The 57,239-nt window shown below is 57.5% G+C and carries 51 protein-coding genes and 3 tRNA genes (1 of these 54 running past the window's edge); 23 read left to right on the top strand and 31 right to left on the bottom strand.

Features of this window, described 5'->3' with window-relative positions; genetic code table 11:
- Window positions 1-71: 71 nt before the first annotated feature.
- Entirely contained in the window at window positions 72-299 is a 228-nt protein-coding gene (locus C7H08_RS18320; protein WP_480188034.1) for a GDCCVxC domain-containing (seleno)protein, read from the bottom strand.
- 426 nt (window positions 300-725) lie between these two features.
- Between C7H08_RS18320 and C7H08_RS02775 the strand changes: the two genes are divergently transcribed.
- Complete coding sequence (locus C7H08_RS02775; protein ID WP_106670262.1) at window positions 726-1,712, top strand: integron integrase; 987 nt, start codon at window positions 726-728, stop codon at window positions 1,710-1,712.
- Here C7H08_RS02775 and C7H08_RS02780 read toward each other — a convergent pair.
- The gene (locus C7H08_RS02780; protein WP_106670263.1) at window positions 1,709-2,056 is read right to left on the bottom strand and encodes a 4a-hydroxytetrahydrobiopterin dehydratase; all 348 of its coding nucleotides are present in this window, start codon (window positions 2,054-2,056) and stop codon (window positions 1,709-1,711) included. The two genes, C7H08_RS02775 and C7H08_RS02780, sit on opposite strands and share 4 nt — an antisense overlap.
- 124 nt (window positions 2,057-2,180) lie before the next feature.
- Here C7H08_RS02780 and imuA point away from each other — a divergent pair, with 124 nt between their 5' ends.
- Genes imuA through C7H08_RS02795 form a run of 3 tightly spaced genes read left to right on the top strand, consistent with a single transcriptional unit; the run spans window position 2,181 to window position 7,410 of the window.
- Complete coding sequence (imuA, locus tag C7H08_RS02785; protein ID WP_106670264.1) at window positions 2,181-2,870, top strand: translesion DNA synthesis-associated protein ImuA; 690 nt, start codon at window positions 2,181-2,183, stop codon at window positions 2,868-2,870.
- 5 nt (window positions 2,871-2,875) lie between these two features.
- On the top strand, window positions 2,876-4,294 hold the full coding sequence (locus C7H08_RS02790; protein WP_106670265.1) for a Y-family DNA polymerase: 1,419 nt from the start codon (window positions 2,876-2,878) through the stop codon (window positions 4,292-4,294).
- Window positions 4,294-7,410, top strand: coding sequence for an error-prone DNA polymerase (locus C7H08_RS02795; protein ID WP_106670266.1), 3,117 nt, complete (start codon window positions 4,294-4,296; stop codon window positions 7,408-7,410). The genes C7H08_RS02790 and C7H08_RS02795 overlap by 1 nt, the downstream gene beginning before the upstream one ends.
- A 59-nt stretch (window positions 7,411-7,469) precedes the next feature.
- Here C7H08_RS02795 and C7H08_RS02800 read toward each other — a convergent pair whose 3' ends face one another.
- The 4 genes from C7H08_RS02800 to dbpA form a co-directional block, all read right to left on the bottom strand.
- Complete coding sequence (locus tag C7H08_RS02800; RefSeq protein ID WP_106670267.1) at window positions 7,470-8,792, bottom strand: sodium ion-translocating decarboxylase subunit beta; 1,323 nt, start codon at window positions 8,790-8,792, stop codon at window positions 7,470-7,472.
- Window positions 8,793-8,805: 13 nt separating this feature from the next.
- Window positions 8,806-10,593 carry a sodium-extruding oxaloacetate decarboxylase subunit alpha gene (gene oadA, locus C7H08_RS02805; protein ID WP_106670268.1) on the bottom strand — a complete coding sequence of 596 codons (1,788 nt, stop codon included), beginning with the start codon at window positions 10,591-10,593 and terminating at the stop codon, window positions 8,806-8,808.
- A 41-nt stretch (window positions 10,594-10,634) separates the two neighbouring features.
- The gene (locus C7H08_RS02810; RefSeq protein ID WP_106670269.1) at window positions 10,635-10,886 is read right to left on the bottom strand and encodes an OadG family protein; all 252 of its coding nucleotides are present in this window, start codon (window positions 10,884-10,886) and stop codon (window positions 10,635-10,637) included.
- Window positions 10,887-11,109: 223 nt separating this feature from the next.
- A complete protein-coding gene (dbpA, locus tag C7H08_RS02815; RefSeq protein WP_106670270.1) occupies window positions 11,110-12,483 on the bottom strand; it encodes an ATP-dependent RNA helicase DbpA in 1,374 nt (457 codons plus the stop codon).
- Between the two features lie 104 nt (window positions 12,484-12,587).
- Here dbpA and C7H08_RS02820 point away from each other — a divergent pair, with 104 nt between their 5' ends.
- Window positions 12,588-13,124, top strand: a complete 537-nt coding sequence (locus tag C7H08_RS02820; RefSeq protein ID WP_106670271.1) for a DUF2058 domain-containing protein — start codon at window positions 12,588-12,590, stop codon at window positions 13,122-13,124.
- A 44-nt stretch (window positions 13,125-13,168) separates the two neighbouring features.
- Here C7H08_RS02820 and C7H08_RS02825 read toward each other — a convergent pair.
- From C7H08_RS02825 to alaS, 6 genes are all read right to left on the bottom strand, one after another.
- Window positions 13,169-13,245, bottom strand: a tRNA-Arg gene (locus C7H08_RS02825).
- Between the two features lie 20 nt (window positions 13,246-13,265).
- Window positions 13,266-13,342 (bottom strand) — tRNA-Arg (locus C7H08_RS02830).
- A gap of 61 nt (window positions 13,343-13,403) precedes the next feature.
- Window positions 13,404-13,493, bottom strand: a tRNA-Ser gene (locus C7H08_RS02835).
- 126 nt (window positions 13,494-13,619) lie between these two features.
- On the bottom strand, window positions 13,620-13,817 hold the full coding sequence (csrA, locus tag C7H08_RS02840; protein WP_106670272.1) for a carbon storage regulator CsrA: 198 nt from the start codon (window positions 13,815-13,817) through the stop codon (window positions 13,620-13,622).
- 171 nt (window positions 13,818-13,988) lie between these two features.
- On the bottom strand, window positions 13,989-15,227 hold the full coding sequence (locus C7H08_RS02845) for an aspartate kinase (protein WP_106670273.1): 1,239 nt from the start codon (window positions 15,225-15,227) through the stop codon (window positions 13,989-13,991).
- 105 nt (window positions 15,228-15,332) lie between these two features.
- On the bottom strand, window positions 15,333-17,963 hold the full coding sequence (gene alaS / locus C7H08_RS02850) for an alanine--tRNA ligase (protein WP_106670274.1): 2,631 nt from the start codon (window positions 17,961-17,963) through the stop codon (window positions 15,333-15,335).
- Window positions 17,964-18,105: 142 nt separating this feature from the next.
- On the opposite strand from alaS, the gene C7H08_RS02855 reads away from it, so the two are divergent.
- Complete coding sequence (locus tag C7H08_RS02855) at window positions 18,106-18,660, top strand: RDD family protein (RefSeq protein ID WP_106670275.1); 555 nt, start codon at window positions 18,106-18,108, stop codon at window positions 18,658-18,660.
- Between the two features lie 17 nt (window positions 18,661-18,677).
- On the opposite strand, the gene lptG is transcribed toward C7H08_RS02855, so the two are convergent.
- Both lptG and lptF read right to left on the bottom strand, forming a co-directional pair.
- Window positions 18,678-19,739, bottom strand: a complete 1,062-nt coding sequence (lptG, locus tag C7H08_RS02860; RefSeq protein ID WP_106670276.1) for an LPS export ABC transporter permease LptG — start codon at window positions 19,737-19,739, stop codon at window positions 18,678-18,680.
- Complete coding sequence (gene lptF, locus C7H08_RS02865; RefSeq protein WP_106670277.1) at window positions 19,732-20,835, bottom strand: LPS export ABC transporter permease LptF; 1,104 nt, start codon at window positions 20,833-20,835, stop codon at window positions 19,732-19,734. Before lptF ends, lptG begins: the two co-directional genes overlap by 8 nt.
- 228 nt (window positions 20,836-21,063) lie before the next feature.
- On the opposite strand from lptF, the gene C7H08_RS02870 reads away from it, so the two are divergent.
- From C7H08_RS02870 to C7H08_RS02890, 5 genes are all read left to right on the top strand, one after another.
- Window positions 21,064-22,557 carry a leucyl aminopeptidase gene (locus C7H08_RS02870; protein ID WP_106670278.1) on the top strand — a complete coding sequence of 498 codons (1,494 nt, stop codon included), beginning with the start codon at window positions 21,064-21,066 and terminating at the stop codon, window positions 22,555-22,557.
- Window positions 22,544-23,056 carry a DNA polymerase III subunit chi gene (locus C7H08_RS02875; protein ID WP_106670279.1) on the top strand — a complete coding sequence of 171 codons (513 nt, stop codon included), beginning with the start codon at window positions 22,544-22,546 and terminating at the stop codon, window positions 23,054-23,056. The genes C7H08_RS02870 and C7H08_RS02875 overlap by 14 nt, the downstream gene beginning before the upstream one ends.
- A 102-nt stretch (window positions 23,057-23,158) precedes the next feature.
- Window positions 23,159-26,011: a valine--tRNA ligase gene (locus C7H08_RS02880; protein WP_106670280.1), complete on the top strand. Its 2,853-nt coding sequence runs from the start codon at window positions 23,159-23,161 to the stop codon at window positions 26,009-26,011.
- Between the two features lie 4 nt (window positions 26,012-26,015).
- Complete coding sequence (locus tag C7H08_RS02885; protein WP_106670281.1) at window positions 26,016-26,900, top strand: ketopantoate reductase family protein; 885 nt, start codon at window positions 26,016-26,018, stop codon at window positions 26,898-26,900.
- Between the two features lie 25 nt (window positions 26,901-26,925).
- Window positions 26,926-27,483, top strand: coding sequence for a cob(I)yrinic acid a,c-diamide adenosyltransferase (locus tag C7H08_RS02890; protein ID WP_106670282.1), 558 nt, complete (start codon window positions 26,926-26,928; stop codon window positions 27,481-27,483).
- A 30-nt stretch (window positions 27,484-27,513) separates the two neighbouring features.
- On the opposite strand, the gene C7H08_RS02895 is transcribed toward C7H08_RS02890, so the two are convergent.
- From C7H08_RS02895 to C7H08_RS02910, 4 genes are all read right to left on the bottom strand, one after another.
- Window positions 27,514-29,544 carry a methyl-accepting chemotaxis protein gene (locus C7H08_RS02895; protein ID WP_106670283.1) on the bottom strand — a complete coding sequence of 677 codons (2,031 nt, stop codon included), beginning with the start codon at window positions 29,542-29,544 and terminating at the stop codon, window positions 27,514-27,516.
- Window positions 29,545-29,660: 116 nt separating this feature from the next.
- Window positions 29,661-30,548, bottom strand: a complete 888-nt coding sequence (ampE, locus tag C7H08_RS02900; protein ID WP_106670284.1) for a regulatory signaling modulator protein AmpE — start codon at window positions 30,546-30,548, stop codon at window positions 29,661-29,663.
- On the bottom strand, window positions 30,549-31,121 hold the full coding sequence (gene ampD, locus C7H08_RS02905) for a 1,6-anhydro-N-acetylmuramyl-L-alanine amidase AmpD (RefSeq protein WP_106670285.1): 573 nt from the start codon (window positions 31,119-31,121) through the stop codon (window positions 30,549-30,551).
- A 151-nt stretch (window positions 31,122-31,272) separates the two neighbouring features.
- Window positions 31,273-33,588, bottom strand: coding sequence for a DUF1631 domain-containing protein (locus tag C7H08_RS02910; RefSeq protein ID WP_106670286.1), 2,316 nt, complete (start codon window positions 33,586-33,588; stop codon window positions 31,273-31,275).
- Window positions 33,589-33,811: 223 nt separating this feature from the next.
- On the opposite strand from C7H08_RS02910, the gene nadC reads away from it, so the two are divergent.
- Window positions 33,812-34,651: a carboxylating nicotinate-nucleotide diphosphorylase gene (gene nadC, locus C7H08_RS02915; protein WP_106670287.1), complete on the top strand. Its 840-nt coding sequence runs from the start codon at window positions 33,812-33,814 to the stop codon at window positions 34,649-34,651.
- A gap of 27 nt (window positions 34,652-34,678) precedes the next feature.
- Here nadC and C7H08_RS02920 read toward each other — a convergent pair whose 3' ends face one another.
- The 5 genes from C7H08_RS02920 to C7H08_RS02940 are packed head-to-tail and all read right to left on the bottom strand — an operon-like array spanning window position 34,679 to window position 38,403.
- On the bottom strand, window positions 34,679-35,014 hold the full coding sequence (locus tag C7H08_RS02920) for a YqcC family protein (protein ID WP_106670288.1): 336 nt from the start codon (window positions 35,012-35,014) through the stop codon (window positions 34,679-34,681).
- 10 nt (window positions 35,015-35,024) lie between these two features.
- The gene (locus tag C7H08_RS02925) at window positions 35,025-35,822 is read right to left on the bottom strand and encodes a ParA family protein (RefSeq protein ID WP_106670289.1); all 798 of its coding nucleotides are present in this window, start codon (window positions 35,820-35,822) and stop codon (window positions 35,025-35,027) included.
- Window positions 35,823-35,861: 39 nt separating this feature from the next.
- On the bottom strand, window positions 35,862-36,560 hold the full coding sequence (gene hda, locus C7H08_RS02930) for a DnaA regulatory inactivator Hda (RefSeq protein ID WP_106670290.1): 699 nt from the start codon (window positions 36,558-36,560) through the stop codon (window positions 35,862-35,864).
- Complete coding sequence (locus C7H08_RS02935; RefSeq protein WP_188445288.1) at window positions 36,557-37,117, bottom strand: CDP-alcohol phosphatidyltransferase family protein; 561 nt, start codon at window positions 37,115-37,117, stop codon at window positions 36,557-36,559. The genes hda and C7H08_RS02935 overlap by 4 nt, the downstream gene beginning before the upstream one ends.
- A 20-nt stretch (window positions 37,118-37,137) precedes the next feature.
- The gene (locus C7H08_RS02940) at window positions 37,138-38,403 is read right to left on the bottom strand and encodes a DUF2066 domain-containing protein (RefSeq protein ID WP_227663379.1); all 1,266 of its coding nucleotides are present in this window, start codon (window positions 38,401-38,403) and stop codon (window positions 37,138-37,140) included.
- A gap of 245 nt (window positions 38,404-38,648) precedes the next feature.
- Between C7H08_RS02940 and purM the strand changes: the two genes are divergently transcribed.
- The 3 genes from purM to C7H08_RS02955 all read left to right on the top strand — a co-directional run bounded on the left by purM (window position 38,649) and on the right by C7H08_RS02955 (window position 41,191).
- The gene (gene purM / locus C7H08_RS02945) at window positions 38,649-39,713 is read left to right on the top strand and encodes a phosphoribosylformylglycinamidine cyclo-ligase (RefSeq protein WP_106670292.1); all 1,065 of its coding nucleotides are present in this window, start codon (window positions 38,649-38,651) and stop codon (window positions 39,711-39,713) included.
- Entirely contained in the window at window positions 39,710-40,372 is a 663-nt protein-coding gene (gene purN / locus C7H08_RS02950; protein WP_106670293.1) for a phosphoribosylglycinamide formyltransferase, read from the top strand. The genes purM and purN overlap by 4 nt, the downstream gene beginning before the upstream one ends.
- Window positions 40,373-40,444: 72 nt before the next feature.
- Window positions 40,445-41,191 carry a DUF3108 domain-containing protein gene (locus C7H08_RS02955; RefSeq protein WP_106670294.1) on the top strand — a complete coding sequence of 249 codons (747 nt, stop codon included), beginning with the start codon at window positions 40,445-40,447 and terminating at the stop codon, window positions 41,189-41,191.
- A gap of 17 nt (window positions 41,192-41,208) precedes the next feature.
- Here C7H08_RS02955 and C7H08_RS02960 read toward each other — a convergent pair whose 3' ends face one another.
- From C7H08_RS02960 to apbC, 4 genes are all read right to left on the bottom strand, one after another.
- Window positions 41,209-42,486: a valine--pyruvate transaminase gene (locus C7H08_RS02960; protein WP_106670295.1), complete on the bottom strand. Its 1,278-nt coding sequence runs from the start codon at window positions 42,484-42,486 to the stop codon at window positions 41,209-41,211.
- 65 nt (window positions 42,487-42,551) lie between these two features.
- Window positions 42,552-43,151, bottom strand: a complete 600-nt coding sequence (locus C7H08_RS02965; protein WP_106670296.1) for a YjaG family protein — start codon at window positions 43,149-43,151, stop codon at window positions 42,552-42,554.
- The gene (gene dcd / locus C7H08_RS02970) at window positions 43,148-43,714 is read right to left on the bottom strand and encodes a dCTP deaminase (protein ID WP_106670297.1); all 567 of its coding nucleotides are present in this window, start codon (window positions 43,712-43,714) and stop codon (window positions 43,148-43,150) included. The genes C7H08_RS02965 and dcd overlap by 4 nt, the downstream gene beginning before the upstream one ends.
- A gap of 262 nt (window positions 43,715-43,976) precedes the next feature.
- Complete coding sequence (apbC, locus tag C7H08_RS02975; RefSeq protein ID WP_106670298.1) at window positions 43,977-45,077, bottom strand: iron-sulfur cluster carrier protein ApbC; 1,101 nt, start codon at window positions 45,075-45,077, stop codon at window positions 43,977-43,979.
- Window positions 45,078-45,257: 180 nt separating this feature from the next.
- Between apbC and metG the strand changes: the two genes are divergently transcribed.
- Genes metG through nth form a run of 8 tightly spaced genes read left to right on the top strand, consistent with a single transcriptional unit; the run spans window position 45,258 to window position 53,492 of the window.
- Entirely contained in the window at window positions 45,258-47,288 is a 2,031-nt protein-coding gene (metG, locus tag C7H08_RS02980) for a methionine--tRNA ligase (RefSeq protein ID WP_106670299.1), read from the top strand.
- Window positions 47,289-47,312: 24 nt separating this feature from the next.
- A complete protein-coding gene (gene rsxA, locus C7H08_RS02985; RefSeq protein ID WP_058090326.1) occupies window positions 47,313-47,894 on the top strand; it encodes an electron transport complex subunit RsxA in 582 nt (193 codons plus the stop codon).
- Between the two features lie 13 nt (window positions 47,895-47,907).
- Window positions 47,908-48,486: an electron transport complex subunit RsxB gene (gene rsxB / locus C7H08_RS02990; protein WP_106670300.1), complete on the top strand. Its 579-nt coding sequence runs from the start codon at window positions 47,908-47,910 to the stop codon at window positions 48,484-48,486.
- Complete coding sequence (rsxC, locus tag C7H08_RS02995; protein WP_106670301.1) at window positions 48,486-50,315, top strand: electron transport complex subunit RsxC; 1,830 nt, start codon at window positions 48,486-48,488, stop codon at window positions 50,313-50,315. Before rsxB ends, rsxC begins: the two co-directional genes overlap by 1 nt.
- Window positions 50,316-50,333: 18 nt before the next feature.
- Window positions 50,334-51,386, top strand: a complete 1,053-nt coding sequence (gene rsxD, locus C7H08_RS03000) for an electron transport complex subunit RsxD (RefSeq protein ID WP_106670302.1) — start codon at window positions 50,334-50,336, stop codon at window positions 51,384-51,386.
- A gap of 3 nt (window positions 51,387-51,389) precedes the next feature.
- Complete coding sequence (gene rsxG, locus C7H08_RS03005; RefSeq protein ID WP_106670303.1) at window positions 51,390-52,091, top strand: electron transport complex subunit RsxG; 702 nt, start codon at window positions 51,390-51,392, stop codon at window positions 52,089-52,091.
- Between the two features lie 2 nt (window positions 52,092-52,093).
- Window positions 52,094-52,810, top strand: coding sequence for an electron transport complex subunit E (locus tag C7H08_RS03010; protein ID WP_106670304.1), 717 nt, complete (start codon window positions 52,094-52,096; stop codon window positions 52,808-52,810).
- Window positions 52,811-52,853: 43 nt separating this feature from the next.
- On the top strand, window positions 52,854-53,492 hold the full coding sequence (nth, locus tag C7H08_RS03015) for an endonuclease III (RefSeq protein WP_106670305.1): 639 nt from the start codon (window positions 52,854-52,856) through the stop codon (window positions 53,490-53,492).
- Window positions 53,493-53,562: 70 nt separating this feature from the next.
- On the opposite strand, the gene C7H08_RS03020 is transcribed toward nth, so the two are convergent.
- From C7H08_RS03020 to C7H08_RS03035, 4 genes are all read right to left on the bottom strand, one after another.
- Window positions 53,563-54,138 carry a chalcone isomerase family protein gene (locus tag C7H08_RS03020; protein ID WP_106670306.1) on the bottom strand — a complete coding sequence of 192 codons (576 nt, stop codon included), beginning with the start codon at window positions 54,136-54,138 and terminating at the stop codon, window positions 53,563-53,565.
- Between the two features lie 196 nt (window positions 54,139-54,334).
- Entirely contained in the window at window positions 54,335-55,333 is a 999-nt protein-coding gene (gene rpoS / locus C7H08_RS03025; protein ID WP_106670307.1) for an RNA polymerase sigma factor RpoS, read from the bottom strand.
- A 194-nt stretch (window positions 55,334-55,527) separates the two neighbouring features.
- Window positions 55,528-56,289: a peptidoglycan DD-metalloendopeptidase family protein gene (locus C7H08_RS03030; protein WP_106670338.1), complete on the bottom strand. Its 762-nt coding sequence runs from the start codon at window positions 56,287-56,289 to the stop codon at window positions 55,528-55,530.
- A 303-nt stretch (window positions 56,290-56,592) separates the two neighbouring features.
- A protein-coding gene (locus C7H08_RS03035; protein WP_227663381.1) for a DUF368 domain-containing protein crosses the window boundary here: on the bottom strand, window positions 56,593-57,239 show its 3' portion. Its footprint extends 337 nt past the window's final position; the window shows 647 of its 984 coding nt (coding positions 338-984); the start codon falls outside the window, past its right edge; the stop codon is at window positions 56,593-56,595.

Below are 57,239 nucleotides of genomic sequence, written 5' to 3' on the forward strand. Positions count from 1 at the left end.
CCTTGGAGTGGCGACGAAGGAGCCACGCAAAGGGCGTCCGGCGGCCATCGGCCGCATACTGCTGCGACTTGTTATGGGCCAGGAGCACAACACCCTGACCCTTGCTGAATCGGCGGGCACGGTACTGTGCCGTATGAACAAAAAACACAGCAGTCTCCATGCTTGGGTTTTAGTAAAACATGGCAAGACTCACACTCGTAGAAATACTGGCATGAGTCGGTAGGCATGGTTTCGGTTTTCTGGTGGCCACAGTTTGGACACTCTATTGTTGATTCCAAGATTACATCGACCATAGCCATGCCCTCCCGAAAGGTGTGAATTTCAGCCCTACCCGCACTGACCTTGGCTCAGCACAAAAAACTAACGAGGCCTATAACAGCTAATTATACGAACGAGCTCGTATATCCCGCGTTCGTATAATTCCAATCTGAACGCTCTCATAATTTTCATCTTTTACAATAAAAACATGAGCCTGAAAGCAATTGCCACGGCTACCGCCGGAGTTATACGCCCTGTTTCAAGCCACCCCTGCTCATGCCGACGGGCGTATAACTCCGCCCTGCCTTTTCCTTCTTTCCAACCTTATCAGAAGGTTACCAATATTTCTCATGCATTTTCCGGAGTTTTGCGAACGCGTTCGTATAACTCCGGTCTGCATCTCTCAGTTGACTTCATCCAGAATCCTTATACTGTATGCATGTACAGATTAAGGAGCATTTCAAGATATGGACATCCCTACCCCAATCCCGGCCCAGCCAACCCGGTTTCTGGACCAGCTTCGCGGCTTTATTCGTCTGCGCGGGCTGGCTTATAAAACTGAGTTAACCTATGTATTCTGGATCAAGCGCTTTATCCGGTTCCAGGATCGCAAACATCCACGCAGCATGGGTACTGCAGAGGTTGAAGCCTTTCTTTCACACCTGGTGCTGCAAGCCAACGTCAGTGTGGCTACCCAGCGCGTTGCGTTGAATGCTTTGATTTTTCTGTATCGTGAATTTCTGGGAACGCCTCTGGATAATCTGCAGTATGAAGTCGCCCGCAAGCCCAAGAGGTTACCCACCGTGTTCAGTGCGGAAGAAGCCAGAAGTGTCATCTCGCACCTTGAAGGCGAGTATCAACTGATTGCCATGCTGTTGTACGGCGCCGGCTTGCGCATCAGTGAGGCGCTGCGGTTACGGGTAAAGGATGTAGACTTTGGCATGCAACAATTGATTGTACGATGCGGTAAAGGCGGCAAAGACAGGATTACGCTCCTACCGGATCGCCTGATCGAGCCACTCCGACTCCAGATTGAGTCCGCCCTTCATTTGCATCAGTCGGATTTAGTTAAAGGGTTTGGCTCGGTATACATGCCTGCAGGACTGGCACGAAAGTACCCAAGCGCCAGTGAGGAATCGGCCTGGCAATACGTATTCCCGGCCCCCGATCTTTCCATTGACCCCCGCTCAGGCATCCGCCGTCGCCACCACTTGATCGACAGGACGGTGCAGAAGCATTTCAAGATTGCCATCAATGCGTCAGGCATTCGCAAGCCCGCCGGTAGCCACACCTTCCGGCACAGCTTTGCGACACGGCTGCTGGAAGCCGGCTATGACCTTCGTACCATTCAGAAACTGCTGGGGCATTCCGACGTCCGTACTACCGAGATCTACACTCACGTGGTTCGCAAAGGTGGTTTCGGAGTTCGTAGCCCGGTTGATGAGGCATTTTAATTGCTACTCCGATAAGCCTCATCCGTTCTCGCCGCCATGATGAAGTCATTCTCGTGCAGGCCGCCGATCTTGTGGGTCCACCAGCGTACGGTGGCTTTACCCCATTCCAGCAGGATGGCCGGATGGTGGTTTTCGGCTTCCGCCAGGTCCGCCACTGTGTTGGTGAAGGCCAGGGCCTTTGCATAGTTTTTGAAGGTAAATACCCGGCGTAACTGCTCTTCACCGTCCAAAACCACGATTTCCCAGTCTGGGATGTCGTTCAGCAAATCGTTTTTTTCCTGGTCCGTCACCTTGGGGGCATCTGCCTGGCAGGCTTCACAGGCTTGTTGGCTCAGTGTTGTCATGGCTTTCTCCTTTTTAGCGTGCTGATGCAAGCGTGGGCGCCAGTGGTCACTTTATCAACCTGACAGTTGAAATCTGGCCGCCTTCCGCATACTGTATATATAAACAGTATTAGGATAAATTACCATGAGCGAATTGCTAAGCAGCCTGCTTCAGGATGCCCGTGTCTGGCAGGGTCATCAGCACCGGAAAACCACTCAACCTGCAGAATCTACCGGGTATCAGGTGCTAGACAACCAGCTTGGCGGTCTGGGCTGGCCCCGGGGAGCGTTGAGTGAATGCCTCCTCGATACCTGCGGCATTGGCGAGTTGCACCTGGTGTTGCCATTGATGCAACGGGTGTCTCAAGAGGGCAAAACCATTTTCTGGCTGAACCCGCCTCACACGCCTTATGCTCCGGCTCTGGCTCGTGAAGGGGTGAGCCTGGACCACCTGGTAATGATCAATACCCGGGATCAGGACGATTTTTTATGGACCCTGGAAAACTGCCTGCGTTCGCCGGTGACCGGTCTGGTGCTGGCCTGGCCCGGCAGGCTCGCCAGCCGGGATATTCGGCGGCTGCAACTGGCATCAGAGGCCGGCGGCAATGTGTGTGTACTGTTCCGCAGCCGTCGAGAGGTGGATCAAAATTCCCCGGCAGCTCTTCGTCTGGAGCTGGTACCGGGTGAGCATCAGGATCTTCAGGTCAACATCATCAAACGTCGGGGCAGCTGGCCGGGGCAACTCTGCTCGCTTGCGCTTGGCCACCGGGCCGATAGGGCCATAAAAGAGTCCTCCCAGGTGGTGCAAGGGCCCTGGTCCGGAGTGGACAGGTAACGGTTATGCTTTGGCTCTACCTGCACTTTCCGCACTTGTTGCTGGACCACATTCGCCGTCATCAAACCTCCACTGGCGCCCTCGCCATTGTGGACGGCGCCGGACACTTTGTTGTTCAGGCCTGCCCCACCGCTCGGAACCTCGGCATTGAAACCGGCATGCGCCTGAAAACGGCTTTGGGACTGGCCCCAGACCTGAATATCATGCGGGCCGACCCCAAACAGGAGGCCTGGCTGTTAGAAGATCAGGCCCGTTGGCTGTATCACTATGCTGCTCATATCACCCTGGCGCCGCCGGACGGCATCTGGGCAGAGGTCAGCAGCCTGCAGAAGCTGTACGGGGGGCTGCCGGCGATTTGGCAAACGGTGGAGCAAGCATTAACCGAGCGTCAGCTCAATGCCTGGGTCGCCATTGGTCATACACCTTCAGCAGCCCGGTTGTTGGCCCATACCGGCAAGGGTGAATGCACGGCGGATAAAGGCCACATTCTGAACGCTGTTGGCAAGTTACCGCTGTTGACGGCGGGCTTCGATAAAAAATCCAGCACCCGCCTGCAACGTCTTGGCTTGAATACTCTGGGTGAAGTTTTTGCGCTACCCGCAGCAGAGCTGGCTCGGCGATTATCACCTGAGCTGCTGGTTATCGTTCAGAAAATCCAGGGCACCCGAGCCGACCCGAAAGCTCCCTGGCAGCCACCTCACACCTTCCGGCAGCGGGCAGACTTCCTTCAGGAAGTGGAACATAGCCAGGGGCTGCTGTTCTCATTACAACGGATATTGGCAGAACTGGAAGAAGATCTGTGCTGGCGCCAGCAGGATACCGACACCCTGCGGTTGGTTCTGCAGCACCGGCATGAAGAACCCACCCGCTTGCGCATCCGCACCACCGGGCCAGAACACCGGGCCGAGGTATTTCTTAAACTGATCCGCCTGAAGCTGGATCAACACCCACTGCGGGCACCGGTCACCGGTCTGATTCTGGCCGTTAAGCGTTTTACCGGCCGGGAAGCCCCCATCGGCCAGGATCTATTGGGTGAAACTCAGGATCTGAACGAAGCCTGGCACACGTTGATCAGCCGGCTGCAAGCCCGGCTGGGTGAGCAGGCGCTCAAGCAGCTTGCGCCAAGGGAGGATCACCGCCCGGAATGTGCCTGGTCGGCCAGTGACGTGCGCAAACCAGGCAAGCCGCAGAAAAGTGGTTCAGGCCAACTCCCCCACCGGCCCCTATGGCTCTTGAAGGGCCCAAGGCCTTTGCTGCAAACACCGATAGCCTGGCATTCCGGCCCGGAGCGCATCAGCGGTGGCTGGTGGGACGGCCAGCGGGTGCACCGGGATTACTACATTGCCCAGCTACCGGGCGGCGAACTGGCCTGGGTGTTCCGGGATGTTCAGGATGGCTGGTTTATCCATGGCTGGTTTGGCTGATGACCACCGGCTACGCAGAGCTGTTCTGCTTCAGCAACTTCACCTTTCTGACCGGGGCGTCGCACCCCCATGAGCTGGCCGAACGGGCACTGGAGCTTGGTTATAACGCCATCGCCATCACCGATGCCTGCTCGGTGGCGGGCATTCCCCGAGCCTGGGCGGCGCTCAAAGACAGCCCGGTAAAGCTGATTACCGGCAGCTGGTTTGAGCTGGCAGATGCCCCGGCCGGCGCTGCCGCCCCTCGCTTCATATTACTGGCCCAGACCCGCAAGGGGTACGGCCAGCTCTGCCAGTTGATCACCACCAGTCGGCGCCGGGCCGAGAAAGGCCAGTACCTGCTATTTGCCCGGGATCTCGAGTGTCATGAGCTGGATAACTGCCTGTGCCTGTGGCTGCCACCAACGGCGGTCGGCGCCAGTAACGATCAGGCCCAGGCTTGCGGTGAATGGCTGCTGCGGCTGTTTGAACAGCGCCTGCGACTTGCCGCCCACCGGACCCTGGAATCTGGTGAGGATGCGCAGCTGGCCCGGGTACACTGGCTGGCCGGGCACCTGCGCTGTCCGGTGGTGGCCACTGGCGAGGTGCACATGCACAGCCGGGAACGCCAGCCGCTGCAGGATGTACTCACCGCCTTGCGCAACCACCGCAATCTGGAAAACGCCGGCCACTGCCTGTTCCAGAATGGCGAACGCTACCTGCGCCCGGTATCCGTCTTGCAGCGTCTGTTCCCGGCCGCCTGGCTGAAGGAGAGCGTCAATATTGCCAACAGCTGCAACTTCGAACCCGGCAGCCTGCGCTATGAGTATCCCCCCGATCTGGTGCCGGTCGGCGAAACCCCCGCCGCCTACTTGAAACGCCTGACCCGTGACGGCGAACGCCGGCGTTATCCTGAAGGCACGCCGATGAAGGTGCAGGCCCTGATCCGCAAGGAACTGGGGATGATCTCGGAGCTCAATTACGAACACTATTTTCTGACCATTCACGACATCGTGGCCTTTGCCCGCGGCCAGGGCATTCTGTGCCAGGGCCGCGGCTCTGCCGCCAATTCGGCGGTCTGTTATTGCCTGGGCATCACCGAAGTTAACCCGGCCAGGGTCGAGCTGTTATTCGAGCGTTTTATCTCAAAAGATCGGGACGAACCGCCGGACATCGATGTGGATTTCGAGCACCAACGGCGCGAAGAAGTCATCCAGTACATCTACCAGCGCTACGGCCGGGAACGGGCAGCGCTGGCCGCCACGGTCATAAGGTATCGCCCCCGCAGCGCGATCCGGGATGTGGGCAAGGCCCTGGGTTTTGATGCGGCGCTGGTGGAAAAACTGCTGGATGGCATCGACTGGCGCGACAAAGCCACTAACTGGCGCCAGCAGATTCTGGACAAGGGGCTGACCCGCAACCCGAAAGTGGCGGACCAGTTTTTTACCCTTGTCAACACCCTGCTCGGCTTCCCCCGCCACCTGTCCCAGCACGTCGGCGGTTTTGTGATCAGCGCCGGGCCCTTGGCGGAGCTGGTGCCGGTGGAAAACGCCGCCATGGCAGACCGTACCGTGATCCAGTGGGACAAAGACGACCTCGAAAGCCTGGGCCTGATGAAGGTGGATGTGCTGGCCCTCGGCATGCTCACTGCCATCCGCAAGGCGCTGGAGCTGATCAGCGAAGAAAAGGGGCAAACCTTCACCCTGCAGGACGTGCCCCAGGAAGACCCAGACACCTACGCCATGCTGCAAACCGGCGACAGCATCGGCGTGTTCCAGGTGGAATCCCGCGCCCAGATCAACATGCTGCCACGGCTGAAGCCGGCCACCTACTACGACCTGGTCATCGAAGTCGCCATTGTGCGCCCCGGCCCGATTCAGGGCGACATGGTGCACCCCTACCTGCGCCGCAAACACGGCCTGGAACCGGTCGACTACCCCAACGATGCTGTCCGCCAGGTGCTCGAGCGCACCCTGGGCGTGCCCATTTTCCAGGAGCAGGTAATCAAACTGGCCATGGTCGCCGCCGGCTTCAGTGCCGGCGAAGCCGACAAGCTGCGCCGCGCCATGGCTGCCTGGAAATCCCACGGCAACCTCACTCCTTTCCGCGACAGGCTGGTCAACGGCATGCTCGAGCGGGGCCACGATCCGGTCTTTGCCGAGCGCCTGTACATGCAAATCTGCGGCTTTGGCGGCTACGGCTTTCCGGAATCCCACGCCGCCAGCTTTGCCTTGCTGGTGTACGTCTCCGCCTGGATCAAACGCCATCACCCGTCCGCGTTCTACTGCGCCCTGCTCAACAGCCAGCCCATGGGCTTTTACTCCCCCAGCCAACTGGTGCAAGACGCCCAACGCCATAACGTGGTCGTACTCCCGCCAGACGTTAACCACAGCCACTGGGAACACTCCCTGCAAGGACCGGAGCGACACCTTCGCTTGGGTTTGCGTATCATCCAGGGCCTCTCTGCCAAAGGCGGCAACAGCATTCATCAGCACCGCCCGCGCAACGGCTACCAGTCCGCCGCCGAACTGCGCGCCCGCGCCGGCCTCCATCAACGCGATATGGAACTGCTCGCCGGCGCCAACGCCATGCCCGGCTTCACCCGCAACCGCCATCAGGCCTACTGGCAACTGCTGGAACACGAAGAACCCGCCGAACTCTTCGCCAAGGAGGCCGTGGCCGATTACCAACCCGAGCCTTGCGACCTGTTACCGGAACCCACCGAAGGCCAGAACGTCCTTGCCGACTACCGCAGCCAGGGCCTTACCCTGCAAAGACACCCCCTCGCCTTGCTCCGCGAACAAGGCCACCTGCGCCACTGCCTCAGCGCCGACCAGCTCAAAGCCACCCGCCCCGGCGTCCCGGTCCAGGTAGCCGGCCTGGTCACCGGCCGCCAACGCCCCGGCACCGCCTCCGGCGTTACTTTTGTCACCCTCGAAGACGAAACCGGTAACGTCAACGTCGTGGTCTGGCTTGAAACCGCCCGGCGCCAACGCAAACCGTTACTCACCGCCCGGTTGTTACATGTGAAAGGAGTTATCGAAAAAGAGGGAGATATTATTCACGTGATGGCCGGAAAACTGTCTGACCTGAGCCACTTGATCAACTCGTTACCCGTCAGCTCAAGAGATTTTCACTAGCCCATCAACAAGAAAACCCCGCCGAAGCGGGGTTTTCTCAGTGCAATGAGCGAGAACAATCAGCCAAGCAGCTTGATCATCACACCCGCTGCCACTGCAGAGCCGATAACACCGGCCACGTTCGGGCCCATAGCGTGCATCAGCAGGAAGTTCTGCGGGTTTGCTTCCAGACCAACCTTGTTGGACACCCGCGCTGCCATCGGCACCGCAGACACCCCGGCAGAACCAATCAACGGATTGATAGGCTCCTTGGTCACCTTGTTCATCAGCTTCGCCATCAAGACACCAGCAGCGGTACCGACCGCGAAGGCCACCATGCCCAATAACAGAATGCCCAAGGTCTGACCATCCAGGAACTTGTCGGCCACCAGTTTGGCACCCACAGACAGCCCCAGGAAGATGGTCACGATGTTGATCAGCGCGTTCTGAGCGGTGTCATTCAAGCGCTCGACCACGCCGCATTCACGCATCAGGTTACCAAAACAGAACATACCCAACAGCGGGGCCGCATCAGGCAGGAACAGAGCCACCGCGATCAGTACAACAATCGGGAAGATAATCTTCTCTTTCTTGCTCACAGGGCGCAGCTGCGACATTTTGATCGCACGCTCTTTCTGGGTGGTCAGTGCCTTCATGATTGGCGGCTGAATCATCGGTACCAGTGCCATATAGGCATAGGCCGAGACCGCAATCGCACCAAGCAGGTGAGGCGCCAGCACACTCGACACGTAGATCGAGGTCGGACCATCTGCACCACCGATGATACCGATGGCTGCGGCTTCCAGAATGGTAAAGTCCAGAACGCCCGCCCAGTCCAGCAATGCCGCACCAATGACGGTACCAAAAATGCCAAACTGCGCAGCGGCACCTAGCAGCAGAGTCTTCGGATTAGCCAGCAGAGGACCGAAATCGGTCATTGCGCCCACACCCATGAAGATCAGCAGCGGCCCGACAGTGGTTCCGATGACAATCATGTAGAAGCTGTGCAGCATGCCGTGACTGTAGCCATTGCTCTGTGCAATCGCATCTGCGGCACTCACGGTGCCATATCCGCCTGTGCCATAGGCTTCCTTGAACGCTTCTTTTACCTCCGGCGTGACCACTTGACCGGCCTGGTAGGCCACGTCCAGCGAAGACGCCAGAGCAGCCAGCACTTCCGGCTTTGCAAAATGAATCGCGTTCTCGGCCGCAGACAGGGCAAGCCCTGCCTCCGGAATATTCGCCAGTATGCCACCGAACCCGATCGGTACCAGCAACAGCGGCTCAAACTTCTTATAGATCGCAAGATAGAGAAGCAGAAGGCCGACGGCGATCATCACCACCTGGCCGATTTCTATGTTGAACAGGCCACTACCCGTCCACAACGTCATTAACTTTTCCATGGAATGCTGGCCCTTATGCGATTGTCAGCATTTCATCATCAACAGCGACGGCATCACCGACCTTGATGAAGACTTCGCCGATAGTACCGGCCTTGGGTGCACGAATCTCGGTTTCCATTTTCATGGCTTCGAGGATAATCAAGATATCACCCTCCTCTACGGTGTCACCGGGGGAAACCAGGATCTTCCAGATATTCCCGCTCAACGGTGCGCCAACAGGCTCACCATCACCAGCAGCCGGCGCCGGTGCAGCAGAACCGCCAGCCGGTGCAGCCGCACCTCCCTGACCTTCGATCTGACTGATCTCGCCACCTTCGGAAACCGCCACCACGTACTTCTGGCTATTTACCTCAACGGTGTAAGTCTCTGGGCCGGAAGCCTTCTTGGCCACCGCCATATCGTCAGCACTTGGCACCGGCTCGAAAGCCTCCGGGTTGCCACGGTTTTCCAGAAACTTCAGGCCAATCTGTGGGAACAGGGCGTAAGTGAGAACGTCGTCGACTTCCTGATCGGCCAGCTTGATACCCTTCTCTTTGGCCAGATCTTTAAGCTCGGCGGTCAGCTTGTCCATTTCTGGCTCAATCAGGTCTGCTGGTCGGCAGGTCACAACGTCTTTGCCGTCCAGAACCCGCTCCTGCAATTCCTTGTTCATGGGAGCCGGTGCAGCACCGTATTCACCTTTCAGAATGGCGGAGGTTTCTTTGGAAATGGACTTGTAACGCTCACCGGTCAGAACGTTCAGTACCGCCTGGGTACCTACGATCTGAGACGTAGGCGTTACCAGCGGAATGAAACCAAGGTCTTCACGTACCTTCGGAATTTCAGCCAGTACCTGATCAAACTTATCGCTGGCGTTCTGCTCTCTCAACTGGTTTTCCATGTTGGTAAGCATGCCGCCAGGTACCTGAGCAATCAGGATGCGAGAATCGGTACCCCTGAGACTGCCTTCAAACTTGGCGTACTTCTTACGAACTTCCCGGAAGTAACTGGCAATCTCTTCCAGCAGGTTCAGGTCAAGGCCGGTGTCGCGATCAGTACCTTCCAGAATGGCAACTACTGCCTCCGTGGGTGAGTGACCGTAGGTCATACTCATGGAGGAGATGGCGGTATCCACATTATCAATCCCGGCTTCCGCTGCCTTGATGGCCGTAGCGGTAGACATACCCGTGGTGGCGTGGCATTGCATGTGAATGGGAATATCCAGCTCTTTCTTCAGACGGCTAACCAGATCAAACGCAACGTAAGGCTTGAGAATGCCGGCCATGTCCTTGATGGCAATAGAGTCTGCACCCATGTCAGCCACTTCTTTTGCCAATTCAACCCACATCTCGATGGTGTGCACCGGGCTGGTGGTGTAGGCGATGGTGCCCTGGGCGTGCTTGCCGGTTTTACGCACGGCTTTGATGGCAGTGGCCATGTTGCGCGGGTCGTTCATTGCATCAAAGATACGGAATACGTCCACACCATTCTCGGCGGCACGCTCTACAAACCGCTCTACCACATCGTCCGCATAATGACGATAGCCCAGCAGGTTCTGGCCACGCAGCAGCATTTGCTGGGGCGTATTGGGCATGACTTTTTTCAGTTCGCGGATGCGCTCCCAGGGATCTTCGCCCAAGTAACGAATACAGGAGTCAAAGGTAGCGCCGCCCCAGGATTCAAGAGACCAAAAACCCACTTTGTCGAGTTTCTCGGCAATCGGCAGCATGTCGTCCAGCCGCATACGGGTGGCAAGCAGGGATTGGTGCGCGTCACGCAGAATTACGTCCGTAATCCCTAGCGGTTTTTTCGTGTCAGTCATCGTGTCAGCCTTCTGTTAAAAGGTTCTAATCGTGCAACGGGTCACTTCTTGTGGCGTGCCCGATATTGTGCAATTGCTTTTTTGATGGCCTCGGCGGTGTCAGGGTCAACCGACGTGGGCGCCTTTGGCTTGGCACGTGGCGTTTTGGCCGGGGTTGCCGGCTCTGGCGGCGCAAACCGTCCTATGAGTTTGGACATGAGGAGTGTCGCGAACACCAGGATAACCAGGAACGCGAACACAAACCCCATACCGGCAATCATCAAATCGACGGCTTGTGACATCAGCTCATTCATATCGAACAGCTACCTGTATAGATTTATGTGACTTCCCCGGTCCGCTGCAGTCAACACCAAGACCAAAGTCTAATGGCAGAAGCATACAAACCGGGAGGCAAAATCCTGCGTAATTTACCGTTTTCATTGATCAGGAGCAAGATGAAACGCATATTTCCATAAGGACTTTCCGAGCGATACAGCACTCTAAGACGCTCAAAGCACGAATTGACCGAGACCCAAATCAGGCATAACGAACCCTGATTTTCCGCCCTTTCACTTTTCCGCTTTCCAATCGAGCCAGTGCGCGACTTGCCCACTCGGTCTCCACAGCCACAAAACACTGAAAGTCGAACAGATCAATCTTGCCAACGGCAGAGCCTGGAATACCGGCATCACCAGTCAACGCACCCATAACATCTCCGGGCCGCACTTTCTCTTTGCGCCCGCTACCCAGGCACAACGTGGTCATGGCCGGCTGCACAAGACGAAGTGGTTGCGCCATAAGCTCTTCGGTATTACCCCACTCAACCGCGCAGCCCCGGGTTGCTTCCAGGCGTGACACCTTGTGACCTTGTTTGGGGGTACACAGAGTTACTGCATGCCCCTGCTCACCGGCACGCCCGGTGCGGCCAATGCGATGGGTGTGCACCTCCGGATCACGGGCCGGTTCAGCATTGATTACCAGCGGCAACGCCTTGATGTCGAGACCACGAGCCGCCACATCGGTGGCCACAAGAACCGTACAGCTCTGGTTGGCAAATTTAACCAGGGTACTGTCGCGATCTTTCTGGTCCAGATCGCCATGCAGGGACAAGGCGGCAAAACCCAGGTGCTGGAGCTCAATCGCCAGGTCGTCGCAATCCCGTTTGGTGGTGCAAAACACCAGCGACGACACCGGCTGGTGACGCGACAACAAGGCCGCGACAGCCTTCACCTGCTGATCCTGCGCGATTTCGTAGAACACCTCCGAAATACTGCCGGCTTCATCCTGGGCCTCCACCCGGACATCTTCCGGGTTAATCTGAAAGCGCTCACTCAGCTTGCGGATAGGCGCCGGCCAGGTCGCTGAGAACAGCAACGTTTGCCGGGACGGCGGCGTTTGCGCAAGAATCGAGGCAACCACTTCTTCGAAGCCCATGTCCAGCATCCGATCGGCCTCATCCAGCACCAGCGTCGTCACATTGTCCAGCGCCAGCGTGCCTTTGCGGATGTGATCATCTACCCGCCCAGGCGTACCCACAACAATGTGCGCACCATGACTGAGTGACCCGATCTGAGGCCCGATCGAAACTCCGCCACACAAAGTCAGCACTTTCACATTCTCTTTCGCTCGAGCCAGCTCCCGCAGTGCTTTGGCGACCTGGTCTGCCAGCTCACGAGTCGGGCACAGCACCAGCGCCTGCACCACAAAACGCTTGGGCTGGAGTCGCTCGACAAGCGGAATGCCAAACGCAGCGGTCTTACCGCTGCCGGTCTGAGCCATGGCAATCACATCCTTACCCGCCATTGCCGGTGGCAAGGCTTTCACCTGAATCCCGGTAGGCTGCGTGAAACCCAACTGCTCAAGGTTGCTCAGCATGGACGAAGAAAGGCCAAGCTCTTTAAAAGAAGACATAGAAAAATCCGTGGGGTGAGTAATCGTGGGTTATTGAGACGGAATTGACGGCGTATACTAGAAAAATATTCGAACAAGTTTATCACGAATCCACGGAGTCACTGATGGCGTCTTTGCAAGAACAACTACTCAAGGCCGGACTGGCCGATGAGAAGAAAGCCAGAACCATTCGCAGCGAAAAGCGCAAGCAACGCAAACAGCAGCCCAAAGGCGCCGCTCAGGTTAACGAAACCGAAGAGCGAGCACTCAAGGTGCGTCAGGAAAAAGCCGAGCACGACCGCCAGCTGAATCTGGAGCGCAAAAAAGAGGCCGACAAAAAAGCCATTCAGGCTCAGATCCGGCAATTGATTGAAACCAACCGCTTGAGCCGCAGTCGGGGTGAAACGTCATACCAGTTTGTGGACGGCACCAAAATCAAAAAAATCCTGGTGGATGACAAGATGGTGGACCAGCTTTCCCGGGGCAGGCTCGCCATCGTGGCACTTGGAGACAGCTACGAGGTGGTTCCAGACCAGGTGGCGCGCAAGATCATGGAGCGCGACGAAGCCGCAGTGATTTCGCTGCATGAAAGGAAGCAGGATGACGCCAGCGACGATGACCCCTATGCGGGATACGAAATCCCGGATGACCTGATGTGGTAACAGACACAAAAAACCCCGCACAAGGCGGGGTATTTTGTGAAATTTGGCGCGGCTGGGAGGATTCGAACCTCCGACCGCCTGGTTCGTAGCCAGGTACTCTATCCAGCTGAGCTACAGCCGCTTAAAACGGGATTGCGAAAATGGCGCGGCTGGGAGGATTCGAACCTCCGACCGCCTGGTTCGTAGCCAGGTACTCTATCCAGCTGAGCTACAGCCGCACTTTCGTTCGCAATGGTTGAATGCTACTTCAACCTGCTCTCTATTTTCCAAAAAAGAAAATGGCGGAGAGGGAGGGATTCGAACCCTCGGTACGATTGCTCGTACGGTTCCTTAGCAGGGAACTGGTTTCAGCCACTCACCCACCTCTCCTTGAGAACGGGGCGTATACTACCATAATTTTTCTGTTTTCATAGGGTTGACACGAGTTTTTTCTAATCGATTTACCCTATAACGAAAAAAGCCGCCCAGGTTTCCCTTGAGCGGCTTTTCAACTGATCAGCTATTGCCCGGTTCCGGCTCTTCTACGCCTTTCTCGGACTGAATCCGCTGATAGATTTCTTCACGGTGAACGGCTACATCCTTCGGTGCGTTAACACCAATGCGAACCTGGTTCCCCTTAACTCCCAGAACGGTGACGGTTACTTCGTCACCGATCATCAGAGTTTCGCCAACACGGCGAGTCAAGATCAACATATCCCTTACTCCCTTTCCTGAGCTACCTGTTCCGACAACAGTAGTGTTTACTTCTTGCTTTTATAAAGGGATCACTACCCACACTGAAGACGCAATAATACTTATACCTGACCGCGCCGTGATAGCTATAACCAATGACCCCTGGAAGGCAGGCTTCAGAGCTCCATGCTCTTAGGCGCCTTCGTCCACCCCAGGCTTGTCCAGTTCAAACGCGCTATGCAGCGCACGAACGGCCAGCTCGAGATACTTCTCATCGATCACCACCGAGATCTTGATTTCAGAGGTGGAGATCATCTGAATATTAATACCTTCTTTTGACAGCGCTTCAAACATTTTAGTTGCAACACCGGCGTGTGAACGCATGCCCACACCCACAATGCTGACTTTGGCAATCTTGCTGTCTCCGCCTACCTCACCGGCACCAATTTCACTGGAAATGCCGCGCAACACATCCTGAGCACGCTTGAAGTCGTTGCGATGCACAGTAAAGGTAAAGGCTGTTTTGTTATCCACACCGACGTTCTGAACAATCATATCCACTTCGATGTTGGCGTCACTGATCGGCTTCAGAATGCGCAGGGCGCTGCCTGGGGTATCCGGCACACCGGAGATAGTCAGTTTGGCTTCATCACGATTAAACGCAATGCCGGAAACAACCGGTTGTTCCATGGCGGTCTCATCCTCAAAAGTGATCAGGGTACCTTCGCCTTCCTGAAAGCTGGAAAGCACCCTTAACGGAACGTTGTATTTACCTGCGAACTCAACGGCGCGGATCTGGAGCACTTTCGAGCCCAGGCTCGCCATCTCAAGCATTTCTTCAAAGGTAATGCGGTCCAGCCGACGTGCGCTGTCTACCACTCGAGGATCGGTGGTGTAGACACCATCCACGTCTGTATAAATTTGGCACTCATCCGCCTTCAGTGCGGCAGCCAATGCCACAGCCGTGGTATCGGAACCACCACGACCCAGTGTGGTGATGTTGCCGTACTCATCAATGCCCTGAAAACCAGCCACCACAACCACACGACCGGCATCAAGATCTGCGCGCATGCGTTGTTCGTCGATCTGCTTGATGCGCGCTTTGGTGTGACTGCTGTCGGTCAGGATACGTACCTGAGCACCGGTGTATGAGCGGGCATCACAACCGCGCTTCTGTAACGCCATGGATAACAGGGCTATGGTGACCTGCTCGCCGGTAGACACCAACACGTCCATTTCCCTGGGTGTAGGTTCTTCCATAATATCGTTGGCCAGGCCAATCAGTCGGTTGGTCTCGCCACTCATGGCTGACACCACCACCACAATATCGTGCCCACCCTTGCGGAACTGACACACCTTGTCAGCCACCGCTTCAATCCGTTCGGTTGTACCGACGGACGTACCACCAAATTTCTGAACCAACAGAGCCATGTTTTGCCAAACTCCGAACCGGGGACTAAAGCGAAGCCAACTGACTTCGCCCATCAAATAAGCGGGCAGGATTATAAACCCCTGCCCGCTCTCAAAAACAGTTGATTAACTGATATTTTGCTCAACCCAGGCCGGCACACCGGCCAAAGCGTCCGCCAGTTTGGAGGGGTCGTTGCCGCCCCCCTGGGCCATGTCCGGGCGGCCGCCGCCTTTACCGTCAACCAGAGCGCACAGGTGCTTCATCAGATCGCCGGCTTTCAGCTTGCCGGTGGCTGACTTGGTAACGCCGGCAACCAGGGCTACCTTGCCATCTTCAACGGTGGCCAATACGACCACGCCTTCACCCAACTTGTTCTTCAGTTGATCGGCGGTTTCCATCAGGGCTTTGCGATCAGCACCTTCAAGCTTCGCCGCCACCACTTTCAGGCCAGCTACCTCAACCGCAGAACCGGCAAGGTCACTGCCAGCCGAGCTGGCCAGCTTCGACTTAAGGGCATCCATTTCTTTTTCCAGCTGACGATTGCGGTCCAGTGCCTGCTGTACTTTTTCCACCACGGTTTCACGAGTCGCTCGCACCAGTTTCGCGGTGTCCCGCAAGGTGCGCTCGGTTTCATCAACCCACTCAAGTGCACCGAACCCGGTGACCGCCTCGATTCGACGCACACCGGAAGAAATGCCACTTTCGGAGGTGATGCGCATCATGCCTATGTCGCCGGTACGGGAGACGTGGGTACCACCACACAACTCCACCGAGTAGCGGTCAGCGCCCATGCTCAGCACCCGGACCACTTCACCATACTTTTCTCCAAACAATGCCATGGCGCCTTTTTCTTTGGCGGTGTCCATATCGGTGACATCGATCTGAACCGGCGTATTTTGCAGAACCTGATCATTTACCTGACGCTCGATTTCCTTAAGCTGTTCCGTCGTGACGGCCTCAAAGTGAGAAAAATCGAAACGCAGCTTGTCCGGGTCGACCAAAGAGCCTTTCTGGCTGACATGCTCACCCAGAACATTACGCAGCGCGGCGTGCAGAAGGTGCGTGGCGGAATGGTTGCGTTTGGTGCGCTCACGGCGAGCGTGATCAATGCGAGCGTCCACTTCCAGACCAGAGAACAATTCGCCCTCAATCAGCGTGCCCACGTGCAGGTGGTTATCGCCTTCCTTGCGGGTATCCGTAACCTTGAAGCGACCACCGCTCCAGGTCAGCAGGCCGGTATCACCGACCTGACCACCGGATTCTGCGTAGAAGGGCGTGCGCTCAAGCACCACCACGCACTCATCACCGGCCTCGGCACTGCGCTCTTCCCCATTCACCAGAACGGTGCGAATACGCTCGTGACCATCGATGCAGTCGTAACCGGTGAATTCGGTCTTGCCGTCAATGGTGATGCCGGCGGCATTGTAATCGATGCCGAACTTGCTGGCCGCACGGGCCCGCTCACGCTGACTCTCCATGGCCTTTTCGTAGCCCTGGTAATCCAGGGTCAGGCCACGCTCGCGGGCGATGTCGTTTGTCAGGTCGACCGGGAAGCCATAGGTGTCATACAGCGTGAAGACGGTTTCGCCCGGAATTTCCGTGCCTTTCAGCTCGGCAATGTCCTGTTCCAGCAGGCGCAAACCTTTGTCGAGCGTCTTGACGAACTGTTCTTCTTCCTGCAACAGCACTTTTTCAATCTGCTTACGGCTGCTGACCAGCTGCGGGAACGCCTCCCCCATCAGGTCAACCAGGGCACCGGTCAGCTTATGGAAGAACGGCCCGTTCGCGCCCAGCTTGTTGCCATGGCGGGCAGCGCGGCGAATGATCCGGCGTAAAACAAAGCCACGACCTTCGTTGGAGGGCATCACGCCATCGGAGATCAGAAAAGCACAGGAGCGGATATGGTCAGCTACCACACGAAGCGAGGCTTCGGTGGTCGCGGCACCGCCCAGAATGTCAGACGCCGCTTTCAGTAGATCCTGGAACAGGTCGATTTCGTAGTTGCTGTGCACGCCCTGCAGCACCGCGGCAATGCGCTCCAGGCCCATGCCGGTATCCACAGACGGCTTGGGCAGGTTCAACATTTCACCATCGGCAGTACGGTTGTACTGCATGAACACCACGTTCCAGATTTCGATATAGCGATCGCCGTCTTCTTCCGGGCTGCCGGGAGGGCCACCCGCCACGTCCGGACCGTGATCGAAGAAGATTTCCGTACAGGGACCGCAAGGACCGGTGTCACCCATTTGCCAGAAGTTATCAGAGGCGTATCGGCCACCTTTGTTGTCGCCGATACGGATAATGCGCTCTGCGGGAACGCCGATTTCCTTGTTCCAGATATCGAATGCTTCGTCGTCTTCGGCGTAGATGGTGATCCACAACTTGTCGGTGGGAAGCTTCAACCATTGGTCGCCGGTCAGGAAGGTCCAGGCAAAGTTGATGGCCTCACGCTTGAAGTAATCACCGAAACTGAAGTTACCCAGCATCTCGAAAAAGGTGTGGTGACGAGCGGTGTAGCCGACGTTTTCCAGGTCGTTGTGCTTGCCGCCCGCCCGGACACACTTCTGGGTTGACGTCGCCCGGGTGTAGTCGCGTTCTTCCCTGCCAAGGAACAGGTCCTTGAACTGGTTCATGCCAGCGTTGGTGAACAGCAAGGTGGGATCGTCCGCCGGTACCAGTGAACTGCTCGGAACAATGGTGTGGCCCTGCTGTTTGAAATACTCAAGAAACGCCTGTCGCAACTCTGCGGTTTTCATAGCCCTTTGATACCTTTCCAGAAACCCGCCGGAGTGGCCGTCGGGTCCGCGATTGAAATACGAATACTTACATGCGGGTGCAAATCCGCTACTCTAGCACACGCTGAGAACAGGAAAAACGTGAAACCTCACAGGAGATTCCATGCCCCGACGCTTTCATACCGCCGAGGAACTACTACCTCCGGCCACCGCGCTTAAACGCGCACTTGCCATTATTTACGACGGCTTGATCAGCATTGCCGTGCTGCTGGTAGTCACTTGGGCTTACACTGTGGTTGCAGGATATGCCACCGGCTGGGACCAGTACGAACAGATGGCCGAAGCGGGCGAGCTTTCTGGCGACCCAGGGCTCACCTTCACCCTCTTCCTGGTGCTATACCTGTTCTTTGCCTATTTCTGGACACGCATCGGCCAGACCCTTGGCATGCAGGTGTGGCGAATACGCATCGAGAATCTGGATGGCACATCGGTCAGCTGGACCCAGGCCCTGTTCCGGTACGGCACCGCTGCCGTGGTGGTCTTCTTGACTATTCTGGCGGGCTACGCTCTTGGCTCACTCACCCTTTTACTGACCGTGCCTGCGATCGTCGCGTTGTTCTATCCGCTTAACGGCCTGTCATTGACTGACCGCCTGTCTAACAGCGTGGTCGTGGCCGTCCCGGCACCCGACAAAACCAGGCCAGCCAGCAAGGCATGAGGCCGCGGGCCGGCGGCTCAGCCGGCCTTGCGCATAAGCACAGCACCGACCACAGCATTTACTACGATCGGAGCGAGCACTGCAATCAGCGGGTTAAAGCCGTACACCATACTCATCGGCCCCAGCAAATCCTGCATATACTTGAACAGCAGCCCCACCAGCAAACCGGTGAACACCCGGAACCCCATGGTCACCGACCGCAGCGGACCGAAGATAAACGAGATTGCCACCAGCACCATTACGGCGGTACCCAGTGGCATCAGTGCTTTTTTCCAGAACGCCAGCCAATACTGACCCGCGGTCAGCCCCTGCTCGCCCAGATAGATGGCGTAGGTGTACAAACCGGTCATAGAGAGATTCTCGGGCTTGACGATCAGCACGCTAAGCACGCCTGGAGACAAGCCGGTTTCCCAACGCAGCGTCGCGTGCTGATTCCGCAGAGTGCGTTCCTCCTCGATACGGGTCGACACTACGTTTTCCAGCAGCCAGTGATCGCCCTGGAAGATCGCACGCTCGGCAAAACTGGACACTTCCAGTACCCGGTCGTCGCCGAAGCGAAACAACGACACCCCATGCAACACACCGTTGGGCTGCACCGCGTTCAGATGCATGAAAGTGTTGCCTTCCCGGTGCCAGACACCATGAGCTGACGCCACATTCTGGCTGGCACCCAGAGCTACCGCCTTTTCACTCTGAGCGATTCGTTCGGTGGTGGGGGCAATGTACTCACCAATCACCACACCAAGCAGAACCACCACCAGGGCAGGCTTCATGGCCGACCAGACAATCCGCTTGATCGAAACCCCTGCTGCCCGGATAACCGTCAGCTCGGAGGAGCTTGCCAAGGCACCCAGCCCCACCAGACATCCCATGAAGGCGCCCAGCGGCAGGTAATCATAGATACGCCTGGGCAGCGTCAGAAACACATACCACAGCGCCTGCAGCGTCTGGTAATCATTGCGGGTGTCATCCAGCTCGGCAATGAAGGCAAAAATCAGGTCCAGCGACAGCACCACCACCATCACCAGGAACATGGCGCCGCCCACTGTGCGCATCACGTAGCCGTCAATCTTACGCATGGGCCTGGGCCTCCTTCTCAAGACGACGCCGGTTTAACCAGGCGGAGCCGAATTGCAGCCAGAGCCCGAGAGCCAGGAAAATGGCGTGCACCCAGAGCATGCCCAACCATTCCGGGACCTTGCCGTCGGCGAGCGCATCGCGCGCCACAATCAGCAGTCCAAGGTAGGTGATGTAGACCAACATGGCGGGCAGAAGATGGAAAAACCGCCCTTGTCGCGGATTCACCCGGCTCAGGCGAACCGCCAGCAGAGTCACGATGGGCACAATCAACGGCAGTGAAATACGCCAGTGCAGCAACGCGCGGTCGTCCGGATCGGTCGAGTTCCAGAGCGACATCGTGCTGACACCTTCGTCCAGCTCCCGGCTGCCGGCCTCACCGCTCTGAATTTTCAGACCATAGGCCTCAAACCGGGTCACGTTGTAATCGAGGTTGCCAGGCAACCCCTGATAACGACCCCCTTGTTCCAGTATCAGGAAACGGCTACCGGTGTCTTGATCGATCAGTTGAGAGCCGGATTCCGCGGTAATCAGGGTAACGCCCTGGCCATTGCGGTCATATTCGGCGATAAAAACACCCTGCAATTGCCGTTTGTCTTCACTCAGCGCCTCGGTGTAAGTGACCCGACTGCCCGAGGTGAAATCCTGAAAACGGCCCGGGGCCAGCATCTCGAACTCGGTGGCCTTACGCGCTTCGTTGAAAATGCCCTCGACCTGTTTCATGCCCCAGGGCGAGACAAACAGGCTCATGCTGCCAACCACCAACATCACCGGCAAAGAACCAATCAGGGTTTTTGCCAGCAGCTGCTTGTCGCTCAGGCCGCAGGCGAACAGCACCGTCATCTCGCTTTCAAGATACATGCGGCCGTAGGCCAAAAGAATGCCGATGAACAGGCCGAGCGGCAGAATCAGTTCCAGAAAACCCGGAAACCGGTAAGCCATAATGGAAAACAACACACCTGCGGCAATCTCGCCCTCAGCCGCACTGGCCAGGTACTTGATAAAGCGCCCGCTCATAAACACCAGCAGCAAAATGCCGGAAACGGCAAGCATGCTGACCATGATTTGGCGAATGAGGTAACGGAAGACAATGCTCAAATCGGTCTCTCAGGCGGCGCCGTAGCAGGAAATAGTGAATAAAAACGATTGCGCGTATTCTATGTAACCTTGACGTCGAATGACAGTGCAAGGCTCATACGATAAAACCATCGTAACGATATAGGCTTATCGCTTGATTAATCGACGCTTTGCCCCAATCCTAGAAGACATCGGCCAGACGTCGCCTTTTAATCATCATCAGAGCCTAACAATACAACGGGAGTTGCCATGAATTTCAGCCTCAGCAGCAAAGCCATCACCACCACCAAGACCGATTGCCTGGTTATCGGCCTGCCCGAAAAGGGCGAGTGGCCGGAATCCACCAAAGCAATCGACGAAGCGCTGGGAGGGCTGATCAAGCAGCTGGAGAAAGCGGGCGACGTGACCGGCAAGAACGCAACAGTGAATAGCGTGCCCCTGGTCGACCAGCCCTGGCAGCGCCTGCTGGTTATTGGTACCGGCAAAGACAGTGACCGCACGCCAGCCAATTACCGCAAGGCTCTGATCGCCATGATGGGCGCAGTGAAAGACGGCCCATCCAAGAATGTACTGATCGCCCTGGCCGATACCTTAGTTGCAGGCGAAGACGCCGTCAGCTCCGAAGAGGCCCGCCTGAGCCTGATCGGCCGCACCCTGGAAGATCAGCTCTACACCTTCAACGACTTCAAGAGCGAGAAGCCCCCGGCCCGTAAACTGAAAAAAGTGGTAGTGCAAGCCTCCGGCGCCGGTAAAACCCTGAAAGACGCCTTCAACCTGGGCCTCGCCACCGGCCGCGGCATGAACTTCACCCGCGACCTGGGCAACACACCGCCCAACATCTGCCATCCGGTCTGGCTGGCCGAGCAAGCCAAAAAGCTGGCCAAAGAACACGACTGCATCAAGACCGAAGTGCTCGATGAAAAGCAGATGGAAAAGCTGGGCATGAACACCATCCTGGCCGTCGGCAAAGGCAGCACCCAGCCGCCACGCTTCATCATCATGGAATACAAGGGTGGTAAGGCCAAAGACCAGCCCCACGTACTGGTAGGTAAAGGCATCACCTTTGACACCGGCGGCATCAGCCTGAAGCCCGGCGAAGGCATGGATGAAATGAAATACGACATGGGCGGCTCCGCCAGCGTGCTCGGCACCATGCAAGTGATCGCCGAAACCCGGCCGAAGATCAACATCGTGGCGGTCATCGCCGCCGCTGAAAACATGCCGGACGGCGGCGCCACCCGCCCGGGCGACATCGTCACCACCATGTCAGGCCAGACCGTCGAAATCCTCAACACCGACGCCGAAGGCCGTCTGGTGCTGTGCGATGCACTGACCTACGTCAAACGCTACAACCCGGCCTCCGTGCTTGACATGGCTACCCTGACTGGCGCCTGCATCATTGCACTCGGCCACCACGCCAGCGCCGTGTTCAGCAACAACGACGACCTCGCCAATGAAGTCCTGGCCGCCGGTGAACGCGCCGGCGATCGAGCCTGGCGCCTGCCCCTGTGGGATGATTACCAGAGCCAGCTCGACAGCAACTTCGCGGACATCGCCAACATCGGCGGCCGCCCGGCCGGCTCCATCACCGCCGCCTGCTTCCTGTCGCGCTTCGCCAAAGACTACCGCTGGGCCCACCTGGACATCGCCGGCACCGCCTGGAATTCCGGCAAAGCCAAAGGCTCCACCGGTCGCCCCGTGCCCCTGCTGGTCGACTACCTGATGTCCCATGCCGGAAAGTAACCCGACCCATCCCCCGGAGACCGGCAGCCCCGCTGCCGGCCCCTCCGGCCAGGACGACAAAAACCAGCGCTACTGGTTTCACATCCTCGCCCAGGACACCCCCAGCGCCCGCAACCTCCACGCCATCAAACTCGTGGACAAAGCCTGGCATCAGGGCGACCGCGTGTGCGTGCTGTGTGACAACCAGCAGCAGGCCGAAGAACTGGACGAATTGCTGTGGAACTTCACCCCCGACGCGTTCATCCCCCACAGCATCGCGACCGACCCAGCCACCCCCTGTGACGACCCCGTCGGCCTCCTGCTCTATCCGCCAGCGGCCACCGACTGGGACACCGTCATCATCTTGTCCGCCACCCTCCCCGACGACGCCAGTCAATATAGCCGACTGGCCCTGGTCGCCCACAACGACCCGGCCGTGCTGAATCAAGCGCGAGAGCACTTCAAGCAATTACGGAAGCTGGGAATAGAAGCTCGAGTGCATGACATGCGCCAGCGGTAGGAACCTGGCGCCAGGGTTCGCCGCAATCAAAGCGACCATGTATAATCGGCGCATCCAGAAAATCCCTTTGTGAATCAACCAAAACGGTCACTGCAAAATCCCATGGAAAAAACCTACCAGCCAGAAAACATCGAGCGCCAGTGGTACGAAAACTGGGAAGCCAAAGGCTACTTCCGCCCCAGCGGAGAGGGTGAGTCCTACAGCATCGCCATCCCGCCGCCCAACGTCACCGGCAGCCTGCACATGGGCCATGCGTTCCAGCACACCATCATGGACACCCTCACCCGCTACAAACGCATGCAGGGCCGTAACGCACTGTGGACCGTCGGCACCGACCACGCCGGCATCGCCACCCAGATGGTGGTCGAACGCAAACTCGCCGCCGAAGAAGACAAAACCCGCCACGACCTGGGCCGGGAAGAATTCATTAAGCGCATCTGGGACTGGAAAGACCACTCCGGCGGCACCATCACCCGCCAGATTCGCCGCCTCGGCAACTCCGTGGACTGGGACAACGAACGCTTCACCATGGACGACGGCTTCTACAAAGCCGTGCAGGAAGTATTCATCCGCCTGTACGACGAAGGCCTGGTCTACCGCGGCAAACGGCTGGTGAACTGGGACCCGAAACTGCACACTGCCATTTCCGATCTGGAAGTGGAAAACAAGGAAGAGAAGGGCTACTTCTGGCACCTGCGCTACCCTCTGGCGGACGGCGCACAAACCAAAGACGGCAAAGACTACGTTGTAGTGGCCACCACCCGTCCGGAAACCATGCTCGGTGACACCGCCGTTGCCGTACACCCGGACGACGAACGTTACCAGCACCTGATTGGCCAGCACGTACTGCTGCCGCTGGTAAACCGCAGGATCGCCATCGTCGCCGACCACCACGCTGACCCGGAAAAAGGCTCCGGCTGCGTGAAAATCACCCCGGCCCACGATTTTAACGACTACGCGGTGGGCAAACGCAACAACCTGACCATGATCAACGTGCTGACCCAGGACGCCAATATCCGCAGCGTGGCCGAAGTCTTCAACGCCGACGGCACCGAAAACACCGACATCGACGGCACCCTGCCCGCCGCCTATGCTGGCCTGACCCGCGAAGCCGCGCGCAAACAGATCGTCGTCGATATGGACGCCGCCGGCCTGGTGCAACAGATCGAAGATCACGTGCTGAGCGTGCCCCGGGGCGACCGCTCCGGCCTGATCATCGAGCCCATGCTCACCGACCAATGGTTCGCCGACGCCAAGACCCTGGCCAAGCCCGCCATCGAAGCGGTTGAAGATGGCCGCATCCAGTTTGTGCCCAAGCAATACGAGAACATGTACTTCTCCTGGATGCGCGACATCCAGGACTGGTGCATCTCCCGCCAGCTGTGGTGGGGCCACCGGATTCCGGCCTGGTACGACGCTGAGGGCAACATTTATGTCGGCCGCAACGAGGACGAAGTGCGCCAGAAACACAGCCTGCCCGCTGGTCTGGAGCTCAAGCAGGACGACGACGTGCTGGACACCTGGTTCAGCTCTGCCCTGTGGACCTTCGGCACCCTGGGCTGGCCGGAAATCACCGAGCGCCTGAAAACCTTCCACCCCACCGACGTGCTGGTCACCGGTTTCGACATCATCTTCTTCTGGGTTGCCCGGATGATCATGATGACCATGCACTTCATGAAAAACGCAGACGGCACGCCGCAAGTGCCCTTCCACACCGTCTACGTCACCGGCCTGATCCGCGACGAGCACGGCGACAAGATGTCCAAATCCAAGGGCAACGTGATCGACCCGCTCGACATGATCGACGGCATCGGCCTGGACGATCTGCTGGAGAAGCGCACCGGCAACCTGATGCAACCGAAACTGGCCGAGAAAATCGGCAAGCGCACCCAAAAAGAATTCCCCGAGGGCATCGCCGCCCACGGCACCGACGCCCTGCGCTTTACTCTGGCGGCCATGGCCACCACCGGCCGTGACATCAACTGGGACATGAAGCGCCTGGAAGGCTACCGCAACTTCTGCAACAAACTGTGGAACGCCGCCCGTTACGTGCTGATGAACACCGAAGGCGAAGACTGCGGCATCAACGACGAGCCGGTCACCTTGTCGCTGGCCGACCGCTGGATAATCAGCGAGCTGCAGCACTGCGAACAGGAAGTGATTCGTCACCTGGAGCAGTACCGCTTCGACCTGGCGGCCTACGCTTTGTACGAGTTCATCTGGAACGAATACTGCGACTGGTACCTTGAGCTGTCCAAGCCGGCTCTGAGCGATGACAACGCCAGTGCTGACGCCAAACGCGGCACGCGCCGCACCCTGGTGCGGGTATTGGAAGCGGTGTTGCGGCTGGCGCACCCGATGATGCCGTTCATTACCGAAGAAATCTGGCAGCGTATTGCGCCACTGGCCGGTAAGAGTGGCGACAGCATCATGCTCCAGCCATTCCCGCAGCCAGACGAGAGCAAGCAGGATGCTGCCATCACCGCCGACATCGAATGGCTGAAAGGTGTTATCGTCGCCGTGCGTAACATCCGCGGCGAGATGAACATCTCCCCGGCCAGGCAGATTCCGGTCCTGCTCAAGGGCTGCAGCGCTGATGACCAACGCCGGATGGACGACAACCGCCAGTTCCTGATTTCCCTGGCCAAGCTCGAAAGCCTGGACTGGTTCGTCGGCGACAAGGCGCCCATGTCGGCCACCCAATTGGTGGGTGACATGGAAGTACTGGTGCCCATGGCCGGCCTGATCGACAAAGACGCAGAGCTTAAGCGGCTGGACAAAGAGCTGGATCGTTTGCAGAAGGAAATCGCCCGGGTTGAAGGCAAGCTGAACAACGAAAAGTTCACCGCCAAAGCACCGGCGGACGTGGTTGAAAAAGAGAAAGAGAAACTGCAGGACGCGCAAAACAGTGCCCAGCGCCTGAGCGCACAGCGGGCTGACATCGAGGCCATGTAAAGCGATGATTGCCATCCTGGGTGCCGGCTCTCTCGGCCGGCTCTGGGCAGCCACCCTGCCCGCCGGGCAGGTGGCATTTGTGCCCCGCCCGGAGCAACCCGCTGGCCAACTGAGCTACCGGTTCCGGCCCTTTGATGGGCCGGAATATCAGGTCCGCATTCCCTGGATCATGCCCTCCCACCGCCCCAGCCTGCTGCTGCTCACCACCAAAGCCGGTGATAGCTTACCGGCGCTGGCGAGTACGCTACCGGTGTTGCCCACCGACACCCCGATTGTGCTGCTCCAGAACGGACTCGGCAGCCAGCAGCAAGTCGCTGAACGATGGCCAGACCGTCCGGTTCTGGCCGCGACCACAACAGAGGGTGCCAATCGCCCGGAGGCCGATCTCACCGTCCATGCCGGTCAGGGTGACACCCGGGTTGGCGCACTCAATGCTGCGGCCAAAGCCCACCTGAACGAAGTAGTGCACGCACTCGCCGAAAGTGGCCTGACCGTTCACGCCGAGCCCGATATTCTGGGCCCGCTGTGGCAGAAACTGGTGATCAACGCCGGCATCAACGCTTTTACTGCCATTTTGAATTGCCTGAATGGTCAGATTCTCGACCAGGCCTTTTATCAGCAGTGGATTGATCCGCTGTGCCGAGAAATCAGTAGCCTGCTTTTAGCTGCCGACCAGCCGGAACAGACCCCCGAAGCGCTGCGAGGACAAATTGAAGCCATCGCCCGAAAAACCGCCACCAACACCTCTTCCATGCGAGCAGATGTATTGGCCGGGCGAAGCACCGAAATTGACTTTATCAACGGCTACCTGGTCGGCCTTGGCCGGCAGCTCGGAATCGAGACCCCGGTGAACCAAATGCTCACCGAACGGGTAAAACAACTGAACTGATCATTTATCAATGGGAGTGCAAGTCATGGGCAATCGCCTATCCAAGATCTACACCCGAACAGGCGACGACGGCTCCACCGGCCTGGCCGACGGTAATCGCATTGCCAAGAACGCGCAACGGGTGGAAGCCATGGGCTCTGCCGACGAGCTCAATTGCCACATCGGCGTGCTGGTCGAAACCCTCCCCGCCGATGACGCTCTGATTGAAACGCTGCGCCGGATTCAGCATCACCTGTTTGATCTGGGTGGTGAATTTGCCATTCCCGGCAGCAAAGTCATCGGCGACGATCACATCAACTGGCTGGAACAGACTCTGGATGAGCATAACGAAGGTCTTCCAGCGCTGAAGAACTTCATTCTTCCCGGTGGTTGTCTTGCTGCGGCACAGTGCCACATGGCCCGTGCAGTCTGTCGGCGCACAGAGCGGGTAGTGGTCGCCCTGGGCCATGAAGATTCCATTAACACCGCTTCCCGACACTATCTGAATCGGCTGTCGGATCTTCTATTCGTCATCGCTCGGGTTCTTGCCCGCCGGGATGGCAGTCAGGAAATCCTCTGGGAGCAAAAAAAATCCGGCCTCTGAGGGCCGGATTTTTATGCAATGCCCGAAACGTCAGACTTTAAACGCCGTCACAAGACGCTGCAACGAGGCGGTGAGTTCCGACATCTGACGTGACGATACCAGCGTCTCTTCGGCATTAGTCGCCGTACTCTGCCCTAACTCACCGATCCGTTCGACGTTGGCGTTGACGTTCTTGGCCACCGCCGACTGCTCTTCCGCTGCCTGCGCAATCTGATGGCTCATGTCGACGATCTCCGAAATGCCGGCCGCGATCCGGTCCAGAGCCTCGGTCACCTCGCCAGACTTCTGCACCGTCTGCTCCGTTGCATCGTGGCTGCTGGTCATCGCTGACACCGCCTCTTTAACGCCACCCTGCAAGCGGGAAATCATGCCTTCAATTTCTTCGGTGGACTTGTGGGTGCGCTGTGATAACGATCGCACCTCATCTGCTACCACGGCAAAGCCGCGCCCCTGTTCTCCAGCTCTGGCGGCTTCGATGGCCGCGTTCAATGCCAGCAGATTGGTCTGCTCGGCAATGGCCTTGATTTCGACCAATACCTGGCTGATGTTGGTGCTGTCCGCGCTAACCCGATTAATAACTTCTACCGCACCGGCAATTTCAGACGACAAGCGGTTGATGGTTTGAACAGTGTCGGCTACCACCTGCCGGCCGGTTTCGGTGTTCCGCTCAGCGTTACCGGCACTGTCGGCAACCCGATGCGCGCTCTCCGTCACCTCAGTGACCGCTCCGACCATCTGGCCCATGGCCTCGTTGATCTGACCGGTCTCATCCATCTGACGGGCAACCGCTTCGCTGTTTGCTGAAGCCGTATCGGTAACCTTCACAGCCTGGCTACCAACGTCCGCGGTAGTGGCACTGACCGAGCGGATAAGTTCGGCAATCCGGTCCGTCATGTTGTTGAATTCGGCGGTCAGTTCGCCCAATTCATCCCGGTTGTTCAACTGGATGTGAGTGGTCATATCACCCGCTGCCACATTACGGGCAGCCGCACTGAACCGGTTGATGGCAGTTCTCACCGACATAAAAAAGCCGACGTAGAGATACACCACCAAAACCATTACGACCAGCAAGGCACCAATGATAAGACGGCGCTGGCCAATCTCGCTGCTTAACCTTCGATCCAGGTTCGCCGCCACCACATCAAAAATACCTGCGGTCAAGACATCATAATAACCGAGCTGACCCGTCACCACAGAGTCAAAGTCCTGCCAGGGCTGCTCCAGGCGCATCGGTGTAATAACATTGGTATCGAGCTGCTCGCGAACCACGAGCAGGCTTTCATCAACTCTCGCCAAGGCTTCGCCCGTCTGGCTGGCCAGCTGTGGTGACGTTTCTGAAGCGACCGAGAGCGCAGGCGCCAGCAGCGAGCTTCGATTGGTCAGCTGGTCGTATATTTCGTTAAGAATCTCACTCAGGTTATAACCTACCTGCCCTTCGACGAGGGCAAAGACCCCGTAAGAACGAGTCCGTCCCACCGCCGTTCTGGCTTCAGGCAACGCGTTACGCACCAGCCCCAGCAACAGGAGATTCTCCCGCGAAACGTCCTGCCCCAGCCCTGAAATCTCAATAGTGGCAGGCAGCAATGCCAGCACCTTCTGAACAAACTCCTGGTAGAGTTTGAACTGGGGATCCATGTTGCCCTGATAGTTGTCATTTTCTTTCAGTGACGCCCACTCTGCTTGCAGCGCCAGTACCTGATCATTCCAGGAACCAGTAGCATCAAACGAGCGATCCTGCCCGGCAAGATCAGCCATCAGGACGTCGATCCGTTCGGCAGCTCCCTGTGCCTTTGCCAACAGTGCCGGTTCATCCTTGAGTATGCCCGGGGCCTGATAGTCCCGGTAGTCCATCGACGCGGCCACCAACTGATCGACTTTGCGTAACTCAGCCAGGCCCTCAATACCTCGAGTCATGGATTGCACAGATTGATTCAGGCCGGAAATAACAAGCCAGGAAAGGACGATGATCGGTCCGAGGAACAGAATGCTGATGAGGCTGAACTTGTAGACCATGGGCAGCCGGTTCATCAGGGTAATCGCTGGATTGATCAAATAGTTCACGGTGCCCTCTCGCTGATTCTAATAACTGAATCTTTATTCTTTCTTTGATTATGGCCTAAGGTCGCAAAAACTGAATCACCATTAAGTGTTATTCTGTAATGTTTTTTGACAGTTCCTTAAACAACACCTGCAATCACCAACAGTGCCACGCCGCAAATCCACACCAACATACTTCGGCTCAGCAGATCACGGATGGCAGTCAGGCTTCGACCGCCAAAGCTGGCCCACTCATCCGGATGCAAGCGTGCAAACTGTTCCGGATCAAGCGCATAACCGGTTAACGACCCATTAGCGGAAATCATGAGAACTTCCGAGGTATTTCTTCCGTAACCGGGCAGCACGTTTTTGGCTTCACGCAACCAGCCGGCCAGGTCACCCGCTACGCCAAGGGTGCAGGACAACAAACGAGCGGGAATCCAACTGACCAGGTCCGCCAGTTTCTGGAAGCGTGGGCGCGCCGCATGTTGCGGCCATTGCTCAGCCAGCGCCACCAAACCCCGCGCCACCAGGGCGGCACCGACACCGCCAACCACATACCAGAACGCGATCAGGAAAAAACGTTCGAAAACGGCAATCACCAGTGCTTTGGATAAGGACAGATGCATGGCTTCCGGTGATAGCGCCGCCCCACGCTCCTCCGCAGGCAGGCGATTCTGAACCTGACGCCAGGCCCCCTGCATATCACCTCGGCTCCAGGCATCAGTATAATCGCGCAGCAGTTGCCGCCAGCCAGGCGTGCCCATCAACAGCACCAGCAGGATCAGCTCCAGGGGGTAAGCGGCGAACCGGAAGCCGAACCACCCCAAGGCCCAGACAAGCCCTACCAGCACCAGGCCGGGCACCACAACCAGGGCGACACCCGTTCGAATGGAACTCTCATTACCGGCCTGAATCTTCGCACCCCGGCGAAACCAGTTGCGCCAGAGCGCATCACCATCAAGCCGATTGAGACGGTCCAACCGGCGCCTTATCAGGTAAGCCAGAAGAAAAACAACAAATACCATTCAAGCGATCTCCTGATCTGCCAGCAATGCGGAAAAATACGGCCAATCGAAAGCGGGACCTGGATCGGTTTTGCGCCCGGGTGCAATATCGCAATGCCCGGCAACCCGATCTGGGGTCACGTCCGGCCAGGCCATCATCGTCAACCGGACCATCGATGCCAATGTCTGATACTGCTCAGGCGTGTAGGGAATGTCGTCCGTGCCTTCAAGCTCGATACCAATGGAGAAATCATTGCACTCCTCCTCAGCTCCGAAGCAGGAACGGCCGGCATGCCAGGCCCGCTCCAGACAACTGACAAATTGAATGACAGAGCCATCCCTGCGCACCAGCGCGTGAGCCGAGACTTGCACTGACGCAATGGTTTCGAAGTAGGGGTGGCCCGCCGGGTCCAGCTGGTTGCAGAAGAATTGCTCGATTTCAGGACCACCAAACTGGCCTGGAGGCAAGCTGATGTTATGGACCACCAACAGGGAAATTTTTGAGTTTTGCGGCCGGGAGCCAAAGTTCGGAGAGGGTGACCACCGGCAGCCAGGATAGCGACCGGTTTGCTTCAATTGTTCGGCATGAGCCACTGTGACCCGCGGGGCGGATACATCGTGTGGGTTTACAGAATCAGAGTTTGGCAAAGCTCGTCCACAGTCACTGGATAATTATCTTACGGATTGAATCACAAAGCGACCGTATATGCTACGTGGCCTGCAGCGCACCCCCGACCCCGGAAAATCAGTCTTTCCGGTTATGCCTCAGATTATCAATAATGGATTCCAGGGCCCGGTCAAAAATCAGACCGTCATCCAGTAGCGTCATGAAGCCGCCCTGAAGTGCAGTGGCCAGATCGTTCCGGTGATATTCCGCCACTTTGGCGCCACTGCGATTGACGAAAATGTATTTCCCCGTGGCTTTGATAAACGCCGCCAGTTTGCAGCGCACTTTGACGCCGTCACGAACCAGCTCAACCCAGGAGCCAACCCGCAGATGATCAGCGCGATCAAGCCATTCAGCAGACGCCACGGGGGCTGGAGACACATTCTGAGCGGCCGGCACAACCTCTTGCTCAGGTTTCCGGGCGGCAGCAGGGACCCCGGCCTCATCGATTATCGGCACAGGCTCACTGATCGGACGCACAGTCTCAACAGATAGAGTGCCGGACACCGCTTCAGCATGGCCCTCAATGACTGGCGCCGGCTCTGCTCGCACCTCTTCAGCCTCAGCAACCGGCGCCGTAACCAGCTTCTGGAAGACGTCGACATGAGCAAGCTCAAGATCCCGAATGACAGCATCGGTCGAGAATGGATCCCAGGAGATCTCATGCAGCGCGCGCCGCAACTCCTCAACCACGCCCGGAATCGCTCTGAGCAGCTCTGAGCGGGTTGCATCAGATACCGGTGCCGGGTCAACACTCCAGATCAGCCGCTGGGTAACAACAGAGGCGGACTGCCATTGCTCGCTGTCTTCACCCTGGCGCAGCACAACCCACTGCAAGTACCGGGTCCAGGGCTCGCTAAGAATTTGCATAACCGGGGCCGGGATATCCCGACCCGCCGACTCGTCGTTGATCAGGCTGGTCGCCGCCTGAATTGCACGCTCCTGCCGAGCTCTGCCCTCTTCCGCATCTCTGAGTCGCTGCTCGACCAGTTCCCGCCGACGCCGGTCAAGGTCCATAAAGTGACCGAAGTCTTTGAGCAACGCCTCGAACAATCCGACGTTGTCGGTAAATTCATTCAGGATACGGTCAACCACCTCTTCAATTTTTTCTCGCAGCGGATCGCGCATGCCCGCGCGCTTCTCAGTCCAGCCAATGGCAGACAGCGCCAGTTCATTAAGAAGTTTGCGAACCGGATGACCGCCCCGGTTAAAAAAGTTCCGGTCACTCAGAGCAACCTTCAGCACCGGTATCTGCAATCTGCCGATCAACGACTTCATCACCGAGTGCAGCTGCCGATCTTCCAAGATGAAATCAAACAGCATCGACACCAGGTTAATGACGTCGCCATCCACCTGACCAAACGACACCGATTTACCGCCAGGCTCCTGCAAGACCGAGACAATCTGTTGCCTGAGCGGAATCACCTGATCCCCGTCGTGCCCCTGAAAACTGCTCTGCAACTCATTCAGGCGAACCATAAGGTTGCCGGTATCCAGGGTGACAGCACCCAACGGTACACCACCACCCGATACAGCGGCGTCACCCTGATGCAACAGAGCACTCAATTCCGAAAACGTTGGCGACTGAGATGCGCCAGCCTGCTCTCCATAGCTGGCGGATGCTCCCGCTGAACCGGCCGATGCCGGTGGCACCGGGCCCTGCCCTTGCGGGGCCCGGTGGCCGGTAACCGGCCCCTTGCCCGTCGGCGGCCGCTTCATATCCGGCAGCACACCTTCGGCAATCAGCGTTTTGTTGGCTTGCTCATAGAAACCCGCCAGTTTATTCACCAATAGGCGTTCGAACAGCTTCAACACAACCAGTTTGGCCCGAATATCAATATCCAGATCCGCACAGGCTTCTGAAACGCCGCCACAAATGACTTCGGGGCTGAGCGGCATCTGATCATCGGACAGTTCAATGCCCGGCATGAGGTGTCGAACTCGGGTCGCCAGCATGCGCACCGGTTCCTGATACTGGTTGCGCAATTTGGTGACGAGGTTTTCGATAGCGACTTGTTGTTCCAGTTCCGAGTGGTCAAGCAGGCTCAGGGAATCCTGATCAACCTCTTCAAGCGACGAGGCTGAACGGAGTGGTTTGAAACGCCCGATGTCATTAAAGGCCTGGCTGACGTACTGGAGCATCGACACCGTCATCGACTTGCGACGAAGCCGCAGCTCACGCATGGCATCGAAGTAGGCAGTCTGATCCTGATTGGACCCGGCGCGATCTGCCAACGCGAACAGACTGTCATCCGCCTGCTCAAAAAATGAGGACAAGACCGCTTTGAGAGACTGCCCCGATGCGTCACGCAATCTGATCAGCGCTGGCGGCTGCGAGAACCGGCCAACCGGTTTCTGGCCGGTTATACGGACAACCTTGTTATCGTGCGCCATGGGGATGCTCCGGTTTGTTCAGCGATGAAGCTCAAAATGTCTAATGCTTACATCATACGGCCGGTGCTCGTCACCTTGTGTCAGAATTTGTCACCTTTTGTGTAACAACGACCTACGTCACATTTTAACAGCAATCACCGTGGTCATTTTACGTAACGGCAGGCTGGCAGTAGAATTGCGGTCCTTACGCAAATCCACCAAATCTGACCGTCGGAAAAACGCCATGATCGCCCCTGAATTACTCCGCCAGGCCCGTATTGAATCGGTTGCTCACAGCCTCCGCGAAGACATTGGCGACGGCGACATTACCGCCATGCTGATTCCGGCCGGTAAATCAGCGACAGGGCGAGTGATCACCCGCGAGCCCGCCCGCCTTTCCGGCAAAGACTGGGTTGATGAAGTGTTTCGGCAGGTGGATCCATCGGTTGAACTCGCCTGGCGGTACCAGGACGGTGACGACGTTGCAGCTGACGAGATCATTTTCACCATGACCGGCCCGGCACGGTCACTGCTCATCGCAGAGCGGGCCGCTCTGAACTGGCTACAGACCCTGTCGGGCGTAGCCACAACCTGCGCTGGGTTCGCGGCCAGAGTGGCGCACACCAAGGTGCGACTGCTGGACACCCGCAAAACCATCCCCGGCCTGCGCCTGGCCCAGAAATACGCGGTCACCTGCGGCGGCTGTGACAATCACCGCCTGGGCCTATGGGACGCTTTTCTGATCAAGGAAAACCACATTGCGGCCTGCGGCTCGATTGCCGGGGCCATCAACGAAGCCCGCCGGATCGCTCCCGCCCGCCCGGTGGAGGTCGAAACCGAGTCTATGGACGAGCTTAACCAGGCCCTGGACGCGGGCGCCGACATCATCATGCTGGACGAGTTTTCGCTGGAGGATATGGCAGAAGCCGTCCGCGTTACCGCAGGCCGGGCCAGGCTCGAAGCCTCAGGCGGAATCAACGAGCACACGTTGATCCCGGTGGCGGAAACCGGGGTGGATTACATATCTATCGGCGCACTGACCAAAGACCTTCGGGCGATCGACCTGTCCATGCGCCTGGACTGAAGCCGGGGACACAGCACCCGCCGCCACTCAGGAGCCGGACAGCAGCCGGTCCATTTCCTCAAGCGCCCTGATCAGGCGCTGACCGGACTGCGGCCGGCCACGGAAATACTCTTCGGCCATCGGCGCAATACCGGAAACCAAGGGCAGTGGATGCCCGCTTTCAACCAGCCCCTTCATTTTTTCCAGAAACACAAATTGGAGCCACTGTGTAAACTCCATGGTGTCGAGACAGAAGGGTTCAGTGCTTTGAAACGCCTCTTCCGCCGGCGGAATAACTTCCCAAACCTCGAGCTGCCGAAGCTCTATCTCGATCTGCAGCAGGCTGTCGGTTATCTGGTCAAAATGGTGTTTATTGGTGCTCATACTCATTCAATCAGTCAGCCAAGGGTTCAAGTTCAACCGACTCGCCGTGGAGCACACGGTACAGGTCCTCATACTGACGGGTCAGCGGGTGTTTCGGTGCCATGTGAATCAAAGGCTGCCGGCTCTGATGAGACTCTTTCATCTTTACCGAACTGGATAACCGCACCGGCAGAACCGGCAAGCCCTCAGCAATCAACTCTTTCACCAGTTGCTTGGGCAAGCTGGCTCTGGGCTGGAACTGGTTGGCAATAATGCCTTCAACCACCAACTCCGGGTTGTGATCTTCCTGCAACTCGCGAATTTCATGAAGGATGCTGTACAACGCCTGGCGAGAGAAATCATCGCAATCGAAAGGGATCAGACAGCGCTGAGCGGCAATCAGCGCGGAGCGGGTGTAAAAATTAAGCGCCGGGGCAGTATCAATGTAGATCTCATCAAACGAGTCACCAAGCTTCTTAAGAAATTCACGAAGCTTGTAGATCTTATGCTTGGCTTCCAGCTTACGCTCCAGAAAGTCCAGCTCAGGACTGGAGGGCAAAACAAACAGGTTATCAAACGGCGAGGCATGCACGAATTCATCCGGGCGACGGTTGAACACGCTGAAAGCAACGGTCTGCTCCAGCAAATCGGCGGCGGTATCCTTCAGTTCGGTCGCTGGTTTTCCCAGCAGGTAGTGCGTTGAGTTGCCCTGCGGGTCGAGATCCACCACCAGGGTACGCCTGCCCCGGGCAGCACTGATCGCCGCCAGATTACAGGTGATACTCGACTTGCCTACACCGCCTTTCTGGTTAAAAACCACCCGTCTCATGTCGTCTCTCCAATGGACATTATCGTTATTAATCCGTTACTACCATCCCATGACGGTTTTTACGAAAGGGATGGTCAATCTCCTTTGTGCCTGCAGGGAATTTTCATCCAGGATGTCCAGCAGGCCCAACAGGTCACCCAGCCGGCGAGGCGCTCTGCGCATGATGAAACCGGCCACATCCTCACTCAGCACCATTCCACGCTGCTCGGCCCTTGCCATCAGAATCCGGAGCCTGTCTTCATCCCGATACACCCCCAACTGAATCAACAGCCCGTGGGCCAGCCGGGAACCGAGATCCGCCAGGCCGAACGGTAGCACGGCGGGCACTTCTGACAGTGTGATCAATAACAGGCCGCCGCGGTCAAGAACCCGGTTGTACAGATGGAAAACAGCCTCTTCCCAGTCATCATTGCCCGCCACCAGATCCAGATCGTCCAGACAAACAAGGTCATGGGACTCCAGTCCTGCCAGGGCATCCGGCCCGAACGGTTGTAACTCCTGAATACTGATGCAGACGGCGCTCTGGTCGCGCCGCTCGGCGAAATGGCAGGCAGCCTGAAGCAAATGACTTTTGCCGGTGTCTGAATCGCCACAGATCACCACCACCGGAGCGCCGGCGGACTGCTGGCATACCACTTTCAGCCGACGAGCGGCATCATGATTACGGTCGCCATGAAAGTTGTCGAACCGGGCATCGTCGCGGAGTCTGACCCCGAGCACCATCTGCGAAGGTGTCATGAGCGTTTGGCTCTCCAGGCTCGCATACCCCACACCAGGATGTAGTGAAAGCCACTGAATATCGCAGACACAGCCACCAGCAGAATACCGATCTCCATCACCCAAAGCTGCATAGGCAAGCCAGCCATCAGAATAATGACCGCCAGAGCCATCAGAACCTGGATAAAGGTGTTGATTTTGCCGGGAATGCTCGGCTCCATCTCAAATCGCCCTACCCCGTAGTGATACATGAGCCCTCCGGCAACAATTACCAGATCACGACCAAGCACCAGGGCAAAAAGCCAGACGGGCAAAATACCGGTATAGGTCAGCATCAGATAAGCCGAGATCAGCAGCGCCTTATCGGCCAGGGGGTCCGCAACGGCCCCAAGGCGGGAGCGCCAATGAAAGTACCGAGCCAGAAATCCATCGAGGGCATCGGTGACCGCCGCAACCGCAAAAATAAACAGCGATAGCCGATAGTTGCCTTCCAACAACGCGCCCGCAAACGGAATAATGAGCAATATCCGCAAAAATGTCAGAGCGTTGGGAATCCATCGCCACCGGTGCAATATCACGAACAGGCCTCCGCTGCCCTTTACTCGCCACCACCGCGAACAACCGAAGCCGGCTGCCAGCGGTAGTAAAGCACTTGATACAGTGATTCAAACGCTTGCTCAGCATCCTGTTCGTCACTGTCCTGAAGCGGTTGATAGACGAACAAAGCAGTGTCCGGATTCTGCTCACCAGCTTCGCCAGACTCAGCCCCGACCTCAGCCCCGACCTCAGCCTGCTGAGGCTCAGCCGCGGGCTCGCTCACGGGCGTGGCTGTCGATGGCAAGGCCTCTTCCGGCTGGCCTTCGATCACCACGAAGCGCGGGTCCAGGGCAATGTATTGCCGAAGCTGATCCAGCTCGCCAGTAAACGTAACCTGTACTGTCAGCCGCTCATTCCGCACTCGTGAGGCACCCACCGAGACCACCGGCGTAAAACTGTTCAGCGCTTTGCCAACGTTACCGTAATCGGCCAGCGACGTTATGCCCTCCAGCACGATGTCGACTTGCGGAGAATCACCTACTTCGCCCGCCGCGACTGCGTAACGGCTCGCAAATGCATCTGACCAGCGCCCGACGACGGCCTGCGCGAGCTCTGCAGGACTTGCTGCGGTAACGGATTGCTCGGCGCTGCCCATGCTTATACCATCAAACACCCAGCCTGCACGCCACTGGCCACCGGATCGGCTGACGCGCACAAGCGCCAGCGCATCATGGGGCATATCAGACGACGCTTCCCGAATACGCCCGGTAAACTGTCCCCACAAATCGGACAACAAGGCGCGGTCACCCTGAACGCTATGCGGCGGAAATACCACGGGCAACCCACGCTCTTCCGCAGCCGCAAGAAAATGCTGACGCCAACTTGCGGCGTCATCATCTATACGGTCAGCGCTTTCAGTGGCCGCCGTGATTAATTTGCGATCACCACGGTCTTCAACCGCCACCCAGGCCAGGCTCAATGGGCGGTTGGCACCCCACACCGGCGCGCTAATAGAGGCAAGCGCCCGGTTGACGCCCACGGCACCAAAACTCATTTGCATTCTGGACTCGCCGTCGTTGCGACGAACCTGGTAGGCCAACAGCAGCGACTCCGCATTGCTGAGCACTTCATCAACACCGTCCAGCGCCAACACATCCCGGCTTCCGGACACCCGGACCATGACCCGGCGGAGCCCTTCGGCATATCCGGCCTGCAGATCATCAGACCCGGAGCCATCAACGGCAACGTCAACGTTATACAACCCGGAGACCGTGACTGCAGAGGCCGGCCCGGCCAGCGCCCACAGCAAACCGACCGCGGCTGCCATTAAAAAGGCTGCATACCTGAATATTCTGATGTGAATTCTCCCCGATTCAGTCATGTAACACCCTGCCGTTCCCATGATTGCCGGACAGGATACACCAACCGTTCAGACGAGAGTAGCAAGCGCCTGTTGCAGCTTGGCAATGATGCATCACGAATATTTACACGCTTTGCCGAATTCCGGTTGGAGCCCCCGTGCGCACCTGCTAAAATCCGCCGCCTGACCCACAGGCCAATGGTTACATACCCATGAGCGAACACAAGCCCTCCCTCACCTATCGCGATGCCGGCGTTGATATCGACGCAGGTAACGATCTGGTAAACCGTATCAAGAACACCGCAGCCCGCACTCGTAGGCCCGAAGTCCTCGGCGGCCTGGGCGGTTTTGGCGCCATGGTGTCAATCCCGGCCGGTTATCGGGAGCCGGTTCTTGTATCCGGAACTGACGGTGTGGGCACCAAACTGCGCCTGGCCATGCAGCTCGAAAAGCATGACACCATCGGCATCGATCTGGTCGCTATGTGCGTCAATGATCTCATCGTGGGCGGCGCCGAACCGCTGTTCTTCCTTGACTACTACGCCACCGGCAAGCTCAACGTCGACATCGCCGCCCAGGTGGTTGACGGCATCGGCACTGGCTGCGAACTGTCCGGCTGCGCCCTGGTGGGTGGTGAAACGGCTGAAATGCCCGGCATGTACGAGGGCGAAGATTACGACCTCGCCGGCTTTTGCGTTGGCATCGTCGAGCGCAGCGAAGTGATTGATGGCAGTCGGGCTCAACCGGGCGATGTGCTGCTGGCCCTGGGCTCCTCCGGTCCGCATTCCAACGGCTATTCATTGATCCGTAAAATCATCGACGTCAGCAAGGCTGATCTGAACCAGCCAATGGGCGACACCACTCTGGCCGAGGCGCTGATGGCACCGACGCGCATTTACGTGAAGAACCTGCTGCAGCTGATCCGGGAAGTCGACGTTCGCGCGCTCTCCCACATTACTGGCGGCGGCCTGCCCGAGAACATCCCCCGGGTGCTGCCCGACGGCACCGTAGCGGCCATTGATACCGAAAGCTGGGCACTGCCCCCTGTATTCCAGTGGCTGCAGGACGCCGGCGGCGTGGCCATCGAAGAAATGTACCGCACTTTTAACTGCGGCATCGGCATGATCGTTTGTGTACCGGCCGAACAGAAAGATCTGGCCATCGACACCCTGAACGCCATGGGCGAGAAAGTCTGGCAGGTGGGCGTGCTCGAAAAGGCAGAAGCCAGCGAGGCAAAAGCGGAAGTTCGCTATGCGCCAGGGCTGCTCCAGGCATGAAGGCTGATTCCGCGCCGCGTCCGACCATCCTGGTACTGGCCTCCGGCAGTGGCACCAACCTGCAGGCCCTCATTGATGCCAGCCGCCAGCGGGACTTCCCGGGCGAGATTATCGCGGTGGGCTGCAACAAGCCCGGCGCCTTCGCCCTGGAGCGTGCCGCCCAGGCCAATATCAAAACCTTCGTAGTCAACCACAAAAACTTTGGCTCACGGGAAGAGTTTGATGGCGCCCTGATGGCTGAGATTCTTCGTCTCAACCCGGATCTGATCGTGCTTGCCGGCTTCATGCGCATCCTCACCGGTGATTTTGTCCGGGCTTTCCGCGGCCGGATGCTGAACATTCACCCCTCACTGCTACCCGCCTATACCGGGCTCAACACCCACCAGCGGGTGCTCGACGCCGGTGACACCACCCACGGCGTGTCCATCCACTTCGTCACCGAAGAACTGGATGGCGGGCCGGTGATTGCCCAGGCGGAGGTTGCCGTCACCAAGGACGATACGGCAGAAGCTCTCGCCGGGCGGGTCCAGCAACTGGAACACCTGTTGTACCCAATCGTGGTGCGCTGGTTTTGTGAAGGCCGAATACAGCTGGCAGCCGACGGCGTGTTATTTGATGGTGAAGCTCTGAGCCACCCTATGCGGCTATCCGACAGCTGAACAGATTGTCATCCCCCGGCCGCTTGCGAACCGCTACACTGTCGCGATTACCTACAGTGAAAGAGGCACCGGATGCATATGAATAAAGCGCTAGTCAGCATTCTTGCGTGCCTGGCCGGACTCTGGTTCGGCCTGGCGTCACTCACAGCGACAGCCTCAAAAGCCCAGGACACCAGCCCGACGCTCACCCCCTATGAGGCAAGCTACTCTGCCTCCATGTCCAAAGGCGTGAATCTTAGTGGTTCAGGCACGCGTTCGCTAACCGATCAAGGCAACAATGTCTGGCTATATCGCACCGAGGTAGAGTCCTTCATCGCTGATATCGACGAGTCGCTGGTGTTTCTCTGGGAAGATGGCCACGTCGTTCCACTGCGCTACCGCTACCGCATGGCGGGCTTTCTGATTCGTAACCGGGAGCAATCTATCGATTTTGACTGGCAGGCGGGCATCGCCAAGGGCAAATACCGGGACAAGGCTTTTGAACTGGAACTCCGGGAGGGCGCGCTTGATCCGCTGGGCTATCAACTGCAACTGCACCAGGATCTCAAGGCCGGCAAACGCGATGTCAGCTATCAGGTCATCGACAAGGCCCGTTATGACGAAGATCGCTTTGCAGTTATTGACGAAGAAAGCATCAGCGCCAACGGTCAGACCACAAAAACCCTTAAGGCCGAAAAAGTTCGCGCCGAAGACTCCAAACGCCAGACACTGATGTGGTTTGACCCGAATCAGAACCACCTGTTGGTGCGACTGCTCCAGATAGAGCCGGATGGCAGCGAGTACGAACTGCGCCTTAAAGATGCCACCATCGGTAATTGACGCCCCCAAAGCACGCATCAGACCCTGATGTCGTGCTCTGACCAGACCGCTTTGACTTCATCCGCAATGATTCTCAGACCTTCGGCAACCTGGTCGTCGTCCTGGGAGTAGGTCACCCGCAGGCATTCGTGGCGGTGTTGCCAGTCATCTTCCGGCAAGCCGGGGAAAAAATAATGGCCGGACACCACCAGAACACCTCTCAGCTTCAGGCGCTGGTAAAGCTCAAAGCTTGATACCGGCAAATCCGGGAACCAGAGCCACAGGAACATCGCTCCTTCCGGCTTGTGAATGTACCACCGGCAGTTGTCCTCGCCCATGGCGGCCCTGAAAGCCTCAACCGCCCGCTCCATCTTGGCCTTGTAAAACGGGCATACCACATCCCGGCTCAGGGACAGAATCTCACCGGAACGGACCAGTGGCTCGGCCAGCATGGCGCCAAAGCTGCCGGTGGCCAAATTCATGATAGCGTTAATGCCAGACATCGCCTTGATGACCGGCGCCGCGGCAATCACGATGCCGGTGCGCGCGGCCGGTAAACCCAACTTGGACAGGCTCAGGCACAGAATAATCTGCTCATTCCAGGTCGGCTGGGCGTCCACAAACAACAGGCTCGGGAACGGCGTGCCGTAGGCGCCGTCTACGATCAGCGGAATGTCGTGCTGGCGGGCAAGATCTTCAAGGCGAGCCAGCTCGTCATCGGTAATCACGTTGCCGGTGGGATTGGTGGGGCGTGACACGCAGATGGCCCCGGTCTCTCCGGTGACCTCAAGGGCATCAAAATCGACGTGGTACTTGAACTCATGGGCATCGGTGAAGGAGATGTCCGGCTGCACCGCGTGAAACAGCCCGGGTTCGATGCCCGCGTCCGCATAGCCGATATACTCGGGGGCCAGCGGCAACAGAATGTGCTTGCGATGCCCCTCACCGTAATCACCGCCAAACATGTTGAACAGCATGAAGAACGCCGCCTGGCTGCCATTGGTCAGAGCAATGTTTTCCGGCGCCAGGCCCCAGCCATACTCCCGGTTCAGCAGGTCAGCCAATGAGGCAATGAACTGTTTTTCGCCCTGAGGGGGATCATAGACACCCACCAGCCGGCGAACCTGTCCTTCATCCGCAGCCATCTGCGCCAGAATTTCCTGCACTCTTTGCTGAATCTCGGGAATGTGCCCGGGGTTGCCACCGCCCATCATGATCATCCCCTCGCCGGAGGCCATGGCGTTACCCAAGTCATCCATCAACGACGTGATGCCGGCATCGGCGGTAAACTTACGACCAAACGCAGAGAGTTTCATGGCTGTTATCCGTTCAAAAGCGATTCAACAGGTGTCTGACAGGTGTAGCCTGGGCGCCTCAATCTTCAGCCCTCGAGCGAAATGCCCAGGTTGCTGACGCCATCGTTGGCGGCGTCGGTTCGCAACTGGCTGATAAAGTCGCCCCTTGGCGTGCGCTGGCGCTTGAGGGCGAGCAAAGTGTCACGCTGGAACAGTTTGTCTTCTTTGAGCAGCGGGTGCTGCTCGAACAGGCGGACCAGTTCGTCTTCATCCATGCCTTCACCCTCAGACATCTCCACGAAATCCATCACAGTCTTGGTGGCCAGATGAGAGGCATCTGTGGCCCGATGCTTGTTCGGGTTCAGGCGATTAAGCAGGGCCTGCTCAAGCAGCTGGCAGAAATCGAAGGCCGGATACACGCCGTAAGCATCGTAGTCTTCGACGTTGGGGCTGAGCGCCTCGAGCTTGGTGAGCAACTGAGGGATGGCCGCTTCCGTGGCGTCTTCCTGGAGCAGGTCCCAGGCAAGATCCAGCAGCTGACGCATTTTACCGCCGCTTTTCATGCCAACGGCATCTGCAAACAGGGCGTAGTTTGGAAAGGCACGTTCGGCCAGCGTCAGCAGGAAGGCGCATTCGCGCCAGCCCTGAAGTTGTGATACGGCTTTAAGAAACTGGTTGGCGTTCATGCTCTGGGCAGGGTCACGCCGGTCTGGCCAAGGTACTTGCCGCCGCGGTCTCTGTAACTGGTTTCACAGATCTCGTCCGATTCGAAGAACAGCATTTGGGCGACGCCTTCGTTGGCGTAAATTTTCGCGGGCAGATTGGTGGTGTTGGAAAACTCCAGGGTAACCTGGCCTTCCCATTCCGGCTCCAGCGGGGTGACGTTGACGATGATGCCGCAACGGGCGTAGGTGCTTTTGCCCAGGCAAATGGTGAGTACACTTCTGGGAATGCGGAAATACTCCACGGTGCGCGCGAGAGCGAAGCTGTTCGGCGGGATGACGCAGACGTCGCTGGTGATGTTAACGAAGCTGTTTTCGTCGAAGTTTTTGGGGTCAACGGTGGCGCTGTGGACGTTGGTGAAGATTTTGAATTCGTTGCTGCAGCGTACGTCGTAGCCATAGCTTGAGGTGCCATAGGAGATGACGCGGCCTTTTTCGTTTTCACGAACTTGCCCGGCTTCAAAGGGTTCGATCATGCCGTGTTGTTCGGCCATCCGGCGGATCCACTTATCGGACTTGATGCTCATGGGGGAAATTCTCGATTTAAGCTGGGAAAATTGGCGCGTAGTTTACCTGTTCCCCGGGGGTCTGTCGAAAGCTTGGAGGTCGCAGACCTTGGTCCATGCAAGCCTCGGGGCTGCGGTGGCAGGATTGCCTTTCCAAAAACCGCTACAAGCTCATCCATGAGCGCTTATTTCGGGCCGTCCGTGGCCCTCAAAATTTTTGGAAAGGCAATCCTGCCACCGCGATCGAACAGCGGAGCGGGAACCCCGTGCCGTTTTAGTCTGTTTAATGCTCCGTTACAGAGACGCTGGAAATGGTGCCACTGAGATTTCGCTCCCGTGTGGACAGTTCCGCCCCCACCCGTCGGGCAATATCGCGATAACGGAGCGCCACTTCAGAATCGGGTTCAGCCACCACGGTCGGAGATCCACTGTCAGTCTGCTCGCGGATGGTCATGTGCAGGGGCAGCTGGCCCAGCAAGGTGGTTTGGTATTCTTCCGCGATGCGCTCGCCGCCGCCGTGACCAAACAGGGGTTCTTCGTGGCCGCAGTTGCTGCAAATATGCACGCTCATGTTTTCGATCACACCGATCACCGGGATTTCCACTTTGCGGAAGAGTTCGATACCTTTTTTACCGTCCAGCAGGGCGATGTCTTGCGGGGTGGTGACGATGACGGCGCCGGTAACCGGAACTTTCTGGCCCAGGGTGAGCTGGATGTCGCCGGTGCCGGGGGGCATGTCGACGATGAGATAGTCGACCTCATCCCAGAGGGTTTGTTCGAGCAATTGCATCACTGCGCCGCTGACCATGGGACCGCGCCAGGCCATGGGAGTTTTGTCGGTAGTGACGAAGGCCATGGAGTTTGCCTGCAGGCCGTGGGCCTTGATGGGCACAAAGTATTTGTTTTCACGAACATCCGGTCGTTGGCCTTCGGGCACGCCGAGCATCATGCCGATACTGGGTCCGTAAATGTCTGCGTCGAGGATGCCCACTCGGGCACCTTCAGCACTCAGGGCCAGAGCCAGGTTGACGGCGGTGGTGGATTTGCCGACGCCGCCTTTGCCGGAGGCGACGGCGACGATGTTTTTCACGCCGGCCACCGGCGCAAGGTCTTTGTTGACTTTGCAGGCGTGGATTTTCTGGCCCACGTGAACCTCGGCGCTTTCAACGCCGTCGACAAACTCAAGAGCGTTGGCGACGATCTGTTTGAGACCGCCGGCGATGCCTTTGGACGGGTACGGCAGTTCGATCATCAGGGTGACTTTGCCGCTGTCGTCTGCACCCAGGGATTTCACCGCGCCCAGCTCGTAAAGGTCTTTGTTGAGGTAGGGGTCCCGGTATTCGCGGACGGCGGCTTCAAGTGCCTGCTGGGAAATCTGGGTCATCGGGTTCTCCGGAATAAGCCAATCACCTTGAATGCAGGTGAAAAATGATGGCTTGAAAGGTATCATCTGTGGCCGTTTCTGACCACATGGGGTCTTTACCTGGAACAATCCATTCCGATTGCTGCCAGAACCCCGTTTATCTTTTTCCAACCCGCATCAACATAAGGTTCGGACATCACCATGACGCAAGCGAGCAAGCAACAGCGCGACATTCTGGTTACCAGCGCCCTGCCCTACGCCAACGGCCCCATCCATCTTGGGCATCTGCTGGAATACATTCAGACCGATATCTGGGTGCGCTACCAGAATATGCGAGGCCACAACTGCTACTACGTTTGCGCCGATGATGCCCACGGTACTGCAATCATGCTCAGGGCCGAGCGTGAGGGCATAACGCCGGAGCAGCTGATTGACCGGATTCGCCAAGAGCACCAGGAAGACTTTTCCGGCTTCCATATCCGCTTCGACAACTACCATTCTACCCACTCAGAAGAAAACCGGTTCTTTTCCGAGTACATTTACCGGCAACTGCAGCAAAACGGGCATATTGCAACGCGCAAGATTACCCAGTTTTTTGACCCTGAGAAGGAAATGTTCCTGGCGGACCGCTTCATCAAGGGCACCTGCCCCAAGTGCAAGACCGAAGACCAGTACGGTGACAACTGTGAAGCCTGCGGCGCCACCTACACGCCGGCCGAGCTGATCAACCCGCGCTCGGCGGTCTCTGGCGCCACGCCGGTGGAGAAGGAATCCGAGCACTATTTCTTCAAACTGCCGGAGTTCCATGACTTCCTGAGCAAGTGGACCCGCAGTGGTGCTCTGCAGCCGCAGGTGGCCAACAAGCTGGCTGAGTGGCTGGATGCCGGCTTGCAGGAATGGGACATCAGCCGGGACGCACCCTATTTCGGCTTCGAAATTCCGGATGCACCGGGCAAATACTTTTACGTGTGGCTGGACGCGCCGATTGGCTACCTGGCCAGTTTCAAGAACCTGTGCAACCGTGTGGGCATTGATTTCGAACACTTCTGGAAGAAAGATTCTACGGCCGAGGTTTATCACTTCATCGGCAAAGACATCATCAACTTCCACGCGCTGTTCTGGCCGTCCATGCTGCACGACGCCGGTTTCCGCACGCCTACGGCGGTCTGGGCGCACGGCTTTGTGACGGTCAACGGCAAGAAGATGTCCAAGTCCCGCGGGACTTTCATCATGGCCCGCACTTATCTGGATCATCTGGACCCCGAATACCTGCGCTATTACTTTGCCGCCAAGCTGACCGGCGGTGTTGATGACATGGATCTGAACCTGGAAGACTTCGCCGCTCGGGTCAACTCGGACCTGGTGGGCAAGGTCGTCAACATCGCCAGTCGCAGCGCCGGTTTCATCACCAAGCGCTTTGATGGCAAGCTGGGCAAAGTGACCGAGCAGGACAAGTTGAAAGAATTCATTGATGCCGGTGAACAGATCGCCGAGTTTTATGAAACCCGCGAGTTTGGCCGCGCCATGCGCCGGATTATGGAGCTGGCCGACATCGCCAACCAGTACGTGAACGACGAGCAGCCGTGGGTGATTGCCAAGCAGGAAGGACAAGATGACAGGCTGCAGGCCATCTGCACCAACGCCCTCAACATGTTCCGGCTGCTGATGACCTATCTGACACCGGTGCTGCCGAAAACCGCTCAGGCGTCTGCCTCTTTCCTGAACGACCGCATGGACTGGAACCAGCGTACACACCTGCTGGAAGATCACGGCATCGACAAATTTAAGCCGCTGATGAGCCGGGTCGACATGACCCAAGTCGACAAAATGCTGGACGCCTCAAAAGCGGAAATGTCCGTCGCGATCGGGCATCCGGCCCCGGCAGCCGACCTGGAGCCCATCGCCGATGAAATCGAGTTCGGGGATTTCGCAAAAGTGGATCTTCGGGTAGTCAAAATCGTGAAAGCCGAGCATGTGGAGGGCGCTGACAAACTTCTACGCCTTACTCTTGACGTAGGGCATGGCGAGCGCAACGTATTTGCTGGTATCAAGTCAGCGTACAAACCGGAAGAACTGGAAGGCCGAATGACGATCATGGTGGCCAACCTGAAGCCCCGTAAAATGAAGTTCGGCATGTCCGAAGGTATGGTTCTGGCAGCCGGCCCGGGTGGTAAGGACATTTTCATCCTGTCCCCGGATTCCGGCTCTACGCCGGGCATGCGGGTTATGTAAGCAGTCACAGGCAGAGACGCTCCGATGACAGAGTATTTGCTGATACTGGTCAGTACCATCCTGGTGAATAACTTCGTGCTGGTGCAGTTCCTCGGGCTGTGCCCGTTCATGGGAGTCTCCGGCAAGCTGGAGACCGCCATGGGCATGTCGCTGGCCACCACGTTTGTGCTGACACTGGCTTCGGTGTGCAGCTATCTGGCCTACACCTATCTGCTGGAACCGCTGGACCTGGCGTTTCTGCGGACCATCACCTTCATTCTGGTGATAGCCGTGGTGGTTCAGTTCACCGAAATGGTGGTGCGCAAGACCAGCCCTCTGCTGTACCGGGTGCTGGGTATCTTTTTGCCACTGATCACCACCAACTGTGCTGTGCTGGGCGTTGCCCTGCTCAACATCAACAAGAACAACAACTTCGTTGAATCGGTGCTGTACGGTTTTGGTGCGGCCGCGGGTTTCTCACTGGTGCTGGTGCTGTTTGCCGCCATGCGTGAACGAATTGCGGTGTCTGATGTGCCGGTGGCCTTCCGTGGCGCCTCTATCGGCCTCATCACTGCGGGTCTGATGGCTTTGGCATTTCTGGGCTTTACCGGCCTGGTCGCCGTCTGACGGAGCAGTTTTTATGTGGATGAGTTTCCTGATTGCTGTTGCTGTGCTGCTCGCCCTGGCCCTGGTTTTCGGCGGGCTGCTCGGCTTTGCGTCAGAAAAATTCAAGGTAGAAGGCAATCCGCTGGTAGACCAGATAGACAGCCTGCTGCCCCAGACCCAGTGTGGCCAGTGTGGCTTTCCAGGTTGTCGACCTTACGCCGAAGCGATTTCCAACGGTGAGGCCATCAACAAATGCCCGCCCGGTGGTGAAACCACGATCAAAGCCCTGGCCGACCTGCTCGACGTCGAGCCGCAGCCGTTGGATGCTGAACATGGCGCTGCGCAGGTCAAAAGGGTAGCCGTTATCCGCGAAGACGAATGCATTGGCTGCACCAAGTGCATCCAGGCCTGCCCGGTCGATGCCATCCTCGGCGCCGCCAAACACATGCATACGGTGATCGAGAGTGAGTGCACCGGCTGCGACCTGTGCGTAGAACCCTGCCCTGTTGATTGCATAGATATGATCACCATCCAACCTGACATTCGCAGCTGGACCTGGACACCCCCCAAACCAGAAATCATTGCCACCGACCGCCAGGGAGCCAGTGCCTGATGAGTCAGTTATGGGATTTTGCCGGCGGCGTACACCCGGCCGAGCACAAGCATCAGTCCACCAGCCGCCCGATTCGTGCGGCCGGCATACCGGAGCGCCTGATTCTTCCCCTCCAGCAGCACATAGGTGAACCGGCAGAAGCCATTGTTCGCGTAGGTGACCGGGTACTCAAAGGCCAGAAAATCGCCGAGGTGAAGACCGGCATGGGGGTGCCGGTCCACGCTCCCACCTCTGGCATAATCGACGCCATTGAACTACTGCCAGTACCTCACCCCTCCGGCATGGCAGACTGGTGCATCGTCCTGAAGCCGGATGGTGAAGACCAATGGGGCGAACACCAACCGGTCAGCGATTACCACAAGCTTGAACGCGAGCAGGTGTTGGACATGATTCGCGAGGCGGGCATTGCCGGCTTGGGCGGCGCCGGTTTCCCGACTGACATTAAGCTGCGCCCGCCCAGGGATCGCAAGGTTGAAACCCTGATTCTGAATGGCGCCGAATGCGAGCCCTATATCACCGCCGATGACATGACCATGCGCGAACACGCGGCGGAAGTGGTGGCTGGCATGAAGGTGATGGCCTGGATTCTGCGCCCATCACGCTGTGTCATTGGCATTGAAGACAACAAACCGCAAGCCATCACCGCCATGCGCGATGCGGTCCAGGGCACCCAGATCGAGATCGCGGTGGTGCCCACAAAATATCCGTCCGGCGGTGAGAAACAACTTATCCGGATTCTGACTGGCCTGGAAGTTCCCAGTGGCGGCATTCCCGCCGATATCGGAGTGATGTGCCAGAACGTGGGTACGGCGATGGCAGTCTCACGCGCAATCTTTGAGGGCAAGCCACTGATTTCGCGCGTGTTCACCATTACCGGTGAAGCGGTACGGCAACCCGGCAACTTCGAAGTGTTGATTGGCTCGCCGATCAGCGATCTTTTGGTAGAAGCCGGACTGCAAGCCGATCAGCTGAACCGATTGGTGCTGGGCGGGCCTATGATGGGTTACACCCTGACCACTGATACCGTTCCGGTGGTTAAAACCTCCAACTGTGTCATTGCAGCAACCGCAGCCGAGCTGCCACCCCCCCCGCCAGAGCAACCCTGCATTCGCTGCGGGCAGTGCGCCGAAGTTTGCCCCATGGAGCTCTTGCCACAACAACTGTTCTGGTATTCGAAGGCAACGGAGTTTGAAAAAGCCGAACACCTGAACCTGTTCGATTGCATCGAGTGTGGCGCCTGTTCCTTCGTTTGCCCGAGCTCTATTCCGCTGGTGCAGTACTACCGCTTCGCGAAAGATGAGGTTCGCACCCAACGAGCCGAGCAGTTGAAGTCAGACCGCGCACGTGAGCGTTTCGAGGCCCGCCAGGCACGCCTGGAACGTGAGCAACAGGAAAAGGAACTGCGACGTAAAGAGCGGGCCAAAGCCGCTGCAGTGGCGCAGGCGCAAAAACAGATAGAAGCCGAGCAAACCGTTGCCCAGGGTGATGCAGCGGATAACCGTGACGCCAAGGCAGCGCTGGTGCAACAGGCTCTGGAACGGAAAAAAGCCAAGACGGCAGCGCCACCAGAAGCCATCCAGCAGACGCCTTCACAACCGGCAAACAAAACGGACATTGACGCACTGGAAAAACAACTGATGCAGGCTGAGGCCAAGCTGAACACCATGCAAGGCATGCTGGACGAGGCCAAAGCCCAGCAGGCTGATAACGTCGACAAGCTGGAACGGGCGGTCGCCAAGAACCATGACCGGGTTGAACGCGCCCGGGAAGCACTGACCGACGCTCAAAAACGAGCGGGCGCCGAGCCTGCCCCGCAGCTGTCCGAGTAACCCACTGCAGGATCACTCATGGCATTAGTTCAACAATCATCACCCCATGCCCACAATGCCCGGCCTACGTCCCGGGTCATGCTCTGGGTCATATTGGCCGCCATCCCGGGGCTGGTGGCCCAGACCGTGTTTTTTGGCTGGGGCAATCTGATCAATGTAGTCTGGTGTGTGGTAATCGCAATGGCTGCAGAGGCCACCATTCTGAAGCTGCGTGACAAACCAATCGTGTTTTTCCTGAAAGACAATACCGCCGCTGTCACTGGCTTGCTACTGGGTTTGTCTCTGCCCCAGTTTGCGCCCTGGTGGGTGTCTGGCATTGCTGTGATATCTGCTATCGTCGTGGCCAAACAGCTTTATGGCGGGCTCGGCTCCAACCCCTTCAACCCGGCCATGGTGGGTTATGCCTTGGTGCTGATTTCCTTTCCGGTGGCGATGACCACCAACTGGGCACAGCCGGCCACCTTGTGGGCAGGGGCGCCAGGTTTTGGTGAGACCCTGGCAACCATCTTTTCCTCCAGCCAGACCAGCGTTGATGCGTGGACCATGGCCACTCCGTTGGACGAATACAAACACAAGATCGCCAGCCACACTGCAGCAGAAGTGTTGGAACACCCGACCTTTGGTGATCTGGTCGCACGGGGCTGGGAATGGGTCAACCTGGCTTTCCTGGCAGGCGGCCTGCTGCTGGTCTGGCTCAGAATCATTACCTGGCACATTCCGGTGGCCTTTCTGGCGGCCATCGCCATCATGAGTCTGGCCTTCGGTTACAACGCCGACCAATACGCGCCACTGCAACTGCACCTGCTGGCCGGTGGCACCATGCTCGGGGCCTTCTTCATCGCCACTGATCCGGTGTCTGCGGCCACCAGCCATCAGGGCAAGCTCATCTACGGGGCTGGCATCGGGGTGTTGATCTATCTAATCCGGACCTGGGGCAATTATCCCGATGCAGTCGCCTTCAGTGTGCTTCTGATGAATTTTGCCGTGCCTTTTATCGACCACTACACGCCACCCAGAACCTACGGCCATCACAAGCCTCGGCGTGGCGCACCCGGCAAGAGTGGAGGCTGAACCATGAATGCAATCACCAGCTCCATTCGCAGCAGCGCCATCGGTCTTGGTCTGTTTGCCGTGATTACCGGAGGCACCATTGCCCTGACTCAGGGCATTACCAAAGACCGGATTCAGGAACAGGCAGCCCGGGCCGAAGCCAGCGCCCTGTTCGAGATCATTCCCGAACACCAACACGACAACGATTTGCTGCGCGACGTGGTGACCCTGCCCGCCAGCAATCGACTGCCTGGCAGCGGACCAGTCAACGTCTGGGTGGCAAGGCGTAACGGTCAGCCCATTGGCATTATCATGCCGGCGCTGGCTCCGGACGGCTACTCCGGGGAAATCCGGTTACTGGTCGGCCTTGATCTGGACGGCCGGGTGCTGGGTGTGCGGGTAACCAGCCACCGGGAAACTCCCGGCCTGGGTGACCGGATCGAGACCCGAAAATCCGGCTGGGTGCACGATTTTGACGGGCGCTCTCTGGGCGATCCACCCGCCAATCAATGGAACGTCAAGAAGAACGGCGGTGTCTTCGATCAGTTCACCGGGGCCACCATTACCCCCCGGGCCGTGATCAAGGCCGTCCAGCGCTCTCTGGCTTATTTTCGCCAGAACCGGGAGGTGATTCGAGGCCGCCTGAACGAACCCGCCTCGCCTCGGAACCAAAAACTGATCCCGGAAGCCATTGCCGGTGAATCCAACCCTGCGGAGCATTCCTGATCATGGCCACAAAATCATCCGGTGAAATCATCAAGGACGGCCTGTGGACCAACAACCCGGCACTGGTCCAGGTACTCGGACTGTGCCCGCTGCTGGCGGTCACCAGCACCGTGGTCAACGCCATTGGCCTGGGTATCGCCACCCTCATGGTGCTGATGGGCTCAAACCTATCGGTCTCCCTCATTCGCAATTTCGTTAACGAGTCGGTACGGCTGCCGGCATTCGTCATGATCATCGCCTCGTTCGTGACCTGCGCTGAACTACTGATGCAGGCCTTTACCTACGAGCTCTATCAGATTCTGGGTATTTTTATCCCGCTGATTGTCACCAACTGCGCTATTCTGGGCCGGGCCGATGCCTTTGCCTCCAAGAACCCACCATTACCCGCGTTGCTCGACGGCGCCATGATGGGACTGGGCTTTCTGGCAGTGCTGATCATTCTGGGCGGCCTGCGCGAACTGGTTGGCCAGGGTACGCTGTTTGCGGACATGCACCTGCTGCTGGGCCCGATGGCTTCGAACTGGGTAATTGAACCGTTTGAACACTATCCGGACATGCTGTTCATGGTCCTGCCCCCTGGGGCCTTTGTGGGTCTGGGCCTGCTGATCGCCCTGAAAAACGGCATCGATCATCGCCTGAAAGAACGAAAGATTGCGGCAGAACCTGCCCCAGCCGGAACCGGCAGCAAAAGGGTAAGGGTGACCGGCAATGTTTCCTGAAATTTGCGCCTGAACCTGGCCATTACCCTGCACCAGGACAACGATGAACAAAGAAAAACGTACCGAGATTTTTACACGGCTGAGGGATGAAAATCCCGAGCCCACGACCGAGCTGAATTACAGCAATCCCTTCGAGTTGCTGATCGCCGTGATTCTGTCAGCCCAGGCTACGGATGTTGGCGTCAACAAAGCCACCGACAAACTGTACCCGGTGGCGAATACCCCTGAGGCCATATATGGACTGGGTGTAAACGGCCTGAAGGAATACATAAAGACCATTGGCTTGTTCAACAGTAAGGCTGAAAATGTCATCAAGACCTGCAAAATCCTGATCGACAAGCATAACAGCCAGGTACCGGATAACCGGGAAGACCTGGAAGCCCTGCCCGGTGTCGGCAGAAAGACCGCCAACGTAGTGTTAAATACCGCCTTCCGCCAGCCCGCCATGGCGGTGGATACGCACATATTCCGAGTCTCGAACCGGACCGGGATTGCGCCTGGAAAGAACGTCGTGGAAGTGGAAAAACGGCTGATGCGGCTGGTCCCGAAAGACTTCCTGATGGACGCTCATCACTGGCTGATTTTGCATGGCCGGTACACCTGCACCGCTCGAAAGCCGAAATGCGGGGCATGCATGATCGAAGATCTGTGCGAATTCAGGCAAAAGCGGGATTATCAATAACTCGGCGGGCGGGCATCCCTCTAACAAAAACGCCGGCAAGTGCCGGCGCTTTTGAATCAGACGAGAGCAATCAACGCTTGCCCAACATCTTGTCTTTCAGGTCTTTCTGAGCCGGTTTATCCGACAGCCAGATACCGAAAAGGGCTTTCTTGAACTCAAGATCACCGACGGTGTCGCGTTGCTCACCGTTTTTCAGAACCTGTACCCCTGCGTCTGGCACGTAAACCAGATCAAAGACATCACCTTCCTGAATCTCTTCCTGAAACACGGCCATAAACTGATCCACATCCGCTCTAATCGCAGAGAGATCACCACCGGTAGCCGCCTGGAAGCCCTTCATCGTTGCTTCCGTCATACGCTCACTGGTGATCATACCGGAGGTGATGTGCAGCGTGATGGCCTGATGCTCATCAGCCGCAATCACCGCCTCGGCATTGTTCACCTTCTCGGGAACATAGAGGCCACCCACATACAGGTTCATAAACCATTTTGAGCGAGTGCCTGCGCCATTGAGCTGGAGTTCCTGGCCCAGGGCAGAATAGGTATCCGGCACGTCCACACCATCCACATTCAGGGCGTAAGCAGGTGCAGCCAGAGCGCCGGCAAGCAACAGGGATACGAAACCTGTAGTTAGAGTCTTGTTCATCGTCCTTTCCTTTCGATCATTATTATTGAATATGTCATCCGTCACCGGGTCGACTCCCACTGCTCGCCCGGAGACAACATTCTAACAATGAAAATTACAGGGCTATCGCCACTTGGTTCTCATTTGCCGCCACATTTAACAAAAAAGCCGATCACGTTTCCGTGGCCGGCTTTTTTGGATCCTGAGGCGCTACGGCCTATTTGAACAGCAGATTTCCAGACAGTCCTTCTTTCTCAAGAATCTCTCTGAGGCGGCGCAAGGCCTCTACCTGAATTTGTCGCACGCGCTCACGAGTTAGCCCGATTTCCTGACCCACCTCCTCCAGCGTGCTGATCGGATAGCCCCTCAGTCCGAACCGACGAGACAGTACTTCCTGTTGCTTGTCACTGAGCTGGTCAATCCATTTCCCGAGGCAGGAACACATATTGTTGTCCTGCAGCAAGTCTGCAGGATCTGACGCAGCCTCATCCGCAACGGTATCCATCAGTGATTTATCACCGCCGACACCAATCGGAGTGTCCATGGACGCCACGCGTTCGTTCAATCCAAGCATGCGTTTAACGTCCTGCACGGGCTTGTCCACCATCCGGGCAATTTCTTCTGCGGTGGGCTCGTGGTCAAGCTTTTGAGTCAGCTCTCGGGCCGCACGCAAATATAGATTCAGTTCTTTGACCACGTGGATGGGCAGGCGAATGGTGCGTGTCTGGTTCATGATGGCCCGCTCAATGGTCTGACGTATCCACCAGGTCGCGTAGGTCGAAAACCGGAAGCCCCGCTCCGGATCAAACTTCTCGACGGCACGAATCAGACCCAGGTTGCCTTCTTCAATCAGGTCGAGCAGGGTCAGCCCCCGGTTGACATAACGCCGGGCAATTTTCACAACCAGCCGCAGATTACTCTCGATCATGCGCTTACGGCCAGATTCCTCACCTTTGCGGGCCAGGCGAGCAAAGTAGACTTCTTCTTCTGGGGTAAGAAGAGGTGAAAAACCGATTTCGTTGAGGTAAAGCTGGGTGGCATCCAGCTGCTTGGAACTGGTGTAATACTTGCCCTTGGCAGGAAAATCGTCTTCGATTTCTGCCACCGGGTCTTCCTGTGATGGTTTATCCGGTTTGTCTTCCGCTAACAAATGCTCTTCTGCGTCGTCCACATCTTCAACGCGATCAATAATGATGTCTTCGTGCTCTGCTGACATTGTCTACCCCGCCTCTCAATAATCCTGTGGTCGCCCGATACTTCTTGTTATTGCGGACTCATTCCAGTTGTGGTTTTCGTCAGGACATTTGCTTGTTGGCTGGCAATCACCGTTGCCGTTATTGTTGTTCTACTACGTGGTTATAAGTCAGGCCATCTGGGCAATCACGTCGGAAACATCCGGTTTCCGTGCTGCTAACGCTTTGGCAAGTACTTGGCCGGGTCAACCGGATTGCCATTTCTGCGAATTTCGAAATGTAATACCGGTTTGTCAGTTCCAGAACTGCCCAATTCAGCGATCACCTGTCCGGCTTTAACATCCTCCCCTTCTCGCACCAAAATCTTGCGGTTGTGCGCGTATGCGCTCAGATAGTGCTCGTTGTGGTTGACGATGATCAGATTACCGTAACCGAGCAACCCGCTACCGGCATACACCACATTACCACCTGCCGCTGCTTTCACAGCATCCCCGGGTTTTCCGGCAATATCAATACCTTTATTGACTTTTCCCGACTCTGAAAAGTTTGCAATAACGGTGCCAGCATGCGGCCATTGCCACCGGACGTTACCGACTGCCTGACTGTCTGTGTTTCGCCGAGGCGCAGAGGCTGCCGTCCGGGCAGGTTGTGTGGATCTGGTCTGAGTGGGCGCTCTGGTATTTACCGACGACCTTGGCGCGGGGGCAGCTTGTCGGGGCGGAGAAGACGAAGTTTGGGCAGTCTGGCGAATGGTTCCTTTCTTGTCGAGCCGCAGCACCTGGCCAGCCCTGATGGACCAGGGTGGTGACATGCCATTGGCATCGCCTAGTTCGCGATAGTCGCGTCCATATCGCCAGGCAATGCCGTAAAGCGTTTCGCCAGGCTTGACCACATGACTGCCCCAGTAAACAGGCGGGTTGTAGAGGTCGTCGCCGTAAATGGCGTTGGTATTACATCCGGAGAGCGTCAGACCGACCATCAGAAAGGTCAGAGCCAACACAAGCGTCCGCTTCCCGGAAAGATTCCGGCACGGGACGCCCTCAACAGGCCAGGGCCGGAATGAAAGAAACGCTTTGATGTGCCGGCTTAAAAAAATCACGTAATAACAAATACCTGGTTATGAAAAATCCATCTAAGAAACAAACGCCTTGCGATGCAGCTTCTCATGTTTCAGGACTAACCTATTAATATATGCACGATTTATAAGCAATTCCAAGTTACTCTCCGCACAGGATTGTTACCGTCCGGAACAATCGGCTCGTGTTCCGGGTAACACTTTTTTTCACCCATCAGTGCCCGCCACACTTTGCCGGCGCTCCGAAATCCGCCCGGACCACTCCAGAGCCAGGACCAGAAACAGCCCGAACACTGCCATGGCGGTGGCCAACAGAATCTGTGGATCCTGACCATAAAGGTTAGCCCAGGTTTCGGGGCCCACCGGTGACTGGCTGACCGGCACCTGATCTCCTGCGCTGTTGGTGCGCCAGCTCAGTGTTTGCTGCCAGGGCCATACCTTGCCCAGTGCGCCAATCATGAAACCGGTTAACAGTGCCAGCACAGTATCGTGAAAGTGGCGAAAAGCCAGCGTAATAACACGGGCAGCGGACAACAAACCAATCACGCATCCGGCCAAAAACAGCCCGAGATGCGCAAGCTCGAACGCTTTAACCGCCGCCAGTACCGGGGCATACATTCCGATAATCAGCAGCAGAAAACTCCCGGACACGCCGGGCAGGATCATGGCACAGATCGCGAGAGCACCCGCTCCAAAGAACGCCAGACCCGACGGCGCCAGTTCCGTCGCCGGCAAGGTGGTTACCCACCACGCAAACACAATGCCGGTGATCAAAGGAAACACCAAGGCCGGAGCGACCCGGCGAACCTGCTGACCTACGTGCCACACCGACGCCACAATCAGTCCGAAGAAGA

This window comes from Marinobacter halophilus, assembly GCF_003007685.1.
GTDB classification, from domain to species: Bacteria; Pseudomonadota; Gammaproteobacteria; order Pseudomonadales; family Oleiphilaceae; genus Marinobacter; species Marinobacter halophilus.

What these genes read in the sequence shown, in the direction of transcription:
- rsxG (WP_106670303.1), top strand. Translation starts at nt 51,390, where the DNA reads ATGAATGCAATCACCAGCTCCATTCGCAGCAGCGCCATCGGTCTTGGT.
- C7H08_RS03030 (WP_106670338.1), bottom strand. Translation starts at nt 56,289, where the DNA reads ATGGTCGGTCTGACGCTCTCCGGATGTAATACCAACGCCATTTACGGC.
- C7H08_RS03010 (WP_106670304.1), top strand. Translation starts at nt 52,094, where the DNA reads ATGGCCACAAAATCATCCGGTGAAATCATCAAGGACGGCCTGTGGACC.
- C7H08_RS02890 (WP_106670282.1), top strand. Translation starts at nt 26,926, where the DNA reads ATGGGCAATCGCCTATCCAAGATCTACACCCGAACAGGCGACGACGGC.
- hda (WP_106670290.1), bottom strand. Translation starts at nt 36,560, where the DNA reads ATGACACCTTCGCAGATGGTGCTCGGGGTCAGACTCCGCGACGATGCC.
- rsxA (WP_058090326.1), top strand. Translation starts at nt 47,313, where the DNA reads ATGACAGAGTATTTGCTGATACTGGTCAGTACCATCCTGGTGAATAAC.
- C7H08_RS02925 (WP_106670289.1), bottom strand. Translation starts at nt 35,822, where the DNA reads ATGAGACGGGTGGTTTTTAACCAGAAAGGCGGTGTAGGCAAGTCGAGT.
- C7H08_RS02845 (WP_106670273.1), bottom strand. Translation starts at nt 15,227, where the DNA reads ATGGCTCTGTTGGTTCAGAAATTTGGTGGTACGTCCGTCGGTACAACC.
- purN (WP_106670293.1), top strand. Translation starts at nt 39,710, where the DNA reads ATGAAGGCTGATTCCGCGCCGCGTCCGACCATCCTGGTACTGGCCTCC.
- C7H08_RS02875 (WP_106670279.1), top strand. Translation starts at nt 22,544, where the DNA reads ATGCCGGAAAGTAACCCGACCCATCCCCCGGAGACCGGCAGCCCCGCT.
- ampE (WP_106670284.1), bottom strand. Translation starts at nt 30,548, where the DNA reads ATGGTATTTGTTGTTTTTCTTCTGGCTTACCTGATAAGGCGCCGGTTG.
- dcd (WP_106670297.1), bottom strand. Translation starts at nt 43,714, where the DNA reads ATGAGCATCAAGTCCGATAAGTGGATCCGCCGGATGGCCGAACAACAC.
- C7H08_RS02920 (WP_106670288.1), bottom strand. Translation starts at nt 35,014, where the DNA reads ATGAGCACCAATAAACACCATTTTGACCAGATAACCGACAGCCTGCTG.
- C7H08_RS02965 (WP_106670296.1), bottom strand. Translation starts at nt 43,151, where the DNA reads ATGAACGCCAACCAGTTTCTTAAAGCCGTATCACAACTTCAGGGCTGG.
- C7H08_RS02885 (WP_106670281.1), top strand. Translation starts at nt 26,016, where the DNA reads ATGATTGCCATCCTGGGTGCCGGCTCTCTCGGCCGGCTCTGGGCAGCC.
- C7H08_RS02910 (WP_106670286.1), bottom strand. Translation starts at nt 33,588, where the DNA reads ATGGCGCACGATAACAAGGTTGTCCGTATAACCGGCCAGAAACCGGTT.
- rsxC (WP_106670301.1), top strand. Translation starts at nt 48,486, where the DNA reads ATGAGTCAGTTATGGGATTTTGCCGGCGGCGTACACCCGGCCGAGCAC.
- rsxB (WP_106670300.1), top strand. Translation starts at nt 47,908, where the DNA reads ATGTGGATGAGTTTCCTGATTGCTGTTGCTGTGCTGCTCGCCCTGGCC.
- C7H08_RS02780 (WP_106670263.1), bottom strand. Translation starts at nt 2,056, where the DNA reads ATGACAACACTGAGCCAACAAGCCTGTGAAGCCTGCCAGGCAGATGCC.
- oadA (WP_106670268.1), bottom strand. Translation starts at nt 10,593, where the DNA reads ATGACTGACACGAAAAAACCGCTAGGGATTACGGACGTAATTCTGCGT.
- C7H08_RS02880 (WP_106670280.1), top strand. Translation starts at nt 23,159, where the DNA reads ATGGAAAAAACCTACCAGCCAGAAAACATCGAGCGCCAGTGGTACGAA.
- nth (WP_106670305.1), top strand. Translation starts at nt 52,854, where the DNA reads ATGAACAAAGAAAAACGTACCGAGATTTTTACACGGCTGAGGGATGAA.
- metG (WP_106670299.1), top strand. Translation starts at nt 45,258, where the DNA reads ATGACGCAAGCGAGCAAGCAACAGCGCGACATTCTGGTTACCAGCGCC.
- csrA (WP_106670272.1), bottom strand. Translation starts at nt 13,817, where the DNA reads ATGTTGATCTTGACTCGCCGTGTTGGCGAAACTCTGATGATCGGTGAC.
- rpoS (WP_106670307.1), bottom strand. Translation starts at nt 55,333, where the DNA reads ATGTCAGCAGAGCACGAAGACATCATTATTGATCGCGTTGAAGATGTG.
- C7H08_RS02855 (WP_106670275.1), top strand. Translation starts at nt 18,106, where the DNA reads ATGCCCCGACGCTTTCATACCGCCGAGGAACTACTACCTCCGGCCACC.
- nadC (WP_106670287.1), top strand. Translation starts at nt 33,812, where the DNA reads ATGATCGCCCCTGAATTACTCCGCCAGGCCCGTATTGAATCGGTTGCT.
- C7H08_RS02940 (WP_227663379.1), bottom strand. Translation starts at nt 38,403, where the DNA reads ATGGCAGCCGCGGTCGGTTTGCTGTGGGCGCTGGCCGGGCCGGCCTCT.
- C7H08_RS02955 (WP_106670294.1), top strand. Translation starts at nt 40,445, where the DNA reads ATGCATATGAATAAAGCGCTAGTCAGCATTCTTGCGTGCCTGGCCGGA.
- C7H08_RS02960 (WP_106670295.1), bottom strand. Translation starts at nt 42,486, where the DNA reads ATGAAACTCTCTGCGTTTGGTCGTAAGTTTACCGCCGATGCCGGCATC.
- apbC (WP_106670298.1), bottom strand. Translation starts at nt 45,077, where the DNA reads ATGACCCAGATTTCCCAGCAGGCACTTGAAGCCGCCGTCCGCGAATAC.
- C7H08_RS02810 (WP_106670269.1), bottom strand. Translation starts at nt 10,886, where the DNA reads ATGAATGAGCTGATGTCACAAGCCGTCGATTTGATGATTGCCGGTATG.
- C7H08_RS18320 (WP_480188034.1), bottom strand. Translation starts at nt 299, where the DNA reads ATGGCTATGGTCGATGTAATCTTGGAATCAACAATAGAGTGTCCAAAC.
- C7H08_RS02800 (WP_106670267.1), bottom strand. Translation starts at nt 8,792, where the DNA reads ATGGAAAAGTTAATGACGTTGTGGACGGGTAGTGGCCTGTTCAACATA.
- purM (WP_106670292.1), top strand. Translation starts at nt 38,649, where the DNA reads ATGAGCGAACACAAGCCCTCCCTCACCTATCGCGATGCCGGCGTTGAT.
- imuA (WP_106670264.1), top strand. Translation starts at nt 2,181, where the DNA reads ATGAGCGAATTGCTAAGCAGCCTGCTTCAGGATGCCCGTGTCTGGCAG.
- C7H08_RS02795 (WP_106670266.1), top strand. Translation starts at nt 4,294, where the DNA reads ATGACCACCGGCTACGCAGAGCTGTTCTGCTTCAGCAACTTCACCTTT.
- C7H08_RS02820 (WP_106670271.1), top strand. Translation starts at nt 12,588, where the DNA reads ATGGCGTCTTTGCAAGAACAACTACTCAAGGCCGGACTGGCCGATGAG.
- C7H08_RS02790 (WP_106670265.1), top strand. Translation starts at nt 2,876, where the DNA reads ATGCTTTGGCTCTACCTGCACTTTCCGCACTTGTTGCTGGACCACATT.
- dbpA (WP_106670270.1), bottom strand. Translation starts at nt 12,483, where the DNA reads ATGTCTTCTTTTAAAGAGCTTGGCCTTTCTTCGTCCATGCTGAGCAAC.
- C7H08_RS02870 (WP_106670278.1), top strand. Translation starts at nt 21,064, where the DNA reads ATGAATTTCAGCCTCAGCAGCAAAGCCATCACCACCACCAAGACCGAT.
- alaS (WP_106670274.1), bottom strand. Translation starts at nt 17,963, where the DNA reads ATGAAAACCGCAGAGTTGCGACAGGCGTTTCTTGAGTATTTCAAACAG.
- C7H08_RS02775 (WP_106670262.1), top strand. Translation starts at nt 726, where the DNA reads ATGGACATCCCTACCCCAATCCCGGCCCAGCCAACCCGGTTTCTGGAC.
- C7H08_RS03020 (WP_106670306.1), bottom strand. Translation starts at nt 54,138, where the DNA reads ATGAACAAGACTCTAACTACAGGTTTCGTATCCCTGTTGCTTGCCGGC.
- lptG (WP_106670276.1), bottom strand. Translation starts at nt 19,739, where the DNA reads ATGCGTAAGATTGACGGCTACGTGATGCGCACAGTGGGCGGCGCCATG.
- rsxD (WP_106670302.1), top strand. Translation starts at nt 50,334, where the DNA reads ATGGCATTAGTTCAACAATCATCACCCCATGCCCACAATGCCCGGCCT.